This is a genomic window from Ruegeria arenilitoris (assembly GCF_013032445.1).
Lineage (GTDB): Bacteria > Pseudomonadota > Alphaproteobacteria > Rhodobacterales > Rhodobacteraceae > Ruegeria > Ruegeria arenilitoris_F.
Window position 1 is genome coordinate 1 of sequence record NZ_WQCA01000022.1, and the last position, 46,145, is coordinate 46,145.

32 protein-coding genes and 5 pseudogenes are annotated in these 46,145 nt (G+C 55.3%); 17 read left to right on the forward strand and 20 right to left on the reverse strand.

The genetic code is table 11. From position 1 onward, the window contains the following. Window positions 1–354: 354 nt before the first annotated feature. From GOW98_RS21725 to GOW98_RS21755, 7 genes and pseudogenes are all read right to left on the reverse strand, one after another. Window positions 355–564 carry a hypothetical protein gene (locus GOW98_RS21725; RefSeq protein ID WP_170336007.1) on the reverse strand — a complete coding sequence of 70 codons (210 nt, stop codon included), beginning with the start codon at window positions 562–564 and terminating at the stop codon, window positions 355–357. A 405-nt stretch (window positions 565–969) separates the two neighbouring features. Beyond that, window positions 970–1,817 (reverse strand): annotated as a pseudogene (rfbA, locus tag GOW98_RS21730) (glucose-1-phosphate thymidylyltransferase RfbA). Further along, a complete protein-coding gene (gene rfbD, locus GOW98_RS21735; RefSeq protein WP_170336010.1) occupies window positions 1,817–2,662 on the reverse strand; it encodes a dTDP-4-dehydrorhamnose reductase in 846 nt (281 codons plus the stop codon). The pseudogene rfbA and the gene rfbD overlap by 1 nt, the downstream one beginning before the upstream one ends. Next, window positions 2,659–3,613: pseudogene (rfbB, locus tag GOW98_RS21740) on the reverse strand (dTDP-glucose 4,6-dehydratase). The gene rfbD and the pseudogene rfbB overlap by 4 nt, the downstream one beginning before the upstream one ends. After that, window positions 3,610–4,169, reverse strand: a pseudogene (locus GOW98_RS26375) (dTDP-4-dehydrorhamnose 3,5-epimerase family protein). The pseudogenes rfbB and GOW98_RS26375 overlap by 4 nt, the downstream one beginning before the upstream one ends. A 119-nt stretch (window positions 4,170–4,288) precedes the next feature. Then, the gene (locus GOW98_RS21750) at window positions 4,289–5,173 is read right to left on the reverse strand and encodes a glycosyltransferase (protein WP_170336012.1); all 885 of its coding nucleotides are present in this window, start codon (window positions 5,171–5,173) and stop codon (window positions 4,289–4,291) included. A gap of 3 nt (window positions 5,174–5,176) precedes the next feature. Continuing rightward, entirely contained in the window at window positions 5,177–6,091 is a 915-nt protein-coding gene (locus tag GOW98_RS21755; RefSeq protein WP_170336013.1) for a glycosyltransferase family 2 protein, read from the reverse strand. Between the two features lie 454 nt (window positions 6,092–6,545). On the opposite strand from GOW98_RS21755, the gene GOW98_RS21760 reads away from it, so the two are divergent. The 3 genes from GOW98_RS21760 (at window position 6,546) to GOW98_RS21770 (ending at window position 12,510) form a co-directional block, all read left to right on the forward strand. Beyond that, window positions 6,546–8,126, forward strand: coding sequence for an oligosaccharide flippase family protein (locus GOW98_RS21760; protein ID WP_170336015.1), 1,581 nt, complete (start codon window positions 6,546–6,548; stop codon window positions 8,124–8,126). A gap of 275 nt (window positions 8,127–8,401) precedes the next feature. Further along, the gene (locus GOW98_RS21765) at window positions 8,402–10,951 is read left to right on the forward strand and encodes a LamG-like jellyroll fold domain-containing protein (protein WP_217359690.1); all 2,550 of its coding nucleotides are present in this window, start codon (window positions 8,402–8,404) and stop codon (window positions 10,949–10,951) included. Between the two features lie 194 nt (window positions 10,952–11,145). After that, the gene (locus GOW98_RS21770) at window positions 11,146–12,510 is read left to right on the forward strand and encodes an O-antigen ligase family protein (RefSeq protein WP_170336019.1); all 1,365 of its coding nucleotides are present in this window, start codon (window positions 11,146–11,148) and stop codon (window positions 12,508–12,510) included. Here the strand turns inward: GOW98_RS21770 and GOW98_RS26380 are convergent. Next, entirely contained in the window at window positions 12,504–13,397 is an 894-nt protein-coding gene (locus tag GOW98_RS26380) for a sulfotransferase domain-containing protein (RefSeq protein ID WP_170336021.1), read from the reverse strand. The two genes, GOW98_RS21770 and GOW98_RS26380, sit on opposite strands and share 7 nt — an antisense overlap. Before the next feature lie 408 nt (window positions 13,398–13,805). On the opposite strand from GOW98_RS26380, the gene GOW98_RS21780 reads away from it, so the two are divergent. The 3 genes from GOW98_RS21780 (at window position 13,806) to GOW98_RS21790 (ending at window position 17,712) form a co-directional block, all read left to right on the forward strand. Continuing rightward, window positions 13,806–14,510, forward strand: coding sequence for a sugar transferase (locus GOW98_RS21780; protein ID WP_367646882.1), 705 nt, complete (start codon window positions 13,806–13,808; stop codon window positions 14,508–14,510). A gap of 55 nt (window positions 14,511–14,565) precedes the next feature. Further along, window positions 14,566–17,016, forward strand: coding sequence for a tetratricopeptide repeat protein (locus GOW98_RS21785; RefSeq protein ID WP_170336026.1), 2,451 nt, complete (start codon window positions 14,566–14,568; stop codon window positions 17,014–17,016). A 114-nt stretch (window positions 17,017–17,130) separates the two neighbouring features. Further along, window positions 17,131–17,712 (forward strand): polysaccharide biosynthesis/export family protein, encoded by a 582-nt coding sequence (locus GOW98_RS21790; RefSeq protein WP_170336028.1) that lies wholly within the window; start codon window positions 17,131–17,133, stop codon window positions 17,710–17,712. 21 nt (window positions 17,713–17,733) lie between these two features. Here GOW98_RS21790 and GOW98_RS21795 read toward each other — a convergent pair whose 3' ends face one another. The 3 genes from GOW98_RS21795 to GOW98_RS21805 all read right to left on the reverse strand — a co-directional run bounded on the left by GOW98_RS21795 (window position 17,734) and on the right by GOW98_RS21805 (window position 21,344). Continuing rightward, window positions 17,734–18,612 carry a glycosyltransferase family 2 protein gene (locus GOW98_RS21795; protein WP_170336069.1) on the reverse strand — a complete coding sequence of 293 codons (879 nt, stop codon included), beginning with the start codon at window positions 18,610–18,612 and terminating at the stop codon, window positions 17,734–17,736. Between the two features lie 170 nt (window positions 18,613–18,782). Next, window positions 18,783–19,799: a ParB/RepB/Spo0J family partition protein gene (locus GOW98_RS21800; RefSeq protein WP_170336030.1), complete on the reverse strand. Its 1,017-nt coding sequence runs from the start codon at window positions 19,797–19,799 to the stop codon at window positions 18,783–18,785. Between the two features lie 138 nt (window positions 19,800–19,937). Then, the gene (locus GOW98_RS21805) at window positions 19,938–21,344 is read right to left on the reverse strand and encodes an AAA family ATPase (RefSeq protein ID WP_170336031.1); all 1,407 of its coding nucleotides are present in this window, start codon (window positions 21,342–21,344) and stop codon (window positions 19,938–19,940) included. A 426-nt stretch (window positions 21,345–21,770) separates the two neighbouring features. On the opposite strand from GOW98_RS21805, the gene GOW98_RS21810 reads away from it, so the two are divergent. After that, a complete protein-coding gene (locus GOW98_RS21810; RefSeq protein WP_170336033.1) occupies window positions 21,771–22,784 on the forward strand; it encodes a replication initiator protein A in 1,014 nt (337 codons plus the stop codon). Window positions 22,785–23,038: 254 nt separating this feature from the next. Next, window positions 23,039–23,650 (forward strand): VPLPA-CTERM sorting domain-containing protein, encoded by a 612-nt coding sequence (locus tag GOW98_RS21815; protein WP_170336035.1) that lies wholly within the window; start codon window positions 23,039–23,041, stop codon window positions 23,648–23,650. Window positions 23,651–24,105: 455 nt separating this feature from the next. Here the strand turns inward: GOW98_RS21815 and GOW98_RS25880 are convergent. Continuing rightward, window positions 24,106–24,798 (reverse strand): annotated as a pseudogene (locus GOW98_RS25880) (NAD(P)-binding domain-containing protein). Between the two features lie 530 nt (window positions 24,799–25,328). Here GOW98_RS25880 and GOW98_RS21825 point away from each other — a divergent pair. Together GOW98_RS21825 and xrtD are read left to right on the forward strand one after the other, a co-directional pair. After that, window positions 25,329–26,705: a hypothetical protein gene (locus GOW98_RS21825; RefSeq protein WP_170336038.1), complete on the forward strand. Its 1,377-nt coding sequence runs from the start codon at window positions 25,329–25,331 to the stop codon at window positions 26,703–26,705. A gap of 130 nt (window positions 26,706–26,835) precedes the next feature. Then, window positions 26,836–28,452: a VPLPA-CTERM-specific exosortase XrtD gene (xrtD, locus tag GOW98_RS21830; protein ID WP_254438117.1), complete on the forward strand. Its 1,617-nt coding sequence runs from the start codon at window positions 26,836–26,838 to the stop codon at window positions 28,450–28,452. 61 nt (window positions 28,453–28,513) lie between these two features. On the opposite strand, the gene GOW98_RS21835 is transcribed toward xrtD, so the two are convergent. Beyond that, window positions 28,514–29,587, reverse strand: a complete 1,074-nt coding sequence (locus GOW98_RS21835) for an acyltransferase family protein (protein ID WP_170336040.1) — start codon at window positions 29,585–29,587, stop codon at window positions 28,514–28,516. A 101-nt stretch (window positions 29,588–29,688) separates the two neighbouring features. Here GOW98_RS21835 and GOW98_RS21840 point away from each other — a divergent pair, with 101 nt between their 5' ends. The 7 genes from GOW98_RS21840 to GOW98_RS21870 all read left to right on the forward strand — a co-directional run bounded on the left by GOW98_RS21840 (window position 29,689) and on the right by GOW98_RS21870 (window position 38,183). Beyond that, entirely contained in the window at window positions 29,689–30,573 is an 885-nt protein-coding gene (locus tag GOW98_RS21840; RefSeq protein WP_170336041.1) for a glycosyltransferase family 2 protein, read from the forward strand. A 191-nt stretch (window positions 30,574–30,764) separates the two neighbouring features. Beyond that, on the forward strand, window positions 30,765–31,715 hold the full coding sequence (locus tag GOW98_RS21845; protein WP_254438118.1) for an ExeA family protein: 951 nt from the start codon (window positions 30,765–30,767) through the stop codon (window positions 31,713–31,715). Window positions 31,716–31,893: 178 nt separating this feature from the next. Beyond that, window positions 31,894–33,297 carry a lipopolysaccharide biosynthesis gene (locus tag GOW98_RS21850; RefSeq protein ID WP_170336043.1) on the forward strand — a complete coding sequence of 468 codons (1,404 nt, stop codon included), beginning with the start codon at window positions 31,894–31,896 and terminating at the stop codon, window positions 33,295–33,297. Between the two features lie 44 nt (window positions 33,298–33,341). Beyond that, entirely contained in the window at window positions 33,342–34,142 is an 801-nt protein-coding gene (locus tag GOW98_RS21855; protein ID WP_170336045.1) for a CpsD/CapB family tyrosine-protein kinase, read from the forward strand. Between the two features lie 217 nt (window positions 34,143–34,359). Further along, window positions 34,360–35,259, forward strand: a complete 900-nt coding sequence (locus tag GOW98_RS21860) for a glycosyltransferase (RefSeq protein WP_170336048.1) — start codon at window positions 34,360–34,362, stop codon at window positions 35,257–35,259. Between the two features lie 405 nt (window positions 35,260–35,664). Then, the gene (locus tag GOW98_RS21865; RefSeq protein ID WP_170336050.1) at window positions 35,665–36,933 is read left to right on the forward strand and encodes a nucleotide sugar dehydrogenase; all 1,269 of its coding nucleotides are present in this window, start codon (window positions 35,665–35,667) and stop codon (window positions 36,931–36,933) included. Then, window positions 36,930–38,183, forward strand: coding sequence for a glycosyltransferase family 4 protein (locus tag GOW98_RS21870; protein ID WP_170336052.1), 1,254 nt, complete (start codon window positions 36,930–36,932; stop codon window positions 38,181–38,183). The genes GOW98_RS21865 and GOW98_RS21870 overlap by 4 nt, the downstream gene beginning before the upstream one ends. A gap of 35 nt (window positions 38,184–38,218) precedes the next feature. Here GOW98_RS21870 and GOW98_RS21875 read toward each other — a convergent pair whose 3' ends face one another. The 7 genes and pseudogenes from GOW98_RS21875 to GOW98_RS21905 all read right to left on the reverse strand — a co-directional run. Then, window positions 38,219–38,860 (reverse strand): PIG-L deacetylase family protein, encoded by a 642-nt coding sequence (locus GOW98_RS21875; protein ID WP_170336054.1) that lies wholly within the window; start codon window positions 38,858–38,860, stop codon window positions 38,219–38,221. 4 nt (window positions 38,861–38,864) lie between these two features. Continuing rightward, window positions 38,865–39,644: a sugar phosphate nucleotidyltransferase gene (locus tag GOW98_RS21880; RefSeq protein ID WP_170336056.1), complete on the reverse strand. Its 780-nt coding sequence runs from the start codon at window positions 39,642–39,644 to the stop codon at window positions 38,865–38,867. Between the two features lie 21 nt (window positions 39,645–39,665). Beyond that, a complete protein-coding gene (locus GOW98_RS21885) occupies window positions 39,666–40,937 on the reverse strand; it encodes a class I SAM-dependent methyltransferase (RefSeq protein ID WP_170336058.1) in 1,272 nt (423 codons plus the stop codon). A 35-nt stretch (window positions 40,938–40,972) separates the two neighbouring features. Next, a complete protein-coding gene (locus GOW98_RS21890) occupies window positions 40,973–42,184 on the reverse strand; it encodes a class I SAM-dependent methyltransferase (RefSeq protein WP_170336060.1) in 1,212 nt (403 codons plus the stop codon). Further along, complete coding sequence (locus tag GOW98_RS21895; protein WP_170336063.1) at window positions 42,181–43,416, reverse strand: class I SAM-dependent methyltransferase; 1,236 nt, start codon at window positions 43,414–43,416, stop codon at window positions 42,181–42,183. The genes GOW98_RS21890 and GOW98_RS21895 overlap by 4 nt, the downstream gene beginning before the upstream one ends. Before the next feature lie 3 nt (window positions 43,417–43,419). Beyond that, entirely contained in the window at window positions 43,420–44,466 is a 1,047-nt protein-coding gene (locus tag GOW98_RS21900) for an NAD-dependent epimerase/dehydratase family protein (RefSeq protein ID WP_170336066.1), read from the reverse strand. A gap of 249 nt (window positions 44,467–44,715) precedes the next feature. Then, window positions 44,716–46,145, reverse strand: a pseudogene (locus GOW98_RS21905) (hypothetical protein); the annotation flags it as partial.

The window sequence follows — 46,145 nt, forward strand, 5'->3', positions numbered from 1 at the left end:
AGTGCCCAATCCAGAACTAACCTCTCCCGGCCCTGCAAATGCCCAGATCGGGTCAGGATTACCATGAAAATCGTCAGAGACCATTAATCCAATACCCACTCGCCCGCCGGATAAATTGAGCGAGCGCCACACACTTGTAACATATCACATATTCATGCTAGGCCAAAGAACTGCCGCACGCAATGCAGGAGATCACCTGCTCCGATCGCACTTCACAGTTAATTGAACTTTGGATCGACGCGCGCCAAAAAGAATGCAGATGCACTCGCCTTGCGATTCCAGACGGATGTTGCTGCCGTTTTCGCAACCCAATCTCTGCTTGGTCGCAAATCAGAAAATCTCAGGATTGAGAAATCAAGCTTCAGAGTTCAGTTTTTCATGCATGATAGCAGCCCACCGCTTCCGCAATACGCAAGCACACATCAAAGGCAAAACAACTAGAGGGATACTGGCCAGCCCGGCTACGCAATAGACTGCCAGCACCGTAAGAGGTGCATAGCCGGCGATCAGAGCCGTTACAGCTCCAATACTACCTGTCAAAATGGCCAGTACAAGAATTCCCATCGGAACACTCCAAGCTGCGGAGATGGCGCAGCACCCTTATAAGTAGAGCAAATGTGCCGCATGTTCAATTTCGTGGCAAGGCATTTCCCCGCACACGACACCTCCGTTACAATACGCTATCGCAAAAAGAGGCGATATGATGGCAGCCCTTTGAAAAACTGAGAAAATTTTCTGAAACGGGTCATCGTGCGATAGGCTGAAATCAGCCAAGGCACTCCGCATCCAACGCCAAACCTTCTTCTATAAGGGGGGCGGGTATTTCTTGAAACTTTAACACCTGAAGCGAAACAAAGGCTCAAATTAAGAATCACTATTTCCAGGTGACCGGACTGTCATTCGCCAAGTAATTATTCGCTTTACGCAAAGCGATCTTTCCCAAACAGATACTTGGCTTCTGAACCCGGGTTACCGCAACAACCCCGCCAAATAGGCCCCGTACGCGTTCTTGGCAAACCGCTCGGCCTGAGCTGCCAATTCATCACGGCTGATCCAACCTTGCTGAAAGGCAACCTCTTCGGGGCAGCCGGTCTGCAGCCCCTGCCGTTCCTCCAGCGTGCGGACGAAATTGCCCGCGTCCAGCAGCGAGGCATGGGTACCGGTATCCAGCCAGGCATAGCCCCGCCCCATGGTTTCAACCTGCAACGTACCTTCTTCCAGATAGGATTGCAGCAGATCGGTGATCTCCAGCTCGCCACGCGAGGACGGTTTGACCGCCCGCGCGCGTTCAGACGCCGTGGCATCCAGAAAATAGAGCCCCGTCACCGCATATTTCGAAGGTGGCACCTTCGGTTTTTCAATGATCTCACGCGCCCGGCCCGCTTCGTCAAAGTCAACAACACCGTACCGTTCGGGATCGGCCATATGATATCCGAATACGGTGACCCCCGCAGGCTTGGCATCCGCTGCAGCCATCAGCTTTGGCAGGCCATGGCCGAAACCCCCAGGATCATCGCCGAGGGCGCGCCGGCCAGAAAATAGGCCTGCGCCAGACCGTCGGGGCTGGGCTGCACCTTGTAGCCGAACGTCACGCCCCATTGCGATCCATTCCCCTGCGTGCGCTGAAACTGCTCCTGATCCTGCGGGGTGGTGATGATACAGATCTCGCGAATACCGGCCAGCATCAACACGCTGATCGGATAATAGATCATCGGCTTGCCATAGATCGGCAGCAATTGCTTCGACAGCCCCATGGTGATCGGGTAAAGGCGTGTACCGCTGCCGCCTGCCAGAATGATCCCCTTGCGCTGTGTCATCAAATCTCTCCCAAATCCTTCAAAGTATCCGTCAGCCCCTGCGGCCAATCCGGGCGAAGAGTGCCAAAAACAGTCTCTAAACTGGAACAATCCAGCCGGGAATTCAGTGGCCGTCTGGCCGGGGTCGGATATTCCACGCTGGGAATATCCACTACCTCGCAGTCGATAGCCGCCTGCGCAAAAATTTCGCGCGCGAAGCCGGCCCAGCTAACATCCGGGGCACCCGAGAAGTGGCAGGTTCCTGTTTTGCCCGGGTCGTCGACAAGCTGCCGGGCAATCTCCATATAGGCTCCTGCGATGGTGCGCGCAGGCGTCGGGCCACCGATCTGATCGGCCACGATGGTCAACCGGTCACGCTCCTTCCCCAAGCGCAGCATGGTCTTGACGAAATTCGCGCCATGGGCCGAGACCACCCAAGAGGTGCGCAGGATCGCATGACACCCCCCTGCCCCGGTCACCGCCTGTTCACCTTTCAGCTTCGACCGCCCATACGCCCCCAATGGCTCTGTGGCGTCACCGGGCATCCACGGTGATTCACCAGCCCCGTTGAACACGTAGTCGGTTGAGATACGAACCAGCGAGATGCCCAGCTCTGTACAGTCCTGCGCCATCGTACCGGACGCCTCGCCGTTGATGAGCGTGGCCAGTGCCTCCTCTTCCTCAGCCCCGTCGACTGCTGTATAGGCTGCTGCATTGATCACCGCCTGCGGTTTGCGTGCATGAATGGCTGTGGCGCAGGTCTCAGGCTTCGACAAGCCCGCCTCAAGCCGATCCAGACAGACGACACCCCGATACGACGCCAGTTCCTGCGCGACCTGACCGGTCTGGCCGAAGGCAAGGATCATGCCTTTACTCCCAACCGCTCACCCACGCCCTGCCGGTCCTGCAATGCGCGCCACCAGCTTTCATTGTCCAGATACCACTGCACCGTCTTCTCAAGCCCCTCCTCCAGCGTCACTGAGGGACGCCAACCCAGCTCAAACCGGATGCGGGTGGGATCAATCGCATAACGCAGATCATGCGGACAAGGTCGATGTTGCGGGCCTCATTCTCGCCGCCGACGTTGTAAGACCGCCCCACCCTGCCCTTCTGCAACACGGTCAGCAGCGCATCAGCATGGTCCTCGACATACAGCCAGTCACGCACATTTTCGCCCTTGCCGTAGACCGGGATCGGCTTGCACGGCAAAGCGTTCAGGATCACCACCGGGATCAGCTTTTCAGGGAAATGAAACGGCCCGTAGTTATTCGAACAGTTCGACAACACCACCGGCAGCCCATAGGTCTCGTGCCAGGCGCGGACCAGATGATCGCTGGCCGCCTTCGACGCCGAATAGGGTGAGCGCGGATCGTAGGGGGTCTCTTCGGTAAACATGCCGCTTTCACCCAGCGAACCGAACACTTCATCGGTCGAGATATGGTGGAACCGGAATCCCTCGGGCTGATCCTGCGCCTACCAATAGGCACGCGAGGCTTCAAGCAACGTGTAGGTGCCAGGGATTTTGGTGTCGATAAACGTTCCGGGCCCGTCGATCGAACGGTCCACATGGGGCTCGGCCGCCAGATGCATCACCGCGTCCGGAGCATGTTCTGCAAACACCCGGTTCAGCGTCACGCGATCGCGAATATCAGCCTCTAAAAAGGCATAATCAGGCGAATCCGCCACGCTGGCCACATTGTGAGACAGGCGGCATAGGTCAGCGCGTCCAAATTGATCACCTGATGCCCTGCAGCGATGGCCTGCCGAACCACGGCCGATCCAATGAACCCGGCTCCACCAGTCACAAGGATTTTCACGCGGCACTCTCCCAGACAAAAGGACTGTCGAAATCGGCCAAGGCTGGGGCGGCGGCGTCTTTTTCAGACAGGATCGGATCGCCCGTCAGCCCCCAGTCGATGCCACAACTGTCCCAGCGCACCGCGCCATCGCAGTCGGGCGCATAGTAGTCGGTGCATTTATAGCAAATCTCCCTGTCAAGCTCGCGCGTGACAAAGTCATGCAGGAACCCTTTGGGCACCAGAATCTGGCGACCGTTTTCGGCTGACAATTCAACTCCCACCCACTGCCCATAGGTGGGTGATCCCTTGCGGATATCCACCACCCATCAAAAAGCCGATCCCGTCCGCAGCGCACCAGCTTGTCCTGCGCATGGGGTGGTGCCTGAAAATGCAGGCCGCGGATTGTGCCCATCTAAGCGGACAGGGAATGGTTGTCCTGCAGAAAATCCAGTTCGATTCCATGCTCAGCCAACCTGCGTCGGTTCCAGCTCTCGCTAAAAAATCCTCGCGCATCCCCAAACCGCGTGGGTGTCAGGACCAAAACGCCCGGCAAAGCGGTTTCTTCAATCTTCATTAAAGTAAGACCTCTCTTCAAATATGCTTTGCGTCTTAGCAATGGGCAGCAACGATGCCATCAGGAACGGGCCCACCGCCCTAAACCCAAACACGGCAGACCTGCTTCGCGCAGCGGACCTATCTCGACCTCACCATGACCTTCAACCTGTATGCCGCCCGGTAATAACGCCATATCACCAGAGCAGCAGACGCGCGGATCCGTCGGACAACATTTCCCGGACCCGACGCTTTAACAAGCCTCCAACAGGCTAGGACCGGTGGGCGCAAATCTTTGTAGAACGCCTTTCGGGAAAGGCCCGCAGGCAAGCGGCCTTTTTTTTCGAGAACGTGAACCCCTTCGACGACGCGGCGTGTCTTGGCTAAAAGTGCACGCAGGCTCTGCCGCGCGGGATGCCGCACCACGACAGATCTCCCATAGACCACCGGGAAACCTGCAGCATGAACCCGGTTTCCGAATTCGTTATCCCCCCCCGACGCAAGCGTATCCGTGAACGGACCAGCCCGCTCTATAACGCACCGTGGTACAAACACGTTCGCGGTCGCTCCGAAATGGTCTTTTTCCGCATAGCGCTCCTGTGGAAACGCCGTGAGGATTTCCAGAACCTCCACCGGGGTGGGTCTTTCCGGGTCTTCAGCGAACACCCTGATATTGCCCGCAATAAGTGCGCCGTCTGGATGGTGCTCCAGTTCGGCAATACCGGCCGCGAGCCATTCCGGTTCTGGCAAGCAGTCCGCATCAGTAAAGGCAAAAATCTCTCCAGTTGCACTTTCAATCCCCCGGTTGCGGGCGGCATAAGAACCGGGGCGGGGCTCGTGCAACAGCTGTGCAGGTGCCAGACTGGCAGCCTGATCGCGCAGTTCGAAGTTCGGCGTATTATCGATACACAGAATTTCAGTAAACTCAGCCGGATAAGTCTGCCGACTTAGCGCATCTAGAGTGCTGAGAAGACCCTCGGTATCCCGGTACGTGGGAATGACAACACTGACTTTCCGCCCGCCCATCTGTCAGGACGCCGTTCCGGAAGGGCGCGCATTTGCGACAAGCGCCTGCTTGATTTCTCCCCCAAACACCCGCCAGTCGCGACGCAGCAGGCGCGTCAGCGGGCTCAGGCACTCCATGCGCTGCTGCACGGGAATGTCAGCGCGCAGGACCGCGCGCCCGAACTCCATGAACAATCGGCTGCGCGGCAATACGAAACGTGTACGGCGAGACGGGTCGAACCAGGCGGCAAGTGCCTGCGGCGTGCTGTTTGCGGCCACTGAAGTCTGTCCATGCATCCGTCGAAAAAACAGATATTCCGGCACTTCGATGAAATCACCCAGAAGCGCCATTTCGACAAGCGTGACTTTGTCGGAATGATTAAAGCGGCCGATCAGGCGGGTCCGGCGCAGCATGTCGGCCCGCATCAGCCCGGTAATGGGGACACAGCGGCGAATATAAGTCCGGTCATGGGCACTGCACAGAAGGCTTTCAAGGCGCTGTTTCGCAGTTCTACCGTTCCAGACTATTGGCGCCGAGTAATCGCCCATCGACTGACCATCCGCATCAACCTCCCGCATCCGGGTAAAGGCAATACTGGCGCGGGGATCATCTTCCAGACGTTCGAAACAGCGTTCCAAAAAGGTTGGCGCAATCATGTCGTCATGCGCCGCCCATTTGAAATACCGCCCCGACGCGCGGCGAACTGTCTCGTTATAGTTCCCCGCCGCCCCAACATTCTCGTCCTGACAATGATACCGGATACGGTCATCCTCGGCTGCGTGACTCAGACAGATATCTCTGGTGGAATCGGTTGAGGCATTATCGCTGATCACTATCTCCAAATCCGCGAAGGTCTGTGCCCGCAGCGACCGGATCGCGTCATCGATATATTTCTCGCCGTTATAAACCGGCAGGCCGATACTAATCGGAACACTCATGATTCTTGCCTAAATTGGCTGTAATACTTAGGAAAGAGTACGCTCGGAGAAAACCATTCGCCATAAGATATCATGTAGAACTCTTCACATCGTATCCCGTTTGGCCTTTGCCTTCATCAACGTTTGAATAGTATTGCCGATCGGGTCACGTTAACATTTGAGGAACGATAGTTAGTATTTTATGTGACCACAACTCCAGATGAGCCGACATCAGACCCCCCCGAACATCGATGGTCCAACAGTCTGACGAAATCATCCGTACGCGCCAGACTTTACTACCCTTGTGTTTCCAATTTGTAACCAAAATCCCGACATAGAGATTTTTGTATGTATTTTTACCCATTCTTTAGGCGGAATTCGCCGAAAACCGATTCAACTGAACAGGGAAACACTATAGCACTGGCCAGAGCATCTCGGGCAACCAGGCCGATCCATGAAATGGAGGGTGACGGCAATGTCAGATGACAAGGATTCCGGCCCCGGAAACAGCCGGCACAAGAACGTCGCCGTATCCAAGCGCCTCGTCGTGATCAACTCGGCAAGCTCGATCCTCGCGCGGATCCTGAACGTAACGGTGCTGCTCTGGGCGTACCAGTATCTTCTCAGGCGTATACCCGCAGAAGAATTTGCCGTGCTGCCGGTGGTCACTTCGATCATGGTCGTGGCACCGCTCTTTTTCTCGTTCTTTTCCGGTGGCGTCGACCGCTACGTGGTCGATGCATATGCCAAGGGCGAGTTCGACCGGGTCACCGAACTTGTTTCTTCAATTGTCCCGCTCATGGCGGCTGCCGCGGGCGTCTTTCTCATGGCAGGTCTTCTCTTCGCGGCCAATATCGAGAAGGTGCTCAACATCGCCCCCGAGATGATCAGCGACGCTCAAATCATGATGGCCCTGCTGGTGATAAGCTTTGCGATGCAGATGCTGGCCGTACCATTTCGTACTGGATATGTGGTCCGCCAACGGTTTCTGGAACTGAACCTGCTTGGCATCGCGCGCGACTTTGTCAGAATCATCCTCCTGGTCACCCTGCTGGTCGGGGTCGGCCCCAAAGTCATCTGGGTTGTCGTGGCAACGGTCTCGTCAGAGGTCATCTACACGATCGTAACCGTCATTCGTTCGCGCCTGATGGTGCCCCAACTGCGCTTTCGTCCCGGCCTGTTTGACAGGCGCCAGGCCAAGGAGCTCGTATCGTTTGGCATCTGGACGGCAATCGGAAAGCTTGGGAACATCTTTTACACAAACGCTGCCACCATCCTGCTGAACCTTTATGGCACGGCGGTCGATGTAACCAGCTACCACATCGGCTCAACCTTCTATCGCCAGTTGGACACTATGGTCCTCAGGGCAGTTCAGCCGTTGATGCCAGTGTTGACCGCGATGAATGCGCTAGAAGACAGAAAAAGGCTGGGACGAACAGTATTCCGGGGTGGTCGCTATGCGCTTTGGACATCGCTGGCGGTCGCCGTACCGCTCATCGTTTATGCTGATGATTTCATTAACCTCTATCTGGGCGACGCCGAGTATTCCATGGCCTCAGTGGTCATTGTGCTCTTTATGGTCATATTTCCGTTCACAAAATCAGTCGCTTTGCTGTCGATGACAGCTATGGCGACTGCTCAGGTCAGGCCATTTTTTCTGCCTGCCTTTCTGTCCAAGATTTTTGCCTTCCTGATCATGCTGTTAATGGCGTGGTACAGTGATCTGGGGGCAATCGGAATGTCTCTGTCACTGACTGTCGTGGTGATCGGGATGCAGGTTGGGTACTACTGGCCGCTCTGCCTGAAAATGACCGACAGGAGTTTCCGGGATTTCTGGACAGAGGTCCTGCTGCCCGGGTGCCTTCCGGCCATCTGCGGGGCAATCATCTGGTCTGCGCTGAAATTCTATGATCCTCCCGAAAGCTGGGTCGCCTTACTGGGGTATTCGGCTCTGGGAGGCTGTGTCTACCTCACCACCTTGTTCGGGTTCTGCCTCAACACTCAGGAACGGCAGGAGCTTGGAAGCATCGCTGCCCGCCTCAAGACCGCCCGCTAGGATTAGTTCCGCATACCCAGCTAACAAGAATCTTCCGGGACAAACGACGATACCGCTCCTGAAGAGGGTTACCGCATCAGATTTGAGAGAATCTGCCCGATACATTAACGCCAGAAGATTGCCGAGCTCCCCCAGGAGACGCGATTGTGCTCCCCTGTCTCCACTCGCGTGACCTTACGTAAACCTGTATTTGGGCCAAATTCGCAAACTTTCGCGCATGTACGCCAAAGTTTTTCCCCAATTTCGGCAAGAAACGGCCAAGTCGTTCGCCAACGGTGGCCTTGAGTTCTTCTTTGAGCTTACAGGGAGGCATACGGGCTTTGCTTGCTGCCTCTCAGCTAGTGGGTGACAGCCCGCCGAGCAGAAAACGGAAACACCGAAGTTGTACTACGTGCGTTAACGAATTCAATACTTGGTACTACCCACTCACACTCACAGGAACCACATCAGCAATGTCAACCTTCACCGTCTCAAACGACGCACAGCTTAGCAGCGCCCTGAAGAGCGCTAAAGGCGGCGACACAATCATTCTTGCCGACGGCAATTATAGCGGGCTCGAGATCACCAACGATTACTCATCGATGGTCACGATCCAGGCAGCAAACCCCGGCAAAGCCAACTTCAACGGTAGCATCCAGCTCGATGGGGCGAGCAACATTACCTTTGATGGCATCACAACCAAAGGCCTGCGCGCTGACAACTACAGCAGCGATATCGGCGTCATCAACAGCACCTCCACAAGCGGGCTGTATTTCCGCGATGTGAGCAACCTGACTGTCGCCAACAACGACATTTCGGGGGGCACGAATGCGCTGACCCTGAACGATGTCCAGTACTTCACTGTGTCGAACAACGACATTCACGGCGCGGCCTCCGACTTGATGCGGATCACCGGTGATTCCCACCACGGCCTGATCGAGGATAACTATCTCCACGATATCGCGGCCGATCGTCCACTGCACCCCGACATGATCCAGGTGTTCGGCTATGACGGCGCCATGCCGCATGATCTGCGGTTCACCGGCAACCACCTTTATGACGATCCCGCAACTGGCAGCGTCTATGCCCAAGGTATCTTCCTGAGCGGCCCGATTGGCGAGGGTTACAAGAATATCCAAGTCGACAACAACATCATCAATGTTGGCTCGCCGAACTCGATCTACATCAGCGGTGGCCAGGAAAATGTCGTCATTGAAAACAACACGCTGATTCCATGGCCAGGTGAGGGCGGCGCGATCATCCGCATAGCTGATCGCGACGGCTACAGCAATGAAGGCGTGACCGTGCGCGATAACGTGGCCAAGCAGTTGCTGGACGAAACCGGGCAGTCCACGATCGAGAACAACAACTACTTCTACAAAGGCACCGACGGATCCGTGCTGTTCCAGGGTGATGGCGAAGACTGGCAGGACTTCATTCCCAAGTCCAGTTCCTCGCCCTTTGCGCTCGGTAACGGTCTTGGTGCCGATGCCCGCCTGCTCGAACTGCTCAGCGGCACCTCCGGATCAGGGGACAACAGCACCTCTACGCCTGCTCCCACCCCTGCACCAGAAGAGCCGGCCGAAGAGGTACAGCCCGCCCCCGAAGTACCAGAAGTCACTCCCGAGGAACCGTCTCAACCGGCTGATTCCAACGACGATGCGGCCCTGAACCCAAATGGCAAAGCGGTTCTAAGCCTGGCCGGTGCGCATGAGATTTCCTCTTCCGGGGACGTGATTGAAATTGCTCCGGATTCAGCATTGAACGTGGATGCAGCCACCATTGCGCTCACCTTCAACGCGGATACCGTTTCGGGTAAACGCGGCATCCTGACAAAAGACGCATATGGTTACACCGGTGGTGGCGACCACTTCGTTGCCTATATCGAAAAAGGGACTCTGAAACTGCGCTTCCAGGACGGTGGTGAAGATGCGTTTATCACAGTGAACGGCATCAAGGCCAATACCGACTATGATCTGCAGGTGAGCTTCGGCAACGGCGATGCGACGGTCTGGCTCAACGGTCAGAAAGTCGGCCAGGTCGACACCGAAATGGACTGGAGCGGCAATAATGAGTACCTGCAGGTTGGGGCTCTTGGCTGGGCCAGTGACACCGGAGAAGCCGGTTTCAACAATGTGTTTGATGGCACCATTTCGGACGTGGTGATCGTCGAAAATGAATATGATCCTGCCGGACTTGCGGCCGCACTTCAGGCCGAGCCTGAAACTCCGGCCGAGTCCGAAACTCCGGCCGAAAACGAAACACCTACCGAACCCGAAACCCCGGTCGAAAACGAAACACCGACCGAACCTGCAAGCGGCACCGTCTTTGCGCTTACAGGTGATAACGAGTTCAACGGCTCGAAAAGTGACGCCATCAACTTGGCCCATGAATCCGGATTGGCGATTGATGAAGGCACCATCGCCTTTACCTTCGAGGCGGACAAAGTCAACGGCAAGCAGGGCCTGGTTTCCAAAGACGCCTCAGGCTATGAGGGCGGCGGCGATCACTTCACCGCCTATATTCACAACGGCAAACTCAAGGTCCGCTTCCAGGACGGCGAAGATGACGCACTTTTTGTCTTCCGGAACGTAAAGGCCAACACGGAATATGACGTGCAGGCCTATTTCGACGGCGAAAATGTTGGTGTACTGGTGAATGGTGAACTGATTGGTCAGCAGGCAAATTCCATGGATTGGTCCACCAATGAGGAATACTTACAGGTTGGTGGCATGGGCTGGGGTAGCGACACCGGTGATGACGAGGTGAACTACGGGTTCGACGGTACCCTGACCGATGTCACTATCTTCGATACTGCCATTCAGCAGCCGCTGGACATCGCCTGACCTCTAAATCGACGTCATTCCCGGTGCATGCATCGGGAATGTATTCAAAATCCATTAAAGCCGCCCCAAGGGGCGGCTTTTTTGTGAAGAGCCACCATTTGGCCTCGAAAGAATTACAATGTCCATTTACGTCAGAGATGTATTATTTTCGAATATGGCACGAAAACGGAAGGGCCACTGAATTGGCCAACGGAATGGCACATGAAGCAACAGGCGGCGGCGCATCGATGTCCCCACCCGCCACGAATGGCAGTCTGGCCATGGCTCTGTTTTTTGTTGTTCTGCTTCTGCCCATCTCGTTCGACCTCGCCGGTCTGCGGTTATCGCCGCTACGGTTGTTCATGCTCCTAGGGGCGCTTCCCCTGATGATCGCAGTCCTCCAGGGGCGTGCAGGCCGTCTAATCATAACCGATGCGTTGGTCATAGGCTACGCGGCTTGGATCGTGCTCTCGCTCGCGGCGAATCATGGGGCTGCGCGCATTCCGCTCGGCGTGGCAAACGCATCCGAAACCGTATCGGCCTATTTCCTGGGCCGTATTTTGGTTCGTAGATCAGAGGATTTTCGACGCATCTTCAGATTCGGGCTGATATCGCTGATCTTTCTGTTTCCGTTCGCACTATATGAGCTTTTCACCGGTACGATCGTCATCGCGAAACTATTCGATCCGATCTTCGACGTGATATTCCGAGGCAAAAGCGCCCATGGCCGGATGGGGCTTGAGCGCGTCTATGCCGTATTCGGCCACCCAATACTCTTCGGCCTTTACTGTGCGGTGATGGTTGCAAACTTTGTGGTCATCTTCGAAGGAGCTATATATCAGCGTATTCTGGCCGTATCGCTGGCGGTGGCGATGACATTCATGGCCTTATCATCAGCTCCCCTTCTCGCGGTTGTTTTGCAGATAATGATGCTACTGTGGTGGCGGCTGACAAAAGGCGCTTGGTGGGCACTCGCTGTTTTGACTGTCTGTGCCTATGTCATCGTCGACCTGATCTCCAACCGCAGCCCTCTTGAAGTTCTCTTTGCTTATGCAACTTTCAACCCACGCAGTGGCTGGATGAGGATGGCAATTTTCGAATACGGCAGTCGCGCGGCGCTCAATAACCCGGTTTTCGGGATCGGTATAAACCCGTTTCCACGGCCTAACTGGGTTCCCGACTCTGTGGATAATTTTTGGCTGCTCGTCGCGATGCGCCACGGGCTTCCAGCCCTTTTGATTCTGGTAGCGGGTATTTTTGCGCATTTTATCGCAATCCTGAGGGCACAATTACCCGATCCGGTGTTGATGCGCTATCGCGTGGGGTATCTGGTATCGCTTGTGGCGGTCCTATTCACACTGACTACAGTTCATGTCTGGGACGCAGCCTATGCTTTCATCATCTTTTTGATTGGCGCGGGGGCCTGGTTCTATACAAGCGACCACGCATCCTCGGAAGCCGATACTCCCCCCCCCCCAAATGGGCGACCACTCAGATATACCCGGTTTTCTGATTCTCCGCGCTCCGCGACTCCGGGCAAACCCGACTATCGCCGGGCCGGGGCACGCCAGACTCAATAGCCGAACTTGCGCAGCACCGAGCCCAGCTCGCGTTCGATATAGGCAACGTGATCGGCGTTCAATTCGGCCTTCCATTGCCCGCTGCGCCCGCTGCGCAGGTGGCTCTTTTCAGACACTTTCCCGTCCTTAAGTCCGCTGCGGCTGCCGGCTTCGAACAGGCGCATCAGTTTCACGGCTAGGTCCAGGTCCCGGTCGATCACTCCAAGATGGGAAAAGATGTTGTGATAGATTTGATCACGCCCCTCACCCATCAAATCTTCGTAGGCCACTTCAAGAATGTCAGGGTCATCCAGATCCCAGTTTTCCAGCAAGTCGCGATAGAAGAAAATGAAATGGTTGATTTCCAAAAACAGACCCTCTTCCTTATTTGCCTGGTTGAGTTTCTGCTGGTAGCTTATTCCATTGTCATCTGGGCGGCGCGCCCAGGTTTCATGTGTCCATTTATGGTAGTGATAACCCGACACAATCATATCGCGGGGATCGCGCATAATATGCACTCCACGATAGGGTGCCAGTTGCGGCAGGGAAAGCTTGCTATGCATAGCAAGCACCAGCCGCTTTTGTGGGATCGGATGATCAGAATAGATTTTGCCATAAGGCACTCCCAACCCAAACCCAAGCAACTTCAACACCGCAGAAAAATAAGTAGTCATCACCTTGTGATGCGTACCCACGAAACGAAAAACACCGTCATCAATGAGAACCCGCTTGCGAGTCCGCGCCGCAGCCAACTGCGGCAGGATTTGCCAAAAGGCACGCCGAAGCAGCAAGCGGCGATTTTTGCGGATGAAATTAGGCACCTCACGGCGTAACTTTTCGAACCGCGTTTCTACAATTGGCGGCCCAAACCCTGCGGCAGTGGTGATTTCACGCCGCTGCTCCTGCACGTCACTCATCTACTCGCTCTACCCCTGAAACCATCACCCCTATATTCCATACCCCCCGAGCATAAACTTTCAAGGTCACTGACCGGCCAATCGACACTGGCTGCAGGGTATCCTGCTCTCGCACTCGACAACCAGCTGTGAACAAGTTCATTGATGCTCAGCAGGAAAAAATGTTTGGATAATTCAAGAGAAATTTGTGCAAAAAAGCTCATCCACCATTGAAAGTTAGTCCAATTCGTGTCTCTTTTTTGCCAAATTCCTTACAAAGTCGAAGGAAAAGCTGCTAGAACAACATTCAGGGGGTTTTTTGTAAAAGGCGCAGCCGGGTTGGTGAAGAGCGCCTAGTTCGTTGAAAAGAATTAGCTAGTGACAACAGAGGTTTTGAGCAGACTGTTGTGAGAGTTCAGGGTGAATTTTATTATGACGACTCAAGTGAAAGAATTTGTCGCTGCCGAATCGGCGACGGCGGGGGAATTTAGAAAACACACAAACGCGCAGAGTCTTTCACGAGCCTATCGTGATCGCTTTAAACGCATGCTGGATATTTTTCTGGTCGTGCTGATGATACCTATAGCACTTCCATTGGTCATCTTCTTCGCGCTGGTTGCTTCCTGCGACGGAGCTTCGCCCTTTTTCCGTCAGCGACGGATTGGTAAGAATGGCGATATCTTCGAAATGCTCAAAATTCGCACGATGGTGCCTAACGCAAATAAGCGGCTGAAAGCTTATTTAGATACAAACCCTGCCGCCCGTGCGGAATGGGAAAGCACCCAGAAGCTGAAAAACGATCCGCGCATTACACCAATCGGACGTTTCCTGCGCAAATCATCCTTAGATGAATTGCCACAATTGTGGAACGTTCTACGCGGCGAAATGTCGATCGTAGGACCGCGCCCGATGATGGAGGATCAGAAGACACTCTACCCCGGTCTGTCTTACTACGCACTACGTCCGGGGATCACCGGTTCCTGGCAGGTATCAGACCGCAACGCCACGACCTTCAGCGCCAGAGCTCAGTACGATACTGACTATTACAACACTTTGTCGCTAAAAACCGATCTGTCGATCCTTGTACGGACCGTTGGCGTGGTTCTACGCTGCACCGGATATTGATGCAACTGCCCACGGGTGGAAAAATACCACCCGTGGAGTGATTGGAAATTGCACTATGATAAAGAATCGCCTTCTGGGGTTTGCCTTGGTTTTCGGGCTAGGGCTGCTCGCAGCATGCGACACAGCAGAAGAACGAGCGGAAAAACATTATCAGACCGCTCTGGAGCATCTGGAAAACGGCGATTTCGATCGGGCGGCCGTCGAGTTTCGCAATGTTTTCAAACTGAACGGAAGTCATAAAGAGGCCCGTTTAACCTACGCCCGGATGCAACGTGAACAAGGCGAAGCCTCTGAGGCCTACGGCCAGTACCTGCGGCTTGTCGAACAATATCCGGACAATCTTGAAGGGCGGCAGGCCTTGGCAGATATGGCGCTGAAGACTGGCGACTGGGACGAAGTCGAACGTCATGGCCGTGCCGCGGTTGAAATCGCACCTGAAGATCCGCAGGCCCGCTCCGTTCTGGTGGCACTCAATTACCGCCAAGCCTCTATTGACAAGGACAAAGCAGCGGAGACCGCCGCCTTCAATTCTGCGCAATTGCTGCTGGCGCAGAACCCGGGCCTGATCGGCGCGCATCAGGTTATCATCGACAAATCGATTCAAGACCAGAACTGGCCCGCAGCGCGGGACGCTCTTGATGCAGCTCTGCGGACGTCACCAGAATTCACAGCACTTTATACGTTACGCCTGTCCGTGCTCCACCAAATGGGCGATACAGCCGGAGTCGAAGCGCAAATGCTAGACATGGTCTCGCTCTTTCCTAACGATCAAAATGTCGATTCCCTACTGTTGAACTGGTATCTTTCGAACGCAAATTTTGCAGCAGCTGAAGCTTTTCTGCGATCCAAAGTCGATCCCGACGCAAACAGCCCCAACAGTCGTATTAGGTTGATCCGGTTCCTCAACGACTACCGCAGCTCGGGAGCCGCCCTCGCCGAACTAGACATTGCACTCAAAAATTCTGGTCCGCATGACACCGCCTACCGATCCCTGCGGGCGATTTTCGCATATGAAAGTGGGAATCCTGAGGCGGCCATTGCCGAATTGCAGGACGTCCTTGTGAACGCCGATGCATCTTTGGAAACCAACAACATAAAAACGACACTGGCCCGAATGTTGAATACGATCGGTAGTGTTGAACAGGCACAGGCACTTACAGAAGAGGTCATGGCCTCAGACCCCCGTCATGTTGGGGCGATTAAGCTCAAGGCGGCTTGGTTGATTGATGACGACCACCCAGGAGATGCAATCTCTCTTCTGCGCACAGCTCTTGGAGAAAGCCCGCGCGATGCACAGTTGATGACGCTTTTGGCCAGCGCGCACGAACGCGACGGCAACCGTGACCTTATGGCCGAGATGCTGGCGCTAGCGGTCGAGGCTTCTGGCGCCGCCCCTGAGGAATCGCTGCGGTACGCGACTTTTCTGGCCAGCAAAGACCAGGGTCTGAATGCGGAATCCGTTCTGATTAATGCGTTGCAGTCGCAACCGAACAATATCGAACTACTGGCAACCCTTGGAGCCCTATACATAGACCTGCAGGATTGGGGACGGGCACAGGGGGTTATAGATCGGCTGGATGACTTCGGCGACTCAACCTTCAACCTTACGCAGAGTCTCACGGCCCGTTTACTAGCCGGTCAGGGTAATGAAGAAGCACTATTGTCCTTTCTGGAAATATCGGCACAGGATGAAGAATCCGGACAGGCGGCCGAGATTAGCCTGATCCGGTCTTATCTCGGGCAGGGAGAAATCAGCACTGCCCTGACCCGCGTCGAAAAAGCCCTGCAAAAGGCCCCTGACGATCCGAATCTGCGTTTTGTCAGGGGGGCAGTCCTGATCATGGACAACCGTCTGGACGAAGCCGAAACCGTCTTTCGGGGGGTTCTGCAGGACGGGTCCGAAGCCGAACAGGCTTGGCTGGCGCTTTACCGGCTGAAAGTCATTGAGGGCGAAACGGACGAAGCCAATCAGATACTGGAAGACGCACTTGCAGCCCTGCCGGACAGTATCAACCTACAGTGGGTCAAGGCAAGCGCACTGGAACGCGGGGGCGATGTCGAAGGAGCCATCACGATCTATGAGGCGCTCTATTCCCAAAACAGCCACCTTCCAATACTCGCCAACAATCTGGCCAGCCTTCTGAGCACATACCGGGAAGACAGTGAAAGTCTGGAGCGGGCCCATACGATCGCCCGCCGACTGCGCGACACAGACGTGCCCGCTTTTCAGGATACCTATGGCTGGATCGCCTATCGTCGTGGCGACTTTGACGATGCGCTTGTCCATCTGGAACCAGCCGCCCAAAAACTGCCAGACAACCCGATCGTGCAATATCATTTGGCCGCAACTTATGCCGCGCTGAACCGCAATAACGAGGCTCTGCAGATCTTTGAATTAGCTATAGAGCTGGCCCCCTCTGCCCCGCTAATAAAGACCATAGAATCTGAGATCGCGCGTTTGACTTCTGAGCAGGATACAGTTTCGACAACCAGGTCAGATAATTGAATTCCAAGGGGCATTCCGGCCACAACCTGCGGGCTATGAATCTACCGGGTCTTACGGACTGCATGGATACGCGCTAACCTGCCCATTCAACATTAGTCTTTGTGAGGACCAGCCATGTTCAGGGTTCTGTTCGGATTTTTCGTCATGATGCTCATTGCGGTCGCAGCGCAGGCTCAAAGCAATTACAGGATCAAATCGGGTGACAGACTCAACATTGAAGTGCTTGAAGACGAAACTCTTAACCGCAGCACACTTGTATTGCCAGACGGTTCCATCAGTGTGCCACTTGCTGGCAGCGTACGTGCATCCGGCCGCACCACAGATCAACTGCAAAGCGCACTGACCAATGCGCTGGCCAGTAATTTCGCAGCGCCGCCGACCGTTTTTGTTTCGGTCGCCACCTTGGCTGAAGCCGCGGCCATCGCAGCTGAACTCCCAAACACGCAGGAAGTTTATATAACCGGTGAGATCGCCAGCCCCGGGAAACTGGCGGCAACGCCAGGCACGACCATCCTGCACGCGATTGCCCAAGCTGGTGGATTGACTCGTTTTGCCGCTGATAAACGCATCCAGCTACGTCGAGGTGATCAAGTTTTTCTATATAACTACCGCACAAATGGCGGCGGCATTCCCGGCAGTACGGTCTTGATCCCAGGCGATGTGATCGTTGTACCGCAACGCAAGCTGTTCGAGTAAGATCACACCACAATAGATCTTCTATCCCGAAAATCCACGCCGCCACTCCTGGCGGCGTTTCCATATTTCCGACCACACCAGCGCATTGTCTCCACCCGGTCGCAAAACCGAAAAAACCAGTCGCCGGGTCAAAGGCCAAAATCCGAAGAGTGCCTTCGCCAGGGGCCTTTGCCAGTTGGGGATGTGTCGGGTGATCAGCTCACTCTTGGCCTTCAGAAGACGTACCATCTTATCGCTGCGTATCTTCTCGGATGCACCACCATAGTGCACAATCACTGCATCAGGTGTCATGCGCGGTGCGGCACCAAGAATTTGCGCTGCCCGCAAACACAGATCGGCCTCCTCACCATACATGAAAAAAGTCAAATCAAACCCGCCCAACGATTGCCAGTCTTCCCTTCCAATCAGCAGGAAACAGCCTGTGATGATATCCACTGGGCGTTCGGCACTGCGATCCCATCCACCATAAGCCTCGGAATTAAAAACCGGGCTACTCGGGAAAATTCCGGTCAAACCGAAGGTGCGGCAAAAGATGTTCCACAGGCTCATCCGACGCCAACAGGAGGTCGGGTTGAGGCTGTGATCACCATACAGCGTGCGCCCTCCCCAGATCCGGGCATCAGGTCGCTGCTCGGCAAAGGTGACCAGCTTGTCTATGGCCCCTTCCAGCACCACGGTGTCTGGATTGAGCAACAAAATATATTCCCCATACGCCCGTTCGGCGGCAATATTGTTGGCCTTTGCAAATCCATGATTTTCCCCTTCGGCCAGAAGGGTGATATCGGGAAACTCGCGGGCAATTGCCTCGGCAGACCCATCGGTTGAAGTGTTGTCCACCACGATCAGTTCATAGGGTACGCGTGTTTCAGCCTGAACCGAACGCAGACACTCCAGCGTCATTTCGCGGGTATTGTAGCTAACAACAATAATGGAAACTTTGGGCGCGGATACTGACACGAAACTCTTCCACAAATCAAAAATTTAAAACGGATCATACACTCTCAGTGTTATGGCCAGCCCGCTGATTCAACGCAAGCATTGGAACCGCGATGTTTCGCGCGCGAAACACTTCAGACCTGTGCGGCCAGCCACGTCTTCAGCCGTGCGTGCAGATCATCGGTCATCCCGGTCAGTGTCAGGGACTTACCATTGGCAGAGCGGGTCAGGGTGACCGGTCCAATCGTTTCGCCTGAACTGGTTAGCGCATTGCGGTCCTTATTTAGAGCCTGTTTTTTACCACTCCCCGCCTGCGACAGGCGGCTCAACAATGCCGCTTCAGCCTCAGCCGTATCCGGTTGCGCCTTGTCCAATTCTCTGGCGCTGCGCGCACCCAATGCAGGATCTTCCTTCAACGCTTTTGACAGGCTCAGCCCAAGCCGTTCCGGGATCGCTGCGGCAAAGCGCAGATGGTCGTCCAATGCGTGATAGATGACAATGAACGAGCCTATCTTGGATCGTTTCGCCCGACTGACCGACGCAAACAACCCCCGCAGCGCCGAGCCTTCATCCGGATAGACACCTTGCTCGGCCGCGCGGGCCGCAATCCGGGCGCGTTCATAATAGGACAGTCCGACACGGATCTCGTTTTCCTCGACCATCGCCAGATAGGCGTCCGAGGCGCTCTCGGGCCGTCTGAGCAGCGCTTGTACCGTGGCAAAGCGCTCTTCTCTTGTTTCCGCGTGCAGCGCCTTTAGCGCGGCCAGGCGGCGCCAGCCGGAAATCAGACCAAACCGCCCCTCAGCCAGCTTCACCACTTCGATCGGCGTTTGCTGGCCTCGTGCGCGCAGACTTTCGACCAGAGCGGCCATTTCATCCCCGTCCACCAGGATACGGTCACGGACCAGATGGGTTTCCTCAATCGAATTCAAAGGCACCTGCTGCACCAACCGACCCTCGGCACGGGCGGTGCGGATTTCGGCACTCAGGTCATCCACTGCGGCCTGCAAGGCCGTATCGCCGGCGACCTGCGCAATCGGTGGCGCAGATTGAACGGTTGGAAACATGGATTTTGTCTCGGGCGCTGCGCCCGGGGTGTCAGCAGGCAGAAAATCGGTACGAGCGGGGGTTAGCCGTTTGCGTTTTGCCATCTCAGGTTTCTCCTTGTCCGGCCGTCATAGACTCTTTTGCATGCCATGCGGTTACTAATGCCTGCGGTCTTCCGGGCGCCCCGGAAGGAGGGCCGACATGTTTCGCGCGCGAAACATCGCACAGGCAGGGCAGGGACCTCATGACACCGGCTCCGGGTGCTGTTCGGCCTGCAAGGCCAGTTCCTCGCGCCGCCAGACGCCCACAACCAGCCGCTTGAAAGCCGCATAGGTTTCGTCAAATGTCTCGCGCCCCCGTGCATAGGTCTCACGGTTGAAGTCCCGGTAATCGGCTTCATAGATGCCGTTAACCTGTTCCCCGGCCTGACCAATCAACGCCGTGAATTCCTGCCGGTGGGGCGACAGAGCGCTACCCAGATAGGATTGCATCAACCCCGCCAGTTCCGCCTGCTGCGTGCCGTCATACCGGGTGATCACCGTGCGCACAGCATCCCATTCAAAGGCCATCTCATCGCGCCCCAAGGCACGGGCCGCCATGTTCTCACCCTCCTCAATCGACTGGAAAGTGGAATGGAGCATGTCAAAAAACCGCCCCGTGGAATCGAACTCCAGAAAAGAGGCCCCCATCGGTACTAGCAGGATATCTGCCGCCGACAGCCCGTTAATCGTCAGATAGCCAAGCGCAGGGGGGGTATCGATGAAGATGAGGTCGTAGTCGTTCAGAACACCATCGGCCTCGAGCGTTTCGACCAGCGCATCCCACAGCTTCCAGCCGCGCGCCTGCATTCTCCAGACCGGAATCTGGAACTCAGCCCAATAAAGGTTCAGCTGTGCACCGATCAGATCGATATTGGGCCAATGCGTTTTCTGGATCAGGCTGCTTGCGCGGGTATCCAGTGCCTCCATCAGCGTGTCATCGATAGGGTGGGGGGGCTCGCCCCGGTCCAAACGCCCCTGGTTTTCTCGGCGCAGATGTCCGGCATAGTGGCGCGCCAACAAGGGGAATACGGTCTGCCATTCATCCGTAACCTTGCCGCCAAAGATAGAGGTCATTGATCCCTGGCTGTCCAGATCAATCACAAGCACCTTGTAGCCGTCCAGTGCCGCGGACATCGCCAGATGCGCGCAGGTAGAGGTCTTGCCGACACCACCTTTGAAATTGGCGACGGAAACCAGTTTGGCAGGCAGCCCTTCGGGTCGGTAAGGGCGGTACTCTTTGGCCTTCGATCCTTCCGAAGCAAAATGAGTGCGGAGCCGCAGCACCTCATCCAGGGTGAACCATTTGGCCCCACCTTCGGATTCCGACCGCCCCTGTGGCAGATCCGGGTTGGCCTTGAGCACCCGGCGAAAATGAGGGGCCGCAACCGGGATCAGATAGCGGGTGATCTCCCAGGTGGAAAACAGACGCAGATGCCGTACTTCACCATCCTCAAGGCCTCGGCTTGCAAGGTCTTGGCGTCCCTGGGTGCAGGCATTGGCAATAGCTGCGAAGTTGGCCGTGGTGGAAGGATTGCCCAGCTCGGCAAGGGCCGTGTCGGGATCAATATTGAAATAGGGTGGGAGCCCGTCTTTCGAGGATATCGCCATGTCTCATCTGCTCGATATGCTGTGTTTTCCCAAGTGTACCACAAAACGCGACACATGGAAGAACTACTGACATCACCCGATATTTTCTATGAAAATCAAAGGGCTGAGATCATGAGAAATGATGGATTTATAAGGGTGTCCGATTTTTTTAGTTAGAATATAGTTATTTATTAGTTAAGGGTGTACGGCGTCCTTAGTAAGATATTGAAAACTAAATAATTTATCCACTTCTTTTGAACTCAAGTGAATCTGAACCCACGATCTAGTGACTCTGATCCCACGTTGCTCTGACTCTGAACCCACGATCCGGCGCTTTACCGGGTCTGTGGATAACTTTAGGGTGAGCGTCAATAAAACCACGAAAAGATTCGGGTAGATCAGGGGCAGAGGTATGGGCTGGGGCGTTTCAGTTCTGAGCAATTTTCTATGAGCAGAGATGTAGCTGCCGGGGCAGGGGGGTTGTTGCCGGATCGGTATCCAACAGCGGATTTTTTTGTTTGTGACATCTTTGATGCGCTGCCCAAGACAGACATGGGATCGATGGAGCATCCGATGTTCTCACTGTCTACGCGCCCTGACCGGCGTATCCTGTGCTATGAGCATAACGGGGTGGAAATCACCGTCACGCCCTCGGTACGGGGGCTGGCAACAATCCATGATAAGGACATCCTGATTTTTTGTATCAGCCAGCTCATGGGAGCAATCAACGCGGGGCGCGCGGTCAGCCGGGTGCTGCATCTGAAGGCGCATGATCTGCTGGTGGCGACCAATCGCGAAACGTCAGGCGATGGCTATAAGCGGCTCCGTGAGGCGTTTGAACGACTGGCTGGCACCCGCATCACGACCAATATGGTAACCGGTGGGGTTGAGACGACCACAGGCTTCGGCCTGATCGAAAGCTGGGAGATTGTGCGCCACACCCGGGCCGGGCGGATGGTCAGTGTTTCGGTCAAGCTGTCGGACTGGCTGTTCCGGGCCGTGCTGGCGAAATCGGTGCTGACGCTCAGCCGCGATTACTTCCGCCTGCGCAAACCGCTGGAGCGGCGCATCTACGAACTGGCCCGCAAGCACTGCGGGCGCCAACCCGACTGGCGGGTCTCGGTCGAGACGCTGCTGAAGAAATCCGGTTCTGCCTCACCGCGCCGGGTGTTTCGCAAGATGTTGCGCGACATGATCGCGGCCGATCATCTGCCGGATTACGTACTGACAGAAGAGCCAGGCGATATCATCCGCGTATCGCGTCGCGCTGTGGTCATCGAGGCAGGCGACGGCCTGTCCCTTAAGCCGGAAACCCTTGACGCCGCCCGTGCTTTGGCGCCTGGCTGGGATGTCTACGCGTTGGAGGCCGAGTGGCAGGGGTTTTGGGTCAGCTCCGGCCGCAAGGCGCTGCGCAGCCCGGACAAGGCTTTTCTGGGCTGGGTCAGGAAACGGGTAGAGTAGGCGGCCGCCTGCCGATCCTCCGGTATCTGAAAAGTAGAATCACCGAGTTCGGAGTCTCCTGGCGATATGAAGGGCACCGAGGTTGAATTGTTTCAACCTCTGCGATTGCGTGTTGATTTAATATCTTATTGTTTATCGAAGGTTAGCGCGCGGATCACGCAGAATGTGTCTTTTTCGTGACCTTCGCGGGGTTCTCATAGATTGAATCTGCACATTCTGCTACAGTCAATCGTGGGTAGTTTTGTTTCTAGGTTATGATCGCTTTAGACATGAATAAAATTATTATAATATTTTCCGTCGTTATGATGATGGCCTCCGGGGCGCATGCCGTTACGGTTCATCTCATGAGTGGTGGCGACCTTTCCATCTCAAGAGGTATGGGTACCTTTGATGTTCAAGGCGTTTCCGGCAAGGTTACAGCACACAGCATAAGCCCGTTCGGGCGAGCACGTGTGGCTCAGACCCGCGATGGTATAGGCGTCAAAGCTGGTCGTTTTGACGACACGCGAGCGCTGGATGGTCTTTACGACGAGTGGCTGAAATTCACTTTTGATACGGCGGTACGCTTGGTATCGGTTGTGATGTCGCGTGTGGATAGGAATGATGACTGGGATATCTTTGTTGGTCACAGACGGGTTGCTAATGAGAGCCGTGCTAACGCGTTCTATTTTGGAGATGTGATTGCCTCATCTTTCTCTGTTCGCGCAGACGATCATCGCTGTCACCGCTTCTATTGTAAGTCGACAGACAACTTCGTCATCAAGAATTTTACAGTCGCGCCTGTGCCACTTCCGGCAACCGGACTTCTTCTGATTGGCGGTTTGGTGGGCTTGGGCTTTGTGCGCCGGCGTAAGAAGTTCGCTTGATAGATTTGGCGATTAATGCCGAAGCGCCTGCGAACTTCGCAGGCGCTTTATTTTTATTCAACAAGTCAATTTTCGGAGTCTACATTTTCAACGCTAAGAGCTAGGTCTTAACAACAGTCGGGTTGTCCCGGTATACGCCACGCGTATCGACCAGTATTTTGGCATTTGCGGTAATCATTTCGTAGTCCAAAGCGCTATGATCAGTCAGTAGCAATACTGCGTCAAAGGACGCTATGGTATCTGGCGTGAGTTCAACAGACCTTAGATCAAAGCTGTGATCCCGCATTTTGGAAAAACCGGAACATGGGGATCCTAATAAGCAGCATCACCACCCCATTCGGTAAGCCTCTCCATCACATAAACCGAAGGGTTTTCGCACATATCGTCCACATCTCGTTTGTATTCGATACCGAGAGCTAACAGCTTTGTGCCCTTCAATGATTTACCAGCCCCGTTCAGGGCCCGTAACGACCGTATCTATAAAGGGTAAAGAGCGGTACCTGCTGCGAGGCACTCAGATGTGTGGCCGCCAACCACTTGGGGATCGTCTGGGTGCTATAGGTGGGATTGCCCGGATCTTCCCGCTCGGGGGAACAAACCAAATAGACGTCTTCACCCACAACTAATCCGGCATTCTCAACGTAAGTCCATAGAACTTCCGTTGTTGTCCCCGGGTACGTTGTACTCTCAAGGCTAAGCAACTGACCCTTTCTGAATTAAGGTGCGATGGTGCGCATCGTGCCCTCGACAAAGCCTAGGTCTGGTTCGCGGTGGCTGTTTAGCGGCGTCGGTACACAAATGATTAGTGCATCACATTCGGCAGTGTGCAAAAAGTCAGAAGTTGCTTCGAACCCGTCGGCGCGCATCCTGCCAATCGCATCACATGAAATATGACCGATAGGGCTGCCCCTGTTGCTCATCTGTTCGATGCGCTTTTCGAGAATATCAAATCCTACTACCTTGAAGCCAACTTCTGAAACAGAGATGGCCAACGGTATACCGACATAGCCCAAGCCTATAATCCCGACTGTGACTTGGCGAACTTCTGTTCGCGGAACGAAATCCTTCACCTGTAACTCCTCAATGTCCGATTGAATGCAATTGATTAAGCGCTCTGGTTCAGGACTTCTGTAAAGGGGCCGTTTCACTCAAGCGGTTTTGTGTCAGCAAATTGGCTGGCCTAAGTGGCGTTGTCAGTTCTTTCCGGGAGCGCAGTGGAACTTGTATATCACCCTCGGTTTGCTCACCGCGACTGTGACAGGATAAGGTGTTTGTGTTGCAAAATGAATCTGGCCCTAGGTGGAAGCCTTAGTAAAGCAGTCTTAATCAGGCCGTTCGACCTAAGTTGAAAGGGTTGAGCATATAACGCTCCACATATAATTTTGCCCTGAAACAACGAGCCGCAAAAACAGGTTGGTCGCCTGTATGATTGACCAGGTCACCGTTAGCATGATGTCGTGATGTATTGCGGCGAGGCGGGCGTTCACCAATTGTTGCAATCGCAATACGGAGCATATCAAAGGACGTCTAGGTAGTTCTTTTTTAGCGACTTGCAGCGCAAGACGCTGTAACACTCCAAATAACGGCAACTCAAAATTGCCGACTGTTGATCGCATCAAACATTCATAACCAAAGTAGCAGCGGTGGTGCGCAGAATAACTAAAATATTGAGGCAATTGTGGGAAGGCATCTGATCTATCGCACCCTTTTGGTTGGCACGTGGTTTCTTTGCTGCTTGCTGCCCGCCGCCGCTCAGGAAAACGGCACCGAAATTGTCCTTGGTTTCAGCCAAAGTCTGGAGACTGACGACAACCTTGATCTTGACTCGGTCAGTCAGGGCAGAACTTCCTTCGCTTCCACCGGATTGTCGTTGGGTCTGAGCCACGAAACCCCACTTGACCGGTTTGGCCTGACGGCGTCCACGGTTCTGCGCGCTGCGGATGGACCTGGTACGGATTCAGGTTTGGATGACCAGAGGATTGACCTGACCTACGACCGCGCGGGAGCACAATCAGCCTTCGGTTTCAACGCAAGCTATTTTCAGTCTAACATTCAGTTTCTTCGGCCACTTGCTGACTTCGAAAATGCTGAGGGTGAGATCGAACTCCCGCCCGATCTGGACGATCTGAACGGCACTGGCAATCGTGAACGCTACAGAGGTGGATTGGAATTCGAACTTGGTCGTGACTCACCGATCGGAGCCGCTTTCACCACGAATTATCTATCACTTAGATATACCGACACCACTGATCCTGGGTTGATCGATACCGATCGTTTCAATCTGACCGGCGACGTGTTCTTGCGCTACGCCCCCAGAGCTGAAGCATCACTGGGAGCGAGTTACCGGCTTTTTGACGAAGACAATACCCAGCAGACACGGCGCGAAACCACGACGGGTTATGTCGGGTTAGGGTTTGAACTGTCTCCGATCTGGCGTCTTGATACGCAGATTGGTTATACCACGATTGACACGCGAGAATTCGGCGTTGTGACGCGAACTGATGGCCCAACGGGACGGCTGGACCTGGAAAGAGACATGCCAAATGGCACTGCGGGTGTCGGGCTTGAACAGATCGTGACCGAAGACGGAGATATTCGTAATTTCCTGATCCTGCGCGATCTGGAATTGCCCACCGGCAGCTTTGGGATCACATTTGGCGTGGCGGATTCCGAATTGGACAATGCAGATTTCATCGGGTCTCTGAATTGGATTCAGAATCTGCCGAGGGGACAGATCAGCGCAAGGTTCCGACGGTCACTGGATTTCGATGATCAGCGGGGTAATGTGCTCAGAACTGCTCTGTTCTTGGGCTATTTCCACAACATCAATGGCGTATCCGGCATCAGTCTGGATGCGGCCTATACAATCACGGATGAGTTCGACGATACGATTGATCGAGCCAACTTTACCGCTGCCTATAGGCACGCCTTGACCGCGGACTGGGCTCTTAGTGCCGGATACCGGTATCGAATGCGTGAGGAAATTGAAGCTCAGCGCGCGCAATCTCATTCTGTTTTTGCCACAATCGATCGGGAATTTATACTGAGACCCTAAAAAACAGACAAATTATGATTTAACCCTACTGCACCTGGGGCTATTCCGGCGGGCTCGCCCTATTGTTCACTGCAGTTTGAGTAGCAATTATTAATCTCTTTGGTAAGCTTCACCCCGTAAAGATTGCCAGATGTTTCTTTTCGAGTATCAGATGGAACGAGCGGATTTGACAGCGCCGGTTAGCCAGGTAAGATCCTTCAATCCGGTTGGACTGTTCTGGTTTACATTGTTGGTTCTAGGCTCAACCCCGATCTTCTGGATCGGAATCGTATCGCTGGGTAAAGCTTGGGCAACCGCTGAATACAGTCACGGCCCGCTGATCCCGGTCATCTCTCTCTATCTGTTCCTGCGCGAAATGCGCAATTACCCGCCCCCGCCGGGTGAAGTCCGAGACCGGTGGCCGGGAATTATGGTCATTGCATTCGGGTTGGCTGTGGCGATCCTGGGCAATCTTGCCAAGGTGCCCGATATTGTCACCTATGCGATGATCATCTGGACCGGCGGCGTGGTGCTGACAGTGTTTGGCTGGAATATCGGTCGTCGACATCAGCTACCGGTGCTGCATCTGATCTTCATGCTGCCACTGCCGAATTTCATCTACTGGAAGCTCACGATCTTTCTGCAGGGCATCTCCTCGGTCATCGGGGTCTGGTTCGTGCAGCAGGCCGGTGTCTCGGTCTATCTGGATGGCAATATCATCGATCTGGGCGTCTATAAGCTGCAGGTAGCCGAGGCTTGCTCGGGTCTGCGCTATCTGTTCCCAATCCTTAGCTTTTCTTATCTTTTCGCGCTGCTTTATCGTGGCCCGATCTGGCACAAGGTGCTGCTGCTGGTCTCGGCCGCGCCGCTGACCGTGCTGATGAACTCGATCCGCATCGGCGTGATCGGTGTTCTGGTCAATCATCACGGCATCGAAATGGCCGAAGGGTTCCTGCACTTCTTCGAAGGCTGGGTGATCTTCCTGACCTGTATTGCTATCCTGTTTGCCATGGCCGTTGCGCTACAGCGCCTGACCCCAAACCCCAAACCGCTGGCCGAAGCGATCGATCTGGACACCAGCGGCCTGTTGCATGTGGCCGAACGCATCTTTGCCATCCGGCCCTCGCGCGCCATGGCTGCGGGCGCGCTGCTGACGCTGGCAGTATCGGCGGTCTGGCTTCTACAGCCCAGTTCGGACAGAGAGCCAATTGATCGAAGCCCCTTTGCGCTATATCCGCGCCAGCTAGGAAACTGGTCAGGGTCGGCGGCGCTTCTGGACCCGGATGTCGAACGCGTACTGGGCGCGACCGATTACCTCAACACTACCTATGCCGCACCGGGACAGAACGGCTATATCAACATGTTTGTCGCCTTCTACGACAAACAAACTGAGGGTGACGGCATCCATTCACCTGAGGTGTGCCTGCCAGTGGGCGGCTGGGAAATCTTCAGCCTGGAGCCCTATCAGATTGATCCGGGTGTGCCTGCTTATGGTACGTTTGAGGTAAACCGTGCTGTCATCCAGAAAGGACTGCAGAAGCAGTTGGTCTATTACTGGTTCGAACAGCGCGGCAAACGCCAGACCAACGATTTTGCTGCTAAACTCGGCGTTGTAGCCGATGGTCTGATGATGGGTCGTACCGATGGCGCGCTGGTCCGCTATGTAACACCGATCCATGAGGGTGAGACAGATGCTGACGCGGATGCCCGATTGTTGGGTTTTGTTGGAGAAAGTCTACCGCGCCTGCCCAGATTTGTGCCGATGTAGGCTCGAGTCCTCGGATATGGCCGTTTGGAGCTCGGCTTACCAAAGCGTATCGCAATAGCTTTTAGCGGAGCGCCTTGGGCTCTCTGTTCAGGCCGAACAGGCGCAAAATCACGGGCTTGGCCGCCATGGATGGTGCCTCGATCCATTGCCAAGACAGGATGGACAGGGCCAGGGTCGGCGGCAGTGAAAACAGGATATTTTCCAGTGGCGACTGCGGGCCGAACAGGTACACGGCAAGCCCCTGTATTGGAAAGGCATAGACGTAAATCCCGTAGGAATAGTCTCCGAGGTTGTTGAATTTGCGGATCGCGCCGCCGGGAATATAGGCCAGCCAGAAAGTTGCCCAGACCAAGGTTAAAATGAAGCTTGGTGTCGCCAGAACCGTATCTTTGGTAATCCAGGCCAGCGCTGCCAGTGGTATGAGTGGCCAGAATGACAAGATAATCCTGTCGCGCCAGATCCAGAAAGCGATGCCAATGGCAAAAGGTACGGACAGCCTGTGAAACGCTGTAACCAACCCGGGCAATTCACTCGGGAGCAGAGCCAGTGCCAGCCAGCCTACGACATAGATTGCCAGTGCCAGCGCTGCTCTGAAGGGCGTGGTCCAAAATCCTATCAGGCCGGCGAGAAAGACCCCCAAATAACACAGCACTTCGTGCCGCAATGTCCAGATTGAACCGACGACCGCCTCGACCGGCTGATCTGTGAAAACTCCCGGAAGCGTATAGATCAGCGGGAACAGTGCTAGGTCGTGCAGCACAAAGGATAGCGGAGCGCCACCTGACATGTAGTCCCTGAAGCTTAACGTCGTGACCAGCGGGCCCAGCAGGAAGGCGACCAGAAGAAGGTTGACGGCCAGAGCCGGAAACAGCCGCAGCACGCGTGCCAGCACAAAGCTGATCCTGCTGGATGAGCGCTGAAAGCTGGCGGTGATGAGAAATCCCGATATCCCAAAGAAGACATAGACCGCAAGAGTGCCTAGGGACCGACCGAATATGTTGTATAACGGTTCGGCAACAGCAGGTCCCTGAGTGATTGGCCAGGCATGAGAGACAAGTACTGCAGTGGCGGCCACAGCGCGAATCAGATTTAGATTGTTGTCACGCCCCCGACAAATTTCGGAAAGTTTTGGCATTGTCACTCACCCCAATGGAACTAACACTTGCCCCCAGAACATATAGGCGTCAAGCAGGGTATATAGCATAACAAGAAGTGGTTTTCTCAGGGTATAGGTAGATGGGTACTTTACCTCATGTCAGCGTTATTATTCCTTGCCGCGACCGTGAAGACACGGTGATAGAGGCCGTCACAAGTGTTCTCGGACAGGACTATCCGTTGTTGAACGTTGTGGCGGTTGATGACGGGTCCACCGACGGTACGCGCGCGGCTCTGGACAGCATTGAGGATGACAGGCTGTGCGTTTTGTCCAATCCGGGTCCGCGCGGGCCAAGTGCAACCCGTAATTATGGTGTGAAGCACACTGATTCTGAATGGATCGCATTCCAGGATAGTGACGACCTGTGGCTGCCGACGCGCTTGTCCGAACAAATGCCGCAGTTGTCTTCGGGCGCGTTTGTGGCCGGATATTGCGGTATGCTGGTTAAGTCCGACACGTCGCCCGACAGTCCCGCCACAGATCGCTTCCCGCGCCCTGGAACGCCCCCCCTGTCGGGAAATATTCTGGTATCTTTGCTGCATTCCAGCTTCATTTCGACCCAGATGCTGATTGTGCGTCGCGATATTTTTGACCGGGTTGGTGGCTTTGATGAATCGCTAAATGCCCTTGTTGATTGGGAATTGATGCTACGCATCGCTCAGGAAGGCCCCATCGACTACATTGATTCCGATCTGGTTGTGCAGCGGATGAGCGCCAATTCTATTACGCATTCCAATCCAAAGCGTGTGGCCTCGCAGCAGAGAATACTGGAATTGCACTATGATTTGTTTTCCCGTGAACCTGCGGCACTTGCAAAACATCATCATCGCATCGCTGGCGGGCTGCGGTCATTGGGCAACTGGTCCGAGGCGCGTGCGCATTCGGCGCAGGCCATCCGGATGGGGGCAGCGCATCCGCGTTATCTTTTGGGATGGCTGCGCTGCGCAACGCGGACAGGTCTATGATAAGGCAATTCAGTGTGTCAGATCGCAGTTGAGAGTGTTTAACGCGAATATTCCTTAAAATTTCCACAAATCTGTGTCATTTGAAGATGTGGTCTTGATTGGATAATCAAATATTTCTGTATTCATGGCGCTATTAGGCCATGTCAGTATAGGTCGTGTAGTTTATAGTCGGACAAGTTCCGGTTGTATCTTTGGGTTTCGGTGTTGAGGGTTTGTCGGTCGTTATGAACTCAGGTGATTTATATATTAGCCACTTTGGCTTGAGTGAGCGGCCATTCACATTGTTGCCGGACCCCGGCTTTCTGTATTGGTCCTCCCAACACAGACACGCGTTTTCCATTCTGGAATTTGGCGTCATGTCGCATGCGCCTATCACGCTTATCACCGGCGAGATCGGTTCGGGGAAGACGACTCTGCTTCAACAGCTGATCAGCCAGATGGAGGACAATGTCACGACTGGGTTGGTCTCGAATGCCCAAGGTGGGCGCGGGGAAATATTGCAATGGGTCCTCAATGCCCTGAATGTATCAGTCGACTCTCAATCGTCTTATGTGCAGCTTTTTCAAGCCTTGATGGATTATCTGATCGGTGAATATGCGGCTGGTCGCCGTGTGGTTCTGATCTTTGACGAGGCGCAGAACCTATCGCGGGAAGGCTTGGAAGAGCTACGCTTGCTGACAAACATAAATTCCAACAAGGATGAACTCATTCAGCTGATCCTTGTTGGGCAACCGGAATTGCAGGACATGGTCTTGCATCCGCAGATGCGCCAGCTTGCCCAGCGGGTGGCAGCAAGTTTCCATTTGCCTAGCATGGATGCTGAAACAACTGCCGGCTATATTGCGCACCGGCTGCGGGTGGCGGGCGGAACGGGGCAGGAATTCGCCACCGACGCATGTGCGCTGGTTCATAAGGCCACAGGGGGCGTGCCTCGGCTGGTGAATCAGCTATGCGAATTTGCGATGCTCTATACTTGGACTGACGAGGCACGCACGGTCACAGCCAGGATCGTTCAGAATGTCCTGAGGGATGGCGTGTTTTTTGGGGCGCATGCGCTGTCGGAAGGGGCTGAAGGAACCAAGCCCCAGATGCTCGTGTTGCGGGACGGCCAAAAGATTCCTCCAGAAGAAAAGACGGGGTGAGCAAAATGAAAAGCAGCCTGATGCAGGTTAACGGAAAACGGGAAAACTGAGAGTGGATCTTCAGTACTATTGGTCGATATTTTCGCGGCGCCTACCGTATTTCTTGATTGTTGCGTCAGTGATAAGCGCAGCATCAATCATCGTCGCCAAAGCCTTGCCGCCAGTTTATGTGTCAGAGATGACGCTAATTGTTGAAGCCCCACGTATTCCGGACGATCTTGCAGCTTCGACAGTGCGCACCTCGGCCCAAGAGCAGTTGCAGATATTGCAACAGCGTCTGCTGACACGGGCCAATCTGCTTGATATCGCCAACGAGCAGAGGGTTTTTGCCGACAAATCGGAAATGACGGCCGACAGGATTGTGCAGGCGATGCGCGCGCGCACATCGGTAAAAGCCAGCAGCCGCCGCGGTTCGGTGCCCCTGATGCAGATCAGTTTCGAAGCGCGTTCGGGACGAATTGCGGCCGGAGTTCTCAACGATTACTTGACGTTGATTCAACAGGAGGATGTGGAATCGCGGACCGGGCGCGCCACCCAGACGCTGGAATTTTTCGAACGCGAGGTGGCCCGCCTCAGCGAAGAGTTGACCGAACGCAATGCGCGCATCCTATCCTTCAAAACTGAAAATGCTGATGCCCTGCCGGAAAGTCTTGATTACCGGTTGAGCCAGCAGACCTTTCTGCAGGAACGCCTGTCCACGACCGAGCGTGAAATAGCAGGGTTGAAAGATCAACGCGAAAACCTGCTTCTGCTTTTCGAAAACACCGGGCAGGTCGGTGGCACCGGTGTTGGTGACCTGACGCCCGAACGTCAGCAATTGGAAGCCTTGCGTCGCGAACTTAGCGAAGCCCTTGCGGTCTATTCGGAACAGAACCCACGAGTGAAGGTTCTGAAATCCCGGATCGCGCAGGCCGAAGAAGTTGTTCGGGCTCAGCCGGATCCGCAACCGGACGAAGAAGCAACAGGTAATTCGCTTTTGGATGTGCAATTGGCCGAGATCGCGACGCGGGTTGGCGTGCTTGAGGCGCAAAAGAGCGCAACCCGAAAGCAGTTGGATGAGATAACCGGCACGATCAATCGGACCCCTGCAAATGCGATCCGCGCGGAAGAGTTAGCTTTGGATCGTGACAATATACAACAGCAGTACAATCTGGCCGTGGATCGCCTGTCTCGGGCCAGCACGGGTGAGCGTATTGAGGTGACGGCACAGGGTCAGCGTGTGTCAGTTATTGAACCGCCAGTGGTGCCAAGTAAGCCGTCGAAACCCAACCGGGCACTGATCGCAGGTGGGGGCAGTTTCTTTGGCATCCTGTGCGGGATAGCTCTGGTTGTACTGCTAGAACTGTTGAACCGCTCGGTCCGGCGGCCCGAGGATCTGGTATCTCGTCTGGGTGTGACGCCCCTCGCAACTATTCCCTATATTGCGACACCGGGTGAAATCTGGCGGCGGCGAAGCTGGAAACTGGCGCGGTTGTTGGTGATCATAATTGCCGTACCGGCAGCAGTTTATGTAGTTCATGTCTATTACCAGCCGCTGGATCTGATCGCTGAACGGACAATGGAAAAGATAGGCATACGCTGATGATCAGACAAATGAACGATAAAGACTGGTAAGGATAGTGCGCGATGGAAAAATTGCAGGTAGCCATAGAGAAGGCCCGGTCTCAACGGCAGCGAACCAGCCCGCCTGTGGCGCTGAAAAAAGCGCCGGAGCGTACCACCACCTTGTGGGAACAACTGACGCCTGTATCGGTATCGCCACGGATACTCGAAAGAAACCGGCTTGTCGCCAGCACCAGCGGCGCAGATTCAGGTCCATTTGACATGTTGCGCACCCGCATCCTGCAGCAGGCCCGGGCGAATAGCTGGAAACGGGTAGCGTTGGTTTCGCCCCATAGCGGTTGCGGCAAAAGCACAACGGCGGCCAACCTTGCCTTCAGCTTTGAACGGCAGTCCGATCTGCGCACCATGATACTGGATCTTGACCTGCGCCGGGTCGGGCTGGCAAAAATCCTGGAACAGGATTGCGTACGCACGATGGGGGACGTGCTGACCGGATCCGTTGCTTTCGCCGATCATGGTCGCAGGCTGAGTGACAACGTGGCGTTGGGGTTAAACAGTAGTCCGGTTGGGAATCCTGCCGAAATTCTGCAAAGCGGTGCGACAGTTGAGGTGCTGAACGCAATTGAAGCCGATTTCAAACCGGACATCATGATCTTTGACATGCCACCATTGGCGGCCGCGGATGACAATTTCGGGTTTCTCAAGAATACCGATTGCGCTCTGCTTGTGGTCGCTGCCGAGCAAACCTCGCTAGACCAGATCGATGTTGCAGAACGCCAGTTGGCAGAGCTTACCAACGTGATGGGTATCGTATTGAACAAATGCCTTTATTCCGAAGGGGCGTATGGATACGGGTACGGGTGAAGATATGGGCGGAGAAATCTCCCGGATAATTCGATTTATGTTGAATAAAAACTCAATATCAGGGGCTGCCTGCGCCCGGAGCGAAGCCGGAAAAAAATATCCACCCAATCGTGCAAAACCCGTGTACCCCGATAGGTATTTGCAGGCCGGAAATCAAATTTATCTACTCTTCTTGTTTCCCACGGATTCCTAGTCACAAACCTTTTGGGGCCCAGCCATGCGCATCTCAGTAGTCGTTCCACACTATAATCAACCCGAATATCTACAGATCTGTCTGGACACGCTCAAAGCGCAAACCCCGGTTTCCGCCGATGTCGAGATCATAGTGGTCGACAATAATTCCATTGAAACTCCCGAGCATGTCTGCGCTGACTTTCCCGATGTCACATTGCTGCGTGAAACAACGCCCGGCCCCGGACCAGCCCGTAACAAAGGTGTCAGCCACGCATCAGGCGAAATTCTGGCCTTTATTGATGCCGATTGTCATGCCCACAGAGAGTGGCTGGCTGCAATCGAACGCGTCTTTGACAATCCCGAAACTCAGGTTGTCGGCGGGGATGTGCGTGTCAATATCCTGAACCCGAACAAGCCAACTTTTCTGGAGGCTTATGAACGCATCTATGCCTACCGTAATGAAAAGTATATCGCCAAGGGGTTTTCAGGCACCGGAAATCTGGCAATGCGCCGCGAGGTTTACGACCGGGTCGGCGCGTTTGCCGGAATCGGGGTGGCCGAAGATCGCGACTGGGGACAGAGGGCCCGCGCGTCCGGCTACCGTATCATCTATGTCGCGGATATGATCGTTTATCACCCTGCCCGGACACAGTTTTCCAAGCTGGTTCAGAAATGGGACCGCCACATCCTGCACGAATACCAAGAAATGCCCACGGGGATGGGACGCATGCCAAAATGGTATGCCAAAGCGGTCGCTCTGGCGGTTTCGCCCCTGGTCGAAGTGCTTCGGATCGCAACCACAAGCAGGATATCGGGTCTTCGGATGCGCTTTCAGGCGTTCTACTGCCTGGTCATGATCCGGCTTTATAGAAGCTATGCGATGATCCGGCTCGGTTCTTTTGGGGCGCAGCGGCAGGCCCGAAACGACTGGACACGATCCTGATGCAGGGCGGAGTTTTCGTGAGGTTCGGGACGAAGAGCAATAGGTCCCGTTACGCCGAAACCAGCACCCGTCGCAGGAAGAATCCGGCAGTGCGTTTTCACCTTTTTAGTGAATGCAGCAGATCGCCAGGAATGTTACCTATCAACACCTCTGGCAACTCGCCGAAACAATCGGACGCAGATCATGGTATCCGTCGCACAGGTAAGGTGGGGTTAGCGCAACGCTTGTATTTCCTGACATGCCAAGTGTTTCTTTTTCGCCCGGATTGTGTCTTTCTATGGTGGAATTCAGGCGACCTAGGATGGGGGCAACAGGAAAAGAATCCGGGATTTTCAGGTGCGGGCGGACCGGCTTGTCCATAGCGTTTCATTTTGATTGTGAGTTTTCAGGATTGGGTAGAGTTTAATGAAGGTTGCGGTATTGGGCCTTGGCTATGTTGGATTTACGGCAGCCTGCTGCATCGCCAGCGAGGGTCATGAGGTCATCGGAATTGACGTAAGCCAGAAAAAGGTGCGTCAGATCATGGCCGGGCAGGCTCCGATCGTGGAGCCGCGTGTGCAGGACATGTTGACCGAGGGTGTAACGGCCGGTCGGATTTCAGCAGACGTGACGATTGCGGCGCATTTGGACGATTGCGATCTGGTCATTGTCTGTGTCGGTACACCCTCAGCGGCAGATGGATCGCACAATATGGGCTTCATCGCGGATGTGACCCGGCAGATCGCGGTGGCATTGACCGCTGATCGGGATCGCCCGCTGGTTGTCGCCTATCGTTCGACATTTCGCCCCGGCACTGTCGAGGAACTGGTCCTGCCGATTTTCGAGGCCGTTCTGGGCGAAGCGGCGCAACACCGGGTTGAGGTGGTCTATAATCCCGAATTCCTGCGTGAGGGCAGCGCTGTCGAGGATTACTTCAATCCTCCGAAAGTGGTGATTGGAACCCGGGATGGGATCCCCAATGCGGCGATGGAGGAACTGAACGCCAATATAAAGGCACCGATCTTTGTCGTTGGCTACCGCGAAGCGGAAATCACTAAATTCGTTGATAACAGCTGGCACGCGGTCAAGGTGGCCTTTGCCAATGAGGTCGGTCGCGTTTGTCTGGCACAGGGTATTTCTGCGCAGCAGGTGCACCAGATTTTCGTTTCGGATACCAAGCTGAACATCTCTCCTTATTACATGCGGCCCGGTGGAGCCTTTGGCGGCTCGTGCCTGCCCAAGGATGTGCGGGCGTTGCAATATATTGCCGCCGATACCGGTGCCAACTTGCCGCTGATCAACAGCCTGCTGGGATCGAACGAGGCACATAAGCACCGTCTGTTCGAATATGCGGTCGAAGGGTTGGAAAAACCGGCACGTATTCTGCTGGTGGGCCTGGCGTTCAAGGCGGGCACTGACGATCTGCGTGAAAGCCCGAATGTCGATCTGGCGCGCAAGCTTCTGGCCGCCGGATTCGAGTTGGAGATTTATGATCCGGGCATTGATGCCACTAAGCTGGTTGGGGCCAACTTGGGCTATGCCTATAGCCAGTTGCCCGTGCTGGAGCGTTTGCTGGTCGAGCGCACCCATGCTGAAGCTGCAAGTTATGATCGGGTTATCGTCTCTAACGCGACGATTGACGGATTGTCCTTGTCCGGAGATCCGGAGATCCGCCATACAGGTCAGTTGCCATGAAAGATACCGATCTGGTCGAAACGCCCCGCATGGATGTGGCCCGGCAGGACAAGCCTCTTAAAGGTCGACGAGTGCTTATCATCGTTGAGAATCTGCCCTTACCCTTCGACCGGCGGGTTTGGCACGAATGCCGGACGCTGCGCGCGGCTGGTGCCGAAGTCGCGGTGATTTGCCCCACGGGCAAGGGGTACGAAGCCCCATACGAAGAGATCGACGGGGTGCATATCTATCGCCACGCTCTGCCGATAGACGCCAGCGGAGCGCTTGGCTATCTGTTGGAGTATGGGGCCGCGCTGTTTCATGAAATGCGGCTGGCGTTGCGGGTGGCGCACCGTCACGGGTTTGACACACTGCAGGCCTGCAACCCTCCCGACCTGATTTTTCTGGTGGCCCTACCCTTCAAGCTTTTTGGCAAGCGGTTCATCTTCGATCACCACGATATCAACCCCGAGCTCTACGAGGCCAAATTTGGCAAGCGCGGGTTTTTCTGGAAGCTCATGGTGCTGTTCGAACGCTGGACATTCCGCAGCGCCGATGTGGTGATTTCGACCAATGAAAGTTACCGTGTAATCGCACAGGAACGGGGTGGGATTGCGTCTGAAGATGTATTTGTTGTGCGTTCGGGCCCTGATCTCAACCGGTTGATTGTGACCGAGCCAAACCCGAACTGGCGCAAGGGTCGTGCGCATATGGTGGGGTATGTCGGTGTCATGGGCGATCAGGAAGGAATCGACCTGCTGCTAGAATCTGCGAGGATCATCGTGCAGGACCGCCGCCGCGATGTGCAGTTCGTCCTGGTTGGCGGTGGCCCCGCGTTGGACGGGTTGAAGGCGCAGGCCGAGGAACTGGGGCTGAGTGATTACGTGACCTTTACCGGGCGCGCACCTGATATGGATTTGTTCGCAGTGCTTTCGACGGCAGATGTCTGTGTGAACCCGGACCGGGTAAATCCGATGAACGACAAATCCACTATGAACAAGATATTGGAATATATGGCGTTTTCCAAACCTATCGTCCAGTTTGATGTAACCGAGGGACGCTATTCTGCAGGCCGGTCTTCGCTCTATGCTGCACCAAATGACACGCAGGATATGGCCAACAAAATTCTGGAATTGCTTGATGATCCTCAACAATCAGCCGAAATGGGCCGTTTCGGTCGCGCCAGGGTCGAGGCGGAATTGGGCTGGGATCATCAGGTCGATGCGTTGATCGGGGCCTATCAGCGGGCGGTAGAAAAGAAGCCGTTCTGACCCGCAGCCATTGCTCCGGGTGCTTCGACCTATCTTCACCCCAATCGCAGCTTTCTGACATAAAACGCTTCGGCCAGCGCGTCCGGGGCGTTGCATTCCAGACCGCGCAGCCGCATCAGGCCGCGAAATGTCAGGTCGTCGAACCAGTGCTTGCCCACCTGAGAGGCGAAACACTCCATTAGCAGCGAGATTTTGGTGTCGGTATCCGCAACAGAGGCGGGGACGAAGGCGTTGGGTGAACCCATGCCACCATCCCATTTCGGAATCTCGTATTCCAGGATCATATGATCGCGGAACGTGTTCCAGGTCAGTTCTGATAGGATGCGGTGATCCTGATGAAGATCCTGCTTGTATTGGGTCAGGATCAGGTCGGGGTCGTGCACTTTCAGCGTTTCCAGAAACGCCTTCACTTCGGCCCATTGATGTGGGAAATGGCCGTCACGGAAATCCTTCAGAATGATCTCGGATGATCCCGTGCCTTCCAGGAAGCGTTCGGCGCTGGCCCGGGCCTCTTCACCGCGGACACCCGAGGCTGCACAGACCACCCAGACGATATGGGCATCCGGATTGTCGCGGATGAGCCGCAAAATGGTTGCGCCCGCACCGATTTCGATATCGTCGCTGTGGGCACCGAGACAGAGCACCGTGCCGAGTTTCCCAAGGCCGAGTTCACGCATCGTCTTAGTCGTCCTTCCAGACCTGCCAGGGCGTATTCCCGGCGGCCACCCGATCATCCAGCGCCTGCTTTTCCTTGAACGTGTCCATGCAGGTCCAGAAGCTTTCATGCTGATGCGCATAAAGTCGCTTTTGCCCGACCAGACGTTCGAAGCCTTCGATCACCAGTTCCTCACCTTCATGCAGATTGTCGAAAATCTCGGGGCGCAGGGCAAAATAGCCGCCATTCATCCACATGCCCGAGTCTTTCACATCCGAGATTTGCGCCACGCGGCTGTCGTTGCCGAAAGACACCAAATGGAAGGAATACGGGGGTTTTACACAACAGAAACCGGCGACCGCATCGGTGGCGGAAAAGCCCTGGATCATTGCATCGAGATCAAGATCGGTCAGCGTGTCGGCATAGTTGGCCAGAAACATTTCTTCGCCGTCCAGATGCTCGCGCACGCGTAAAAGGCGACCGCCGATATTGGTATTCTGACCGGTGTCGACAAAGGTGATGCGCCAGTCCTGAATATCGCTTTGCAGAACGTCGATCTTGGCACCGCCATTCTCGAAGACGAAGTCGTTATTCACCCGCTCGTCATAGTCCAGGAAGAACTGCTTAATCGCCTCGCCTTTGTAACCCAGACAAATGATGAAATCCTTATGCCCGTAAGATGCATAGTACTTCATAATGTGCCACAGGATCGGACGACCACCCACAGGCACCAGCGGCTTGGGAATCTGATCGGAATAATCCCGCAGTCGGGTTCCCTGACCACCACAGAACAAAACGACTTTCATAACTGGTCCTTTTCCTTTTGCTCAGGCTCGCGCCCGGGTTTCCTGTGATGTCAGCACCGTGGCTTCGGGGACAAAAACCACCAGTTCGGCACCCCATTCGGCGGTATAGGAAAGCTGTTCGGCGATCTCGTCGCGGAAGTTCCAGGGCAGGATGACGATAACGTCCGGTTTGGTTTCAGCGATCTTGTCCGGATGGTGGATCGGAATCCGGGAACCGGGCAAATAGCGACCCTGTTTATAGGGGTTGCGGTCGACCGTATAAGAGATGAGGTCAGTTTTGATCCCGCAATAGTTCAGGAAAGTGTTGCCCTTGCCCGGCGCGCCATAGGCAGCGATCTGTTTACCAGCGCGTGCCGCGGCGATCAGATATTCCAGCGCCTTGCGTTTGGTTTCGCGGACCTGTTCGTCGAAAGAGGCATAGGTTTCCATCCGGTCCAGACCCGCAGCCAGTTCCCGGTTGCGGAAGGCAACAAGCCGGTCGGTCACCGGTTTGGTGTCGTCTTCCTCGTGGCGGCCAATGATGCGCAGTGACCCGCCATGGGTGGATACCTCTTCGATATCGAACAGCCGGATACCGTGATGGGCAAAGACCCGTTCCGCCGCAATCAGCGAGAAATAGCAGTAATGCTCGTGATAGACCTGATCGAACTGGTTGCCTTCCATGGTGGCCAGAAGATGCGGAAACTCGATTGTCATCACCGCACCGGGCTTCATCATGATCTTCAGCCCGGCCACGAAGTCATTCAGATCGGGCACCTGCGCCAACACGTTCTTACCCAGGATCAGATCGGCCTGCCGCCCTTGTGCGGCCAGCTTCTGGGCGGTTTCGACACCAAAGAACTCGACCTCGGTCGGAACACCCTTGTCGATGGCCACCTGGGCCACGTTTTCTGCGGGCTCCACCCCGTAACAGGGAATGCCCAGCGTCACGAAATGCTGCAACAGATAACCGTCATTGCTGGCCACCTCGACCACCTGACTGTCGGAACCCAGTCCGAAACGGTCTTTCATGTCGTGACAATAGCGGCGCGCATGTTCCACCCAGCTATCTGCATAGGATGAGAAATAGGCATACTCGGTAAAGATCTCCTCGGCCGGGACGAACTCGTCGAGCTGGGCGAGATAGCATTCGTGGCAAACGAAGGCATGGAGCGGATAGAACGGCTCCATCTTCGAATAGTTTTCTTCAGCGACATAGCTTTCGCACAGGGGCGACATGCCGAGATCGACCAGCGTATGCTTAAGGTGTGTGCCGCAAAACCGACAGGGGAAAGATCCGGTAGGAGCTGACATGCGGGGCCTCTCTTTTTACTTCAATGCGTTTCGTATCAGGAATTGATCAGTTCCGGCGCAAGCCCAAGCTCCGCCAATTGTGCCGTTATCTCGTTACGGTAGATAGGATTCATCAACACGACAACATCGGGCGGATCTTCCGTCAGCGCCTGTGGCGAAATGATCTGCTGGCCGGTTCCGGCCAGGTGCTTACCCTGTTTGTGTGGGTTGATGTCGACCACACGGGTGATCGTGTCACGGTCCCCCAGCATGTTGAGGAAACCAACCGCTTTGGCACCTGCCCCCCAGGCCACAGCCCGGCGACCTTCGGCACGCCATTGCGCCAGCCGGTCGCGCCAATCGGACATCTTGGCATTCTGTGTTTCGCCAAATGCAGCGACATCCGCCGCCAGCTGCCCGAGATTGCCGGTGTTGCTGCCCGGGTTGCCGGTGTTGCTGCCCGGGTTGCCGGTATCCGTTCTCGCAGCCCGTGCTTCGATTGTCAGAAACTGCTTTTCAAAGGTCTCTTCCACGCGCAGCACGTCAAAGCCGCAGACCGCAAAGGACCGGGTCAAGGATTCGACACTAAAATAGGAACAATGCTCATAAATCACGTCCCAAACCGAACCCTGCCGAATGATCAGATCGGTGTCCGGCACTTCGAAATAGATCACTGTACGATCCGGATCGGTGATCGATCGCCGGATCATCCGCAGGAAATCATTCGGGGCCGGGATGTGCTCATAGACAAAACGCGAGGCCAGCAGGTCGGCCTGCAGGCGGGCGTGTTCTTCGCCATAATAGTCATTCGACCAGGTGATACGGTCAGCGGCCGAGGTGTTGACCCGCTCACCCTCGTAGGATGGGTCAAAGCCGTACCCGGTATTACCCCCGGCCTCGCAGAGCATGGCCAGAAAATCGCCTTTGCCACAGCCGATATCGACCACGGTGCGCTGATGCAGCCCATAGGTGTCCACCAGACGGTCGACCAGTTTCTGCGAATAGTTTTGAAAGGTCGGCGAAAAATGCAGCGAGTTGTCGTATTGCTGATCGTATTCGATCCGGTCCGGATCGAAGGACACATTCCAGATAAATCCGCAATCGGGGCAGAAGGCCAGATCGATATCCCCCCGGCGGCAGGCGCGGGCGCTGTCAGCATCCGGCCATAGCACGCCGATCAGCACCGGCTGATCGGACAGTGAAAAGAAAAGCCTGGCATGGTTCCCGCCGCAAACCGGACAGGCAGGCACAGAAGGTGTGGCGGTCATTGCGTTGGCTCCATTTCCGGGGCGGTATCAGTTGTCAGGATTTCAGGGGACAGTTGCATGCTGGCGATCTGCGCGGCGATTTCGTCACGATAGATACTGTTCATCACGATCACGATGTCCGGGCGCTTTTCGGTCAGAATCTCGGGTGCCATGATGGGGGCGGCGCAGCCGGGCATGTAGTGCCCCTGCCGTGCCGGGTTGATATCGACGACGCACGAGACGATCCCCGGATCACCGATGGTGGTCAGAAAACCCACCGCCTTCGAACCGGACCCCCAAAGCGCCACGCGCTGTCCTGCGTCATGCCAGGCGGCAAAACGCTGCCGCCATCCGTCGATGCGCGACCGCGCGGTATCGCGGAACTCTGCAACCAGTTTTGTGGTCTCAGCCAAATCGTCGGCCAGTTCAGGCAGCGGTGACGGGCGATCCGATACTGCTGCTTCGATGATCAGGTATTGCTCACCATAAACCCGGCGCAGGTCGAGCACATCAAACCCCGCCAGCCGGAAGGCCCGCGCCAGAGATCCGGCGGTGAAATAGCTGGCATGCTCGTAATAGATGTCCCAGAACGCACCTTCGATCAGGATACGCCGCAGGTCCGGCACCTCGAAACCAAAGCGCAGGCGGCTACCATCCCCGGCGGCCTGCCGCATCAGAGCCAGAAAACCGGCGACATCGCCAATATGTTCCAGCGTGTGCCGGCAGATCAGAAAATCCGCGTCTACCGGTACGTGGGATTTGGTGAAGTTCTCAGCGTGAAAGGTCAGCCCGCCCGGTTCCGAACTGCGGCCCGGTACATAGGCCGGGTCATAGCCGGTACCGCTACAGCTGCCTTGGACGCAGATCAGGCGCAGGAAATCACCCTTGCCGCATCCAACCTCGATCAGATGCCCGCCGCCAAGGCCGAATCGCTCGATCCAGCCCTGCGCCAGATCCGCTACAAACGCATTGAATGTGGGCGAGCCGCCCTGTGCGTCTTCATACCCAGTGCCGTAATCGACCCGCGCCAGATCAAACCGGGCGTTGAAAGCCAACCCGCATTCGGGGCACCAGCACAGCGCCATGTCACCGGTCGGAAACCCGAGCGCAGTGACACGGTCCGGCAACAGCAACGTGCTCTGCACCGGAATGTCGGTCAGATCATAGAGAGGCCGTATATTCCCGGACTGGCCGCAGGACGGACAGGCTGTGCCCGGCGCTTCACCGCTCGTGGTGATATCTGCAGGTGTCACGGATCACCCCGCAGCAGCGCGGCGTTCCGTCCAGAATAGCTCGGCATCAAGCGCGCCGCTCTCCATATGGTCCTGAAGTGTTTTCAGGCGAGTGAAACGCGAGCCCTCGAAATCCGCCAGCTCCAGCCCGTTGTTCACATAGGCCTTGTGCAGTTCCTCAATACCCATCGGGACCGTCCATTGCGGGTCATAGCCCGGCAGCCCGGTTTCGATCTTCGAGAAATCCACCCGGTAGCAGCGCTTGTCGGGTCCGCCGCCCGGTTCATAAGCAATGCGGCTGCCCGGAACCAGTTGCTCGACATGCTCTGCAACGTCGCGCACCTGGTAGTTTTCGCTGGAGCGTCCAACATTCCAGGCGGTGTTGTGGATCAGGTCGCGCGGGGCCTCCAGCGTGGCAAGGAAGGCACGGCTGATATCCTCGATATGAACCAATGGTCGCCAGGGTGTACCGTCGCTTTTGATCAGAACCTCGCCTTGCAGGAATGCGTAACCGACCAGGCTGTTGACCATCAGATCCGCGCGCAGTTTGGGTGAGGCACCATAAGCGGTGGCATTGCGCAGGAAGACCGGCGAGAAACTGTCATCCGCCAGATCGGACAGGATCGCCTCGCTGCGGACCTTGGACTCACCATAGGGCGTAACCGGATTGAATTCGGCGCTTTCGTCCAGCACATCCTCGGGACTGGCAGCCCCGTAAATCGAGCAGGACGACGAGAATGCGAACCGTTCCACCCCAGCCGCCTTTGCCGCGCGGCCAAGGGTCAGCGTTGCATTCGCGTTGATGTCATAGGTGCATTGTGGATTGAGATTTCCCATCGGATCGTTCGACAAACCGGCAAGATGGATCACCGCGTCGAAACCTTCCATGTCGGCAGGCTCCACATCACGGATATCCTTGCGGATTACGGCGTCCGCTTCGGGCATCCCGGACATGTCGCAATGTTCGAAATAGTAACTGTCGAGCCCGGCCACATGATGCCCGCGCTCCTGCAGAAAGGGGATCAGAACCCCGCCAATATACCCGTTATGCCCGGTAACCAGAATGCGCAACTTGCCAACCTCCTAAATCAGCCTCTGGCCCAAACGACAACGCGTACCCGGCACCGTCGAACTCAGTGACCTTCAACAAAAACACTCACCCCGGCAAAGGTTATCGCCATGCAATTTTCCGGGTTTCCGGCATGTAACTGAAAGCGACAGCAAGGGTGAAATCCAATCAAAATCGTACATTCTGAATACAAGGGCGCAACCAGAATTCAACCTTTTTGTGAAAACCGTTCAAACCGTGGTCTCTGCGCCTCAGGCCAGCAAATCACCTTGGAAGAGGAAGTCGTCACTGGTTAGCGACAACCCGTACACACTATTGATCACACCGATCAATTCGTCCTCGTCCCCACCGGCCCCCAATAGCCAGATTGCGGTACCCGCAGGCAGGCCCGCAGCATCCTCGGTCAGAACATAATCCGTCGAGACTCCAGCCAGCTGAATTTGATCCGTTCCGGAAACAAAATCCCAAGCGTAGCCAAAATCGTTGACGCCATCAGTGCTGCCGTCGCCGTCATTGTAGTAGCTACCGTTAGAATCACCGAAGACAAAGACATCCGCGTCTTCGTGGCCAACCAGCACATCACGTTCCCCCAGCCCCGGCAGCGCCACATTGGGATCTGCACCAACCAGCAGATCCGTGCCATCGGTTCCCATAATGATGTCATCGCCTTCAATTTCGGCAAATGCAAGATCGTGGTAGGTGATGTCCCAATGGTGAGCAATCAGCGCGAAAGAGCCATTCAGGGGCTCCGTCATCACATCGGTACCCTCCATGAGCCACTCTACAGGCTCAGTGCTACCTTCTTCCCAAATTTTGAAGCGGTAGGTCCTGTTGATCAGGTCGGTCTGCTCCACCCGGATGGTCACGTTGTATGTTGCGCCTTCGGTAAAGCTGAAAGGCGCTGTGTCGAGATGCGGTGAACTCCAGTTCGGGTGATCGTGAAGCTCAAACCGATTGTTATTAATGTTGTAGAACGGCGAAACAATTGGGTTGTATCCAGCAAGTGGTTGCCAGCCCGAAATGGGATCATTTGTATGCCCGCCCCAGAGCATCCCAAATCCAAGACCAGCGCCATCTCTAAGTGTTCCGTTGTTAATGTCGTTGATCGTCAGAGACAGGTTAACCTCATAGTTGTCCCAGGACTGATCGCCAAATGTCAGAATCCGGTCATATCCAGGTTGCGTTGTTCGAACACCGTCTGCGGTGACCGTCCAGTCCCCGTCGACCACCTGAGTCACATCTTGCAGGTTCGTGACATTCGACCAGTCGACCACGTAATCAGCGGCCCAAGCTGTGCCGTCTTCATAGTCGATCGCGATGTCCCGGGTATAAACATCTCCATTTGAATAGGTCGCCGTTATGGTCACCACATCATCGACAGAGGAGCCATCCAGCGCAGCAAAGTCGAGGTCGATGTTGAAATCACCGTCTTCTTCAAGTCGGCGAGTATCAGGCCCGATAGAAAGTGTCTGTTCCGGACCGCCATTAAGGGAATAGCTCAACGACACCAGCCCTGCAGCATAGGCATTGCCCAGGATATTTACCCACTGCTGCGATGCACCCGGTGCACCAAAGGTCTGTGTATCCCCGTACCAAACATCAATTGGATCACGCACATCAAAGCTTACGGTTGCGGTATCTGTGTTAGTGCCGTCGGTGATGGTGTAGGTAAAGCTGTCCG

Excerpts from the sequence above, each read along its gene's own strand:
- GOW98_RS21725 (WP_170336007.1), bottom strand. The coding sequence starts at position 564 with ATGGGAATTCTTGTACTGGCCATTTTGACAGGTAGTATTGGAGCTGTA.
- rfbD (WP_170336010.1), bottom strand. The coding sequence starts at position 2,662 with ATGATCCTTGCCTTCGGCCAGACCGGTCAGGTCGCGCAGGAACTGGCG.
- GOW98_RS21750 (WP_170336012.1), bottom strand. The coding sequence starts at position 5,173 with ATGGGCGGGCGGAAAGTCAGTGTTGTCATTCCCACGTACCGGGATACC.
- GOW98_RS21755 (WP_170336013.1), bottom strand. The coding sequence starts at position 6,091 with ATGAGTGTTCCGATTAGTATCGGCCTGCCGGTTTATAACGGCGAGAAA.
- GOW98_RS21760 (WP_170336015.1), top strand. The coding sequence starts at position 6,546 with ATGTCAGATGACAAGGATTCCGGCCCCGGAAACAGCCGGCACAAGAAC.
- GOW98_RS21770 (WP_170336019.1), top strand. The coding sequence starts at position 11,146 with ATGGCACATGAAGCAACAGGCGGCGGCGCATCGATGTCCCCACCCGCC.
- GOW98_RS21785 (WP_170336026.1), top strand. The coding sequence starts at position 14,566 with ATGATAAAGAATCGCCTTCTGGGGTTTGCCTTGGTTTTCGGGCTAGGG.
- GOW98_RS21790 (WP_170336028.1), top strand. The coding sequence starts at position 17,131 with ATGTTCAGGGTTCTGTTCGGATTTTTCGTCATGATGCTCATTGCGGTC.
- GOW98_RS21795 (WP_170336069.1), bottom strand. The coding sequence starts at position 18,612 with ATGACGCTGGAGTGTCTGCGTTCGGTTCAGGCTGAAACACGCGTACCC.
- GOW98_RS21800 (WP_170336030.1), bottom strand. The coding sequence starts at position 19,799 with ATGGCAAAACGCAAACGGCTAACCCCCGCTCGTACCGATTTTCTGCCT.
- GOW98_RS21805 (WP_170336031.1), bottom strand. The coding sequence starts at position 21,344 with ATGGCGATATCCTCGAAAGACGGGCTCCCACCCTATTTCAATATTGAT.
- GOW98_RS21810 (WP_170336033.1), top strand. The coding sequence starts at position 21,771 with ATGAGCAGAGATGTAGCTGCCGGGGCAGGGGGGTTGTTGCCGGATCGG.
- GOW98_RS21815 (WP_170336035.1), top strand. The coding sequence starts at position 23,039 with ATGATCGCTTTAGACATGAATAAAATTATTATAATATTTTCCGTCGTT.
- xrtD (WP_254438117.1), top strand. The coding sequence starts at position 26,836 with ATGTTTCTTTTCGAGTATCAGATGGAACGAGCGGATTTGACAGCGCCG.
- GOW98_RS21835 (WP_170336040.1), bottom strand. The coding sequence starts at position 29,587 with ATGCCAAAACTTTCCGAAATTTGTCGGGGGCGTGACAACAATCTAAAT.
- GOW98_RS21840 (WP_170336041.1), top strand. The coding sequence starts at position 29,689 with ATGGGTACTTTACCTCATGTCAGCGTTATTATTCCTTGCCGCGACCGT.
- GOW98_RS21850 (WP_170336043.1), top strand. The coding sequence starts at position 31,894 with ATGACGCTAATTGTTGAAGCCCCACGTATTCCGGACGATCTTGCAGCT.
- GOW98_RS21855 (WP_170336045.1), top strand. The coding sequence starts at position 33,342 with ATGGAAAAATTGCAGGTAGCCATAGAGAAGGCCCGGTCTCAACGGCAG.
- GOW98_RS21860 (WP_170336048.1), top strand. The coding sequence starts at position 34,360 with ATGCGCATCTCAGTAGTCGTTCCACACTATAATCAACCCGAATATCTA.
- GOW98_RS21865 (WP_170336050.1), top strand. The coding sequence starts at position 35,665 with ATGAAGGTTGCGGTATTGGGCCTTGGCTATGTTGGATTTACGGCAGCC.
- GOW98_RS21870 (WP_170336052.1), top strand. The coding sequence starts at position 36,930 with ATGAAAGATACCGATCTGGTCGAAACGCCCCGCATGGATGTGGCCCGG.
- GOW98_RS21875 (WP_170336054.1), bottom strand. The coding sequence starts at position 38,860 with ATGCGTGAACTCGGCCTTGGGAAACTCGGCACGGTGCTCTGTCTCGGT.
- GOW98_RS21880 (WP_170336056.1), bottom strand. The coding sequence starts at position 39,644 with ATGAAAGTCGTTTTGTTCTGTGGTGGTCAGGGAACCCGACTGCGGGAT.
- GOW98_RS21885 (WP_170336058.1), bottom strand. The coding sequence starts at position 40,937 with ATGTCAGCTCCTACCGGATCTTTCCCCTGTCGGTTTTGCGGCACACAC.
- GOW98_RS21890 (WP_170336060.1), bottom strand. The coding sequence starts at position 42,184 with ATGACCGCCACACCTTCTGTGCCTGCCTGTCCGGTTTGCGGCGGGAAC.